General features: G+C 54.2%; 49 protein-coding genes (2 of these 49 cut by a window edge). 24 read left to right on the top strand and 25 right to left on the bottom strand.

Annotation, left to right across the window (positions count from 1 at the left end; all coding sequences use genetic code 11):
* Together WC184_06835 and WC184_06830 are read left to right on the top strand one after the other, a co-directional pair.
* A protein-coding gene (locus tag WC184_06835) for a hypothetical protein (protein ID MFA7477595.1) crosses the window boundary here: on the top strand, nucleotides 1–60 show its 3' end. The gene continues 222 nt to the left of window position 1, outside the view; only the last 60 of its 282 coding nucleotides appear in the window; its start codon lies off the left edge, out of view; the stop codon is at nucleotides 58–60.
* Nucleotides 61–216: 156 nt separating this feature from the next.
* The gene (locus WC184_06830) at nucleotides 217–852 is read left to right on the top strand and encodes a peroxiredoxin (GenBank protein MFA7477594.1); all 636 of its coding nucleotides are present in this window, start codon (nucleotides 217–219) and stop codon (nucleotides 850–852) included.
* A gap of 130 nt (nucleotides 853–982) precedes the next feature.
* Here WC184_06830 and sufT read toward each other — a convergent pair whose 3' ends face one another.
* Genes sufT through sufB form a run of 4 tightly spaced genes read right to left on the bottom strand, consistent with a single transcriptional unit; the run spans nucleotide 983 to nucleotide 4,958 of the window.
* The gene (gene sufT, locus WC184_06825) at nucleotides 983–1,549 is read right to left on the bottom strand and encodes a putative Fe-S cluster assembly protein SufT (protein ID MFA7477593.1); all 567 of its coding nucleotides are present in this window, start codon (nucleotides 1,547–1,549) and stop codon (nucleotides 983–985) included.
* A complete protein-coding gene (gene sufD / locus WC184_06820) occupies nucleotides 1,546–2,769 on the bottom strand; it encodes a Fe-S cluster assembly protein SufD (protein MFA7477592.1) in 1,224 nt (407 codons plus the stop codon). The genes sufT and sufD overlap by 4 nt, the downstream gene beginning before the upstream one ends.
* Nucleotides 2,770–2,771: 2 nt before the next feature.
* On the bottom strand, nucleotides 2,772–3,521 hold the full coding sequence (gene sufC / locus WC184_06815; protein ID MFA7477591.1) for a Fe-S cluster assembly ATPase SufC: 750 nt from the start codon (nucleotides 3,519–3,521) through the stop codon (nucleotides 2,772–2,774).
* Entirely contained in the window at nucleotides 3,522–4,958 is a 1,437-nt protein-coding gene (gene sufB / locus WC184_06810; GenBank protein MFA7477590.1) for a Fe-S cluster assembly protein SufB, read from the bottom strand.
* A 271-nt stretch (nucleotides 4,959–5,229) separates the two neighbouring features.
* Between sufB and WC184_06805 the strand changes: the two genes are divergently transcribed.
* A complete protein-coding gene (locus tag WC184_06805) occupies nucleotides 5,230–6,138 on the top strand; it encodes a DUF4214 domain-containing protein (GenBank protein ID MFA7477589.1) in 909 nt (302 codons plus the stop codon).
* 41 nt (nucleotides 6,139–6,179) lie between these two features.
* Here WC184_06805 and WC184_06800 read toward each other — a convergent pair whose 3' ends face one another.
* Nucleotides 6,180–6,833, bottom strand: a complete 654-nt coding sequence (locus WC184_06800) for a TetR/AcrR family transcriptional regulator (GenBank protein ID MFA7477588.1) — start codon at nucleotides 6,831–6,833, stop codon at nucleotides 6,180–6,182.
* Nucleotides 6,833–8,761 carry an NAD(P)/FAD-dependent oxidoreductase gene (locus WC184_06795; GenBank protein MFA7477587.1) on the bottom strand — a complete coding sequence of 643 codons (1,929 nt, stop codon included), beginning with the start codon at nucleotides 8,759–8,761 and terminating at the stop codon, nucleotides 6,833–6,835. The genes WC184_06800 and WC184_06795 overlap by 1 nt, the downstream gene beginning before the upstream one ends.
* Nucleotides 8,762–8,997: 236 nt before the next feature.
* On the opposite strand from WC184_06795, the gene WC184_06790 reads away from it, so the two are divergent.
* Entirely contained in the window at nucleotides 8,998–9,603 is a 606-nt protein-coding gene (locus WC184_06790; GenBank protein ID MFA7477586.1) for an adenylate/guanylate cyclase domain-containing protein, read from the top strand.
* Nucleotides 9,604–9,690: 87 nt separating this feature from the next.
* On the opposite strand, the gene WC184_06785 is transcribed toward WC184_06790, so the two are convergent.
* A complete protein-coding gene (locus tag WC184_06785; GenBank protein MFA7477585.1) occupies nucleotides 9,691–12,501 on the bottom strand; it encodes an aconitate hydratase in 2,811 nt (936 codons plus the stop codon).
* Nucleotides 12,502–12,918: 417 nt separating this feature from the next.
* Between WC184_06785 and WC184_06780 the strand changes: the two genes are divergently transcribed.
* From WC184_06780 to WC184_06750, 7 genes are all read left to right on the top strand, one after another.
* Nucleotides 12,919–14,580, top strand: a complete 1,662-nt coding sequence (locus tag WC184_06780) for an ABC transporter substrate-binding protein (protein MFA7477584.1) — start codon at nucleotides 12,919–12,921, stop codon at nucleotides 14,578–14,580.
* Between the two features lie 101 nt (nucleotides 14,581–14,681).
* Entirely contained in the window at nucleotides 14,682–15,740 is a 1,059-nt protein-coding gene (locus tag WC184_06775) for an ABC transporter ATP-binding protein (protein ID MFA7477583.1), read from the top strand.
* Nucleotides 15,737–16,771, top strand: a complete 1,035-nt coding sequence (locus WC184_06770) for an ABC transporter ATP-binding protein (protein ID MFA7477582.1) — start codon at nucleotides 15,737–15,739, stop codon at nucleotides 16,769–16,771. The genes WC184_06775 and WC184_06770 overlap by 4 nt, the downstream gene beginning before the upstream one ends.
* 13 nt (nucleotides 16,772–16,784) lie before the next feature.
* On the top strand, nucleotides 16,785–17,750 hold the full coding sequence (locus tag WC184_06765) for an ABC transporter permease (GenBank protein ID MFA7477581.1): 966 nt from the start codon (nucleotides 16,785–16,787) through the stop codon (nucleotides 17,748–17,750).
* The gene (locus tag WC184_06760) at nucleotides 17,747–18,697 is read left to right on the top strand and encodes an ABC transporter permease (GenBank protein MFA7477580.1); all 951 of its coding nucleotides are present in this window, start codon (nucleotides 17,747–17,749) and stop codon (nucleotides 18,695–18,697) included. The genes WC184_06765 and WC184_06760 overlap by 4 nt, the downstream gene beginning before the upstream one ends.
* Nucleotides 18,698–20,242: an acyl-CoA synthetase gene (locus tag WC184_06755; GenBank protein ID MFA7477579.1), complete on the top strand. Its 1,545-nt coding sequence runs from the start codon at nucleotides 18,698–18,700 to the stop codon at nucleotides 20,240–20,242.
* A gap of 123 nt (nucleotides 20,243–20,365) precedes the next feature.
* Nucleotides 20,366–22,018 (top strand): ABC transporter substrate-binding protein, encoded by a 1,653-nt coding sequence (locus WC184_06750; GenBank protein ID MFA7477578.1) that lies wholly within the window; start codon nucleotides 20,366–20,368, stop codon nucleotides 22,016–22,018.
* Between the two features lie 183 nt (nucleotides 22,019–22,201).
* Here WC184_06750 and WC184_06745 read toward each other — a convergent pair whose 3' ends face one another.
* Nucleotides 22,202–23,743 carry an AMP-binding protein gene (locus WC184_06745; protein ID MFA7477577.1) on the bottom strand — a complete coding sequence of 514 codons (1,542 nt, stop codon included), beginning with the start codon at nucleotides 23,741–23,743 and terminating at the stop codon, nucleotides 22,202–22,204.
* Nucleotides 23,744–23,963: 220 nt separating this feature from the next.
* Between WC184_06745 and WC184_06740 the strand changes: the two genes are divergently transcribed.
* On the top strand, nucleotides 23,964–25,658 hold the full coding sequence (locus WC184_06740) for an ABC transporter substrate-binding protein (protein MFA7477576.1): 1,695 nt from the start codon (nucleotides 23,964–23,966) through the stop codon (nucleotides 25,656–25,658).
* Nucleotides 25,659–25,820: 162 nt separating this feature from the next.
* Here WC184_06740 and WC184_06735 read toward each other — a convergent pair whose 3' ends face one another.
* On the bottom strand, nucleotides 25,821–26,621 hold the full coding sequence (locus WC184_06735) for a thioesterase family protein (protein MFA7477575.1): 801 nt from the start codon (nucleotides 26,619–26,621) through the stop codon (nucleotides 25,821–25,823).
* Nucleotides 26,622–26,663: 42 nt separating this feature from the next.
* On the bottom strand, nucleotides 26,664–27,353 hold the full coding sequence (locus tag WC184_06730) for a hypothetical protein (protein MFA7477574.1): 690 nt from the start codon (nucleotides 27,351–27,353) through the stop codon (nucleotides 26,664–26,666).
* Between the two features lie 182 nt (nucleotides 27,354–27,535).
* On the opposite strand from WC184_06730, the gene WC184_06725 reads away from it, so the two are divergent.
* The 4 genes from WC184_06725 to WC184_06710 all read left to right on the top strand — a co-directional run bounded on the left by WC184_06725 (nucleotide 27,536) and on the right by WC184_06710 (nucleotide 33,016).
* A complete protein-coding gene (locus tag WC184_06725) occupies nucleotides 27,536–28,960 on the top strand; it encodes a multicopper oxidase domain-containing protein (GenBank protein ID MFA7477573.1) in 1,425 nt (474 codons plus the stop codon).
* Nucleotides 28,961–29,070: 110 nt separating this feature from the next.
* Entirely contained in the window at nucleotides 29,071–29,754 is a 684-nt protein-coding gene (ric, locus tag WC184_06720) for an iron-sulfur cluster repair di-iron protein (GenBank protein ID MFA7477572.1), read from the top strand.
* Nucleotides 29,755–29,810: 56 nt separating this feature from the next.
* Nucleotides 29,811–30,647: an MBL fold metallo-hydrolase gene (locus tag WC184_06715; protein MFA7477571.1), complete on the top strand. Its 837-nt coding sequence runs from the start codon at nucleotides 29,811–29,813 to the stop codon at nucleotides 30,645–30,647.
* Nucleotides 30,648–30,685: 38 nt separating this feature from the next.
* On the top strand, nucleotides 30,686–33,016 hold the full coding sequence (locus tag WC184_06710) for an MMPL family transporter (GenBank protein ID MFA7477570.1): 2,331 nt from the start codon (nucleotides 30,686–30,688) through the stop codon (nucleotides 33,014–33,016).
* On the opposite strand, the gene WC184_06705 is transcribed toward WC184_06710, so the two are convergent.
* Nucleotides 32,994–33,416 carry a MaoC/PaaZ C-terminal domain-containing protein gene (locus WC184_06705; GenBank protein ID MFA7477569.1) on the bottom strand — a complete coding sequence of 141 codons (423 nt, stop codon included), beginning with the start codon at nucleotides 33,414–33,416 and terminating at the stop codon, nucleotides 32,994–32,996. The two genes, WC184_06710 and WC184_06705, sit on opposite strands and share 23 nt — an antisense overlap.
* Nucleotides 33,417–33,418: 2 nt before the next feature.
* Nucleotides 33,419–33,931: a MaoC family dehydratase N-terminal domain-containing protein gene (locus tag WC184_06700; GenBank protein MFA7477568.1), complete on the bottom strand. Its 513-nt coding sequence runs from the start codon at nucleotides 33,929–33,931 to the stop codon at nucleotides 33,419–33,421.
* Nucleotides 33,932–34,083: 152 nt separating this feature from the next.
* Here WC184_06700 and WC184_06695 point away from each other — a divergent pair, with 152 nt between their 5' ends.
* Both WC184_06695 and WC184_06690 read left to right on the top strand, forming a co-directional pair.
* Nucleotides 34,084–36,138, top strand: coding sequence for a diguanylate cyclase (locus WC184_06695; GenBank protein MFA7477567.1), 2,055 nt, complete (start codon nucleotides 34,084–34,086; stop codon nucleotides 36,136–36,138).
* A gap of 173 nt (nucleotides 36,139–36,311) precedes the next feature.
* Nucleotides 36,312–37,601 (top strand): acyl-CoA dehydrogenase family protein, encoded by a 1,290-nt coding sequence (locus WC184_06690; GenBank protein ID MFA7477566.1) that lies wholly within the window; start codon nucleotides 36,312–36,314, stop codon nucleotides 37,599–37,601.
* 155 nt (nucleotides 37,602–37,756) lie between these two features.
* On the opposite strand, the gene WC184_06685 is transcribed toward WC184_06690, so the two are convergent.
* The 3 genes from WC184_06685 to WC184_06675 form a co-directional block, all read right to left on the bottom strand.
* Nucleotides 37,757–38,563, bottom strand: a complete 807-nt coding sequence (locus WC184_06685) for an SDR family NAD(P)-dependent oxidoreductase (protein MFA7477565.1) — start codon at nucleotides 38,561–38,563, stop codon at nucleotides 37,757–37,759.
* A gap of 74 nt (nucleotides 38,564–38,637) precedes the next feature.
* Entirely contained in the window at nucleotides 38,638–40,335 is a 1,698-nt protein-coding gene (locus tag WC184_06680; protein MFA7477564.1) for a class I adenylate-forming enzyme family protein, read from the bottom strand.
* Nucleotides 40,336–40,451: 116 nt separating this feature from the next.
* Nucleotides 40,452–41,534, bottom strand: coding sequence for a lysylphosphatidylglycerol synthase transmembrane domain-containing protein (locus WC184_06675; GenBank protein ID MFA7477563.1), 1,083 nt, complete (start codon nucleotides 41,532–41,534; stop codon nucleotides 40,452–40,454).
* A gap of 116 nt (nucleotides 41,535–41,650) precedes the next feature.
* Here WC184_06675 and WC184_06670 point away from each other — a divergent pair, with 116 nt between their 5' ends.
* Nucleotides 41,651–42,976, top strand: coding sequence for a hemolysin family protein (locus WC184_06670; GenBank protein MFA7477562.1), 1,326 nt, complete (start codon nucleotides 41,651–41,653; stop codon nucleotides 42,974–42,976).
* Complete coding sequence (locus WC184_06665) at nucleotides 42,973–44,262, top strand: hemolysin family protein (GenBank protein ID MFA7477561.1); 1,290 nt, start codon at nucleotides 42,973–42,975, stop codon at nucleotides 44,260–44,262. The genes WC184_06670 and WC184_06665 overlap by 4 nt, the downstream gene beginning before the upstream one ends.
* Here WC184_06665 and WC184_06660 read toward each other — a convergent pair.
* Genes WC184_06660 through valS form a run of 3 tightly spaced genes read right to left on the bottom strand, consistent with a single transcriptional unit; the run spans nucleotide 44,251 to nucleotide 48,055 of the window.
* Nucleotides 44,251–45,054 (bottom strand): family 1 encapsulin nanocompartment shell protein, encoded by an 804-nt coding sequence (locus WC184_06660; GenBank protein ID MFA7477560.1) that lies wholly within the window; start codon nucleotides 45,052–45,054, stop codon nucleotides 44,251–44,253. The genes WC184_06665 and WC184_06660 overlap by 12 nt on opposite strands.
* Nucleotides 45,055–45,453, bottom strand: a complete 399-nt coding sequence (locus WC184_06655) for a ferritin-like domain-containing protein (protein ID MFA7477559.1) — start codon at nucleotides 45,451–45,453, stop codon at nucleotides 45,055–45,057. It lies immediately after the preceding gene.
* Between the two features lie 7 nt (nucleotides 45,454–45,460).
* Entirely contained in the window at nucleotides 45,461–48,055 is a 2,595-nt protein-coding gene (valS, locus tag WC184_06650) for a valine--tRNA ligase (GenBank protein MFA7477558.1), read from the bottom strand.
* A 60-nt stretch (nucleotides 48,056–48,115) separates the two neighbouring features.
* Between valS and cysS the strand changes: the two genes are divergently transcribed.
* On the top strand, nucleotides 48,116–49,468 hold the full coding sequence (gene cysS, locus WC184_06645; protein MFA7477557.1) for a cysteine--tRNA ligase: 1,353 nt from the start codon (nucleotides 48,116–48,118) through the stop codon (nucleotides 49,466–49,468).
* On the opposite strand, the gene WC184_06640 is transcribed toward cysS, so the two are convergent.
* From WC184_06640 to WC184_06610, 7 genes are all read right to left on the bottom strand, one after another.
* Nucleotides 49,465–50,241 (bottom strand): acyl-CoA thioesterase domain-containing protein, encoded by a 777-nt coding sequence (locus tag WC184_06640; GenBank protein ID MFA7477556.1) that lies wholly within the window; start codon nucleotides 50,239–50,241, stop codon nucleotides 49,465–49,467. The genes cysS and WC184_06640 overlap by 4 nt on opposite strands.
* A 65-nt stretch (nucleotides 50,242–50,306) precedes the next feature.
* Nucleotides 50,307–51,698 (bottom strand): anthranilate synthase component I family protein, encoded by a 1,392-nt coding sequence (locus WC184_06635; protein MFA7477555.1) that lies wholly within the window; start codon nucleotides 51,696–51,698, stop codon nucleotides 50,307–50,309.
* A 51-nt stretch (nucleotides 51,699–51,749) separates the two neighbouring features.
* Nucleotides 51,750–52,871 carry a Zn-dependent alcohol dehydrogenase gene (locus tag WC184_06630; GenBank protein ID MFA7477554.1) on the bottom strand — a complete coding sequence of 374 codons (1,122 nt, stop codon included), beginning with the start codon at nucleotides 52,869–52,871 and terminating at the stop codon, nucleotides 51,750–51,752.
* Between the two features lie 77 nt (nucleotides 52,872–52,948).
* The gene (locus tag WC184_06625; protein ID MFA7477553.1) at nucleotides 52,949–53,227 is read right to left on the bottom strand and encodes a hypothetical protein; all 279 of its coding nucleotides are present in this window, start codon (nucleotides 53,225–53,227) and stop codon (nucleotides 52,949–52,951) included.
* Entirely contained in the window at nucleotides 53,224–54,252 is a 1,029-nt protein-coding gene (locus WC184_06620) for a glycosyltransferase (protein ID MFA7477552.1), read from the bottom strand. The genes WC184_06625 and WC184_06620 overlap by 4 nt, the downstream gene beginning before the upstream one ends.
* Before the next feature lie 18 nt (nucleotides 54,253–54,270).
* Nucleotides 54,271–54,912 (bottom strand): septum formation family protein, encoded by a 642-nt coding sequence (locus WC184_06615; GenBank protein ID MFA7477551.1) that lies wholly within the window; start codon nucleotides 54,910–54,912, stop codon nucleotides 54,271–54,273.
* A gap of 5 nt (nucleotides 54,913–54,917) precedes the next feature.
* Nucleotides 54,918–56,051 (bottom strand): sortase, encoded by a 1,134-nt coding sequence (locus WC184_06610; protein ID MFA7477550.1) that lies wholly within the window; start codon nucleotides 56,049–56,051, stop codon nucleotides 54,918–54,920.
* A 104-nt stretch (nucleotides 56,052–56,155) separates the two neighbouring features.
* Here WC184_06610 and ccmA point away from each other — a divergent pair, with 104 nt between their 5' ends.
* The 3 genes in view from ccmA to ccsA are tightly spaced (each overlapping or abutting the next) and all read left to right on the top strand, a layout consistent with a single transcriptional unit that may run on beyond the window.
* Entirely contained in the window at nucleotides 56,156–56,845 is a 690-nt protein-coding gene (ccmA, locus tag WC184_06605; protein ID MFA7477549.1) for a heme ABC exporter ATP-binding protein CcmA, read from the top strand.
* Nucleotides 56,835–57,503, top strand: a complete 669-nt coding sequence (locus tag WC184_06600) for a heme exporter protein CcmB (GenBank protein MFA7477548.1) — start codon at nucleotides 56,835–56,837, stop codon at nucleotides 57,501–57,503. The genes ccmA and WC184_06600 overlap by 11 nt, the downstream gene beginning before the upstream one ends.
* Nucleotides 57,500–57,671, top strand: partial view of a cytochrome c biogenesis protein CcsA gene (gene ccsA, locus WC184_06595; GenBank protein ID MFA7477547.1) — the beginning only. The gene runs 638 nt beyond the window's last position; 172 of the gene's 810 nt are visible here — the first part of the coding sequence; its start codon is at nucleotides 57,500–57,502; the stop codon falls past the right edge of the window. Before WC184_06600 ends, ccsA begins: the two co-directional genes overlap by 4 nt.

Below are 57,671 nucleotides of genomic sequence, written 5' to 3'. Positions count from 1 at the left end.
AAGGCTCTAACGCTTAGCCCTCGACAGCCGGGTTTTGGTGCTGCTCCTCGAGGTATTTAAGACCTTACTGCTTCTGTAGTGATGGTGTGAGGCTGGGGCCGCACGGCTTAAAGACGGTTATCGGTCCAATTCCTGACCATGTAGGTCGACTTTTCGCTTTGGTCGTGGTTATCCTATAGCTAGCGGCAATTAATACTGAGAAATAGGAGTACCACCTTGACCATTAGACTTGGGGACGAAGCCCCAAATTTCACTGCTGAAAGCACCCAAGGCACCATTAATCTGCACGAGTATCTCGGCGACAGCTGGGGTGTCTTTTTCTCGCATCCTGCTGACTTCACTCACGTTTGCACCACCGAGCTAGGTGCCTTCGCCGCCCGTAAAGACGACTTCACCGCTCGCAACGCCAAGCTCATCGGCCTGAGTGTAGACACGCTCGATTCGCACCAAGGTTGGATCGGCGATATCGCCGAAACCCAGGGTACGCCGCTAAATTATCCTCTGTTGGCTGATGACAATCGCGAAATCGCGAATGCCTACGGGATGATTCACCCCAATGAGCTTGAAACACTCACCGTGCGATCCGTGTTCATCATTGCTCCCGATAAGAAGGTAAAGCTCACTCTTACCTATCCAGCTTCGGTCGGACGCAATATTGATGAAATTCTCCGGGTCTTAGATTCCTTGCAACTCGGAGCAAAGTATCCGGTATCAACCCCCGTCAACTGGAATCCAGGTGATGAGGTAATTATTGGTGGCAAGGTGACTGATGAAGAAGCCAAGGCGCAATTCCCATCGGGATTCCGCACCCTGAAGCCATATCTACGTCTAACTGCTGACCCCAGTAAGTAAGCAAATCCGAAAGGGGCCGCACTCGAAAATCGAGTGCGGCCCCTTTGTATTATTTCGGCCTAAAATCTTGGCGGCTTAAAGGCTAAGCGCAGCGGCGACTGAAACGTGTGAGCCACTAACGTGTCGTGACTTACAGAAGGCCCAACTGCAAACGGGCGGCCTCTGAAATTAAGCCCATCGACCACGGTGGATCCCACACAATAAAAACTTCTACCTCGTCTACGCCACCTACCTGTGCAACGGCTCGTTCGGCGTCGACCTTCAACACGTCGCCCATGCCACAGCCTGGTGCGGTCATGGTCATATCAATCTCGATACGTCGGCGTCCGCCTTCGAGCTCGAACTCTTCACAGCGATAAATGAGGCCAAGCTCGACAATGCTGACAGGTATTTCGGGGTCGTATACGCTTTGTAGAGCATTCATAACATGCGAGATATGGAACTCGCCGCTGGGCGCGGTGCCGAAAGCAATTGATTGTTCAGGAATTTCGAGGCCTAGAGCATCGGCATCGGTGCCATCAATGCGTAAGAGATTGCCCCATTCGGTCTTGACGGTGAAACTGCCCCCAAGTTGTTGTACAAGGGCAACTTCACCACCAGCCGAAAGCAAGACCCGGTCACCGGCAGGTACGGTAGTGGCCGCACAATCGCGGGTTAGCACGATTGGGTTCCATTCTTGTCCCCAAGCGGCGCTCATGAGTGATCTTCCAATCGGCTGTCGATGGAGTCAACCAGATGCTGTTGAAGCGCAAGCGGTGTGAGCTTGTCGGTAATCTCGTGTATAAACGCAGTGATTAGCATGGTTCGCGCATCATAAAGGGGAATGGCCCGACTCCGCAGATAGAAGAGGGCTTCATCGTCGAGACGACCGACCGTAGCACCATGGCTGCAGGCCACTTCATCAGCGAAGATTTCGAGCCAGGGTCGGGTATCGGCTTGGGCCGATGAGGCGAGCAACAGGTTGCCGTTTGACTGGTCGGCGTTGTTGTTGACAGTGTTTTCCCGCACAATTACGTGGCCGCTAAAGGAACCTCGGGCTTTACCGCCGATGGCACCTTTGTAGTTCTGGTTGGAGTTACCGTAAGAGGCGGCATGATCAAGCGTAAGCATGTTGTCGTGGCGCTGGGTGCCAATAGGAAGGTAGGCACCATCTAGCAATGTTTCGGCATGATCACCGTCGATGGTTACATCGAGCGCGGCACGGGCAATTTTGCCTCCCAGTGCGACCGAGATTGAAGAGAACTTAGACTCGGCACCTTGGCGGACCTTAGTGTGGCCAACGTGATAGGTATCTAGCCCTTCGGTTTGTATCCGTTCATACGAAATTGATGCCCGCTCCGCCACCTCGAAGGTTGTGCAAGAGTTGACGAATAAAGCTTCGCCTTCACTAGCAAAGGTTTCCACAATTTGTAGGTAGCTATCGGCACCTGCGGTCACCACAGTACGCGGGTTCACGATCGTGGCCGTATCGGCCCCAATGGCGATATTTACCACGTGTACCGGTTCAGAAACCTGTACTCCGCTCCCAACTTCAATGGTGGTGGCATCAGTATTTGCCAAAGCATTGATGGCCTGATAGCCGTCGTATCGGGCATCTAGGCTAATCAGCGAAGCGCTGTCATTCGGGCGTGGGCCAACCGTAATCTCAAGACCATCAACTTTTTCGATAGTGCTGAGCTGTTCTTGGAAAAACCCGTTTACGAAGACGAGTCGAGTGCCGCCTAGATCGGCAGCCAAGCTTTTCAATCGGTCGCCGTCAATTGAGGTTTCCTCAGCCGGTGAGGTGGTCTCAAGCTGGCGAGCCAAGACGTCGATCGGGGTGTACTTCCAAGACTCTTCATGATGCTTAGGCAGACCGTAAGTGTCTAGCCACTCGTCAACGCGAAGCGAAAGAGGATCTAGGGCGTTTATGGTCATGGCTATACGCCTACTTGGGCTAGAACCGGTCCGTATCCGTGAGCTTCCAAGTCGTAGGCCAGTTGCTGATCGCCAGACCTCACAATCTTGCCTCCATAGAGGATGTGAACCTTCTCAGGCTGCACATATTCCAACAAACGCGGATAGTGCGTGATGATGAGCATTGAGCGTTCTGGAGACCGGAGCTTCTGAATGCCCTGGGCCACAACGGAAAGAGCGTCGATGTCGAGACCAGAGTCGGTTTCGTCAAGAATGGCCAGTTTTGGTTCCAGCATTAGCATTTGGAGCACTTCGTTCCGCTTCTTTTCACCACCGGAAAAGCCATCATTTACGGAACGACTTAGGAAAGATTCATTCATGTCCAGTTCGGCCATGTGCTCACGGGCGGCTTTTAAGAAGCCCATGGCATCGTATTCGGGCAAACCCTGCTCTTTGCGTACCGCGTTAACGGCGGTGCGCAGAAAGTACATGTTGCCTACACCCGGAATTTCTACTGGGTGCTGAAACGCGAGGAAGACCCCCTGAGCAGCACGCTCTTCTGGTTCCAGCGGTAGTAGATCGGTGCCGTTCATGGTGGCCGATCCGCTGACGATATAACCATCACGACCTGCCAATACATTGGCCAAGGTGCTCTTGCCAGCACCGTTAGGACCCATAATGGCGTGTACTTCGCCGGCCTCGATATGTAGGTCAAACCCTTTGAGGATTTGCTTACCTTCGACCGCAACGTCGAGGTTCTCGATATGCAGCATTTATCCTACGGCTCCTTCTAGGGTCACGCGCATTAGGGCTTGGGCTTCCACGGCAAATTCCATGGGCAGTTCGTCGAAAACTTCCCGGCAAAAGCCGCTTACGATCATGGTGGTGGCGTCTTCTTCATTCAGGCCACGTTGACGACAGTAAAACAGTTGGTCTTCGCTGACCTTGGAAGTTGTCGCTTCATGTTCCACCTGTGAGGAATCGTTTTTGACCTCAACGTAGGGGAACGTATGGGCACCACAGTCAGAGCCAATTAGCAAAGAGTCGCACTGGGTGTGGTTTCGAGCACCGGTAGCAGATCGCAACATCTTTACTTGGCCACGGTAGGTGTTTTGGGCCTTACCAGCTGAAATGCCTTTCGAGATGATGGTGCTCTTAGTGTTCTTGCCAATGTGCACCATCTTGGTGCCGGTGTCAGCCTGTTGGTGGTGTGTGGCAACGGCCACCGAGTAGAACTCACCGACCGAGTCATCACCTTGAAGAATCACGCTTGGATATTTCCAGGTGATTGCAGAGCCCGTTTCAACTTGGGTCCAAGAGATCTTGGCGCGGTTTCCGGCCCGTCCACGCTTGGTCACGAAGTTGTAGACGCCGCCTTGACCGTTGGCGTCACCGGGATACCAGTTTTGTACGGTTGAGTACTTCACATTGGCGTCATCGAGAGCAATGATCTCTACAACGGCCGCGTGTAGTTGGTTCTCGTCGCGCATGGGAGCGGTGCAGCCTTCTAAGTAGCTGACGCTCGCGCCCTCTTCCGCCACAATTAAGGTTCGTTCGAACTGGCCTGTGTTGGCGGTGTTCATGCGGAAATAGGTGGAGAGCTCCATGGGGCATTTCACGCCAGCCGGGATATAGCAGAATGAACCGTCGGAGAACACGGCGGAGTTTAACGCTGCGAAGAAGTTATCGCGAGGACCGACGACCGAGCCCAAATATTTACGGACGAGCTCTGGGTGGTTCTCAACCGCTGCCGAGAATGAGCAGAAAATTACGCCCACTTCGGCTAGCTGTTCTTGGAAGGTGGTTACAACTGAAACCGAGTCGACGATGGCGTCAACGGCGATGCCCGACAGACGTTTCTGCTCGTTGATCGAAATGCCCAGTTTGTCGAACATCTCGCGCATTTCCGGGTCGATCTCGTCCAAGCTTTTAGGTGCCGGGCCTTTGGGCTTGGGTGCGGCGTAGTAGTGCATGTCCTGGTAATCAATGGGTGGATAATGCACATTTGGCCAGGTTGGCTCTTCCATGGTGAGGAAGTGGCGGTAGGCACCGAGACGCCATTCGAGCAGCCATTCCGGTTCATTTTTCTTGCTGGAGATAAGGCGGATTACATCTTCGTTGAGGCCTTTGGGCGCAACCTCAGTTTCCAGATCGGTGTGAAAACCGTATTGGTACTCGCGCTCGATGAGGCCATCAATCACGTCGCTCATGGATCTCCTCGGGGTAGGGGTACGTATTATTTCTACCAGCTACTAGAAGAACATCCAATGTTTGAGTCCGGTTTGTTTCACTGGCGGCAGCTTTGGCTGTTGGTGGCTCTAGGTGACGAATCGAAATCCGCCAACACTCGAGCCTTAAATTGTCTTGTTTAGCTTAGGGGATAAAGTCCCAATTTCCACTGTTTGAAACAAACCTCAATTTGTCTAACATGCTGCCAAAACATTCCTGTACGGCCCCGAGGATCTCGCCTAGAATGCCAGCGTGGCCAGACGCGTGCGGAAGTTTTTGACATTGTTATTGGTATTGAGTGTTGGTTTGTTGGCCATGGCGGGCCAAGCCAACGCCGATATCGAAGACGTTGAAGTTGAAATTGACGAACCTTTGATAATCCTCCGCAGTACCGGAAACGGTGTGGACGATTCCATAGTGCGTCTCTACGAAGCGGTCTTTCAACGCGCCCCTGATTCAGGTGGTTTGGAATTTTGGGTGTCGCGCTACCGTAAAGGCCAAAGCCTCACCTCGATCGCAACCTTTTTCACGGCCTCAGCCGAATTTGATGCCAGGTTTGGGCAGCTCAATTCAGGCGATTTCGTAAAACTTCTGTACCGGCATGTATTGCACCGCGAGGCTGACCTTGGGGGCTATAACTATTGGGCGCCCAGGGTAGAGAACCGCAGCCTCTCGCGCGGTGGTCTGGTGGTGCAGTTTTCCGAATCAGCCGAGTTCGTAAGTCGCACCGAGACCTTGGCACCGCAAGCACCGCCTCCTGTGGTGCCTGCCAACTCGGGTAACGGTCGGCGCATTATTTACTGTGTTTCGTGTCAACACGTGTGGTTGGTCGAGGCTGACGGATTCCTTACCCGTGACTATCCAGTATCAGGGCGAGTGAATACCCCGGCACCAGGAACCTACAGTGTCTTTTCGAAATCTCCGTTGGCCTGGGCTGGCTACGGTGGCATCACCATGGAATATATGGTGCGCTACACCTGGGGAAATACCTTGGCACTAGGTTTTCACTCCATACCCAAACGGCCAAATGGAACATTCCTGCAAACCGAAGCAGAGCTTGGCCAGTATCGGTCAAGCGGATGTACCAGGCAGCGTTTAGAAGACGCTAAGTTCCTGTACGACTGGGCCCCGGTTGGTACCACCGTGGTGGTATTACGCTAGGTGCGCGACATTTGCCCTAGCTGCATCGATACTGCCTTGGTCTAGGTGCTGGCGGGTCCGTCGCAACGAGACCCCAAAGCATTTTCAAGAATTGCCACCACTCGCTCGATGCCCCCGCTCGGGTCGTTATCTAGATTTAACAGCGGATCAAGACCAGGCAAATTGGCCGCCAGCGCCACGTGCGGTAGTACCAGAAGTAGAAGTGCCACCGCGGCTTCGGTGTCAGCATCTGCACGAATTGCGTGGCAGTCGAGTCCACGTTGCACCGTGCGACGCAGCCCGGCCAAGTAATGGCGATTGACAACATCGCGTACTGCGATTCGAGCGTGGGTGTCGAGCTCTAGGTTCACTGCTGCCGTGAGGCCCAGGTCTATCGGGTTCTGGCTGAAATACTTAACCCACTCGGTTAGCCACTGTGATAACGAACCGAAATAATCATTGGGCCAATCAAGCTCCGCCGTGATCTTCGCCATTGAAGACCCAATACGGAGGCTGGCACGCTCACATAAGAAAGCAAACAGGTCTAGCTTGTCGTCGAAATATTGAAACAAGCTGCCCTTTGCGACGCCAGCTTCGCGGGCCACTACGTTCAGGCTGCCGCGGGTGTAGCCTTTTGCCGCGAACTCGGCTTCGGCGGCCGCTATTATCGCCGCTTTGCGCTCGGCTGGTAAGCGCTCCCAAGTGGGGCTTGGCATTAGACGATTTCGTATTCGCTGAGGTCAGCTCGATGAGTACGTTGCCAATAATCCAACAAGGTGAAAGGCCAGTTCTGGGCGGTTCGGCCAGTGGCGTTTTTGTACCAAGAGTTCACGCTTGACACACCCCAGGCCAATTGCAGGTTTTCTTGGTCTACAGCCTCATTAAAGCGATCGTGCACCTCAGGTTTGAGGTCGATCGCTTTGGCGTCTTGCTCTAACAATTGATGAATGGCGTCAATGATGTAGTTCACCCCGCACTCTGAAAAATAAATAATGCTGCCGTTGGCAACGATGTTGGTGTTTGGCCCATACAACATGAAAAAGTTGGGGAATTGGGGCAGGGTGAGGCCAAGATAGGCCCGAGCGTCGCCATCCCAGGTCTGGTGCAGGTCGGCACCATTGGCACCGACTACTTTCATAGGCGTTAAAAAGTCGGAGGCTGCAAAGCCGGTGCCAAATACTATTACGTCGGCTTTGTGCAGCCTGCCAGTCGTATCTAGTACCCCCTCGGCGGTAATTTCCGCGATACCGTCAGTGACCAACTCAACGTTTTCTCGCATGAGCGTCTTCGCCCAAATGCCGTTATCCATGATGAACCGCTTAGCGAACGGTGGATATTCCGGGATCACCTTGTCAGCCAGGTCGGGTCGTTCGGCAAACTCGTTTCGCAAGTAGGCGGTCAGAAGCTCGCGCATCATGTCGTTAGCGGCACTAACGGACCGTTCTCCGCCATCCCAGTTGGGGTCGACGGTGGCGAAAGGCATCATGCCTTCGACGTTGCGCCAAAACGTCCAGAAACGACTCCAGTTGGTGTACGTAGGCAGGTTTTGGCGTAGCCACATAACCTCGTCGTTCACACGGTCGGTGTATTGGGGAGAAGGTAGAAACCAGCCGGGCGTTCGTTGGAACACCGTCAAATGCGAAGCCGTTTCTGCTAGGTGCGGAATTAGTTGTGCGGCACTGGCACCAGTTCCAATGACCACAACTCGTTTTTGTTCAAGATCAACATCAGGATTCCAGCGAGCTGAGTGGAAGGAGGGGCCGGTAAATCGATTGAGCCCCTTAATGTCGGGCATTTTTGGTTGGTTGAGTTGTCCAACGGCGCTAACTATGGCGTTGGCTTCTATGGTTTCAACAGAATCATCGGGCAGCCGTAGCGATACTGACCAGGTGGCGGTGTCGTCGTTATAGCGCATCTCCGTCACCTCAGTGTTGAAACGAATTAACTCGTTTAGACCTTCTTTTTGGGCGATCGACTGGAAGTAGTCTCGTAACACTTCCTGGCTTGAGAAATGTTCTGGCCAGTCGGTCCGTTGAGCAAATGAGTAGCTATAAAAAAGATTAGAGACATCAACACGGCAACCCGGATAGTTGTTTTCGAACCAGGTGCCCCCAACCTCGGCGTTCTTTTCGATCACGACTACCTCAAGTCCGGCCTGGCGAGCGCGGTGAGCGGCCAGTAGGCCCGACATGCCAGCGCCAACTATTAGTACCCGAAAATTACGGTCTGGGGCTGTGGTCGCTAGATTCCAGTTGGGTGCTCGCAGATCATCGCCTAAGCCAAGTTCTTCTTGAAGAAGCTCCAGGTATTCATCGATTGATGCGCCACCGGCAGCCCAGCTTAGAATCTGACGAAGTTTTTCTGTTTCAACGTCGCGCGTTGGGGTATGACCGGCCTGGACGTGATCACGAAGTTTCGCCAGTCCCTCTATAGCAAGATTTTTGGCGCTGGTGATTTCTTCGGGAGAGAGGCCGTAGGTGGCGTCTTGGAATCCTGCTGGTGCGGGGGTTAGCTCAGCCGGAATATAGCGAAGATCGCCCAAGGCCGTGGCGAGAGCCGCTAACAATGCTGGAATGTCGCCGGCCTGCACCACCGATTGGATTTGCTCGTCGCTGATCTCAGCTAAGCCTGCGTTGAAATCCATTGACCCCCCTAGGTCTAGAATTCGATGAAACGTTCATGTGACTACTGGTCATAATAGCGTGAAACTGCTGGTTGGCCGTAAGTCAGTGGGGTCTTCATCTATGGCACAGAACTTCTCAGTTTGAGATGAGCCAAAACTACGCCAAATAGGTAGTTTGGGGATGTGAGCGCGCCCGAACCCGAGCTGAGATTGCTGTTGCCGAGGCGCGTTACTTTATTGCTTAGGAGCGAAACATCATGTTAAGGCCGTCGGCCTCATTCGAAGCTCAAGCGGCTCGCGTCGGAACAGGGGTCGAACCGCCTGCGGAGGTGGCATCTCGGCGGTCATTACCATATGTGTTACGTTCCTTCGGCTTCGTCGACCTATCCGGTTTCACGCTATTTACTGAGGAGCAAGGTCCCCACGCCGCCACTGCCGAGCTCGCTGGATTCCGTGAAATTGTGCGTCAAGTTGCCGCGGCGCGTGGCGTGCGGGTTGCGAAATGGTTGGGTGATGGCGCCATGCTGGTCGGCTTAGAGTTCGGTCCAATGATGGCTACTTGTGTCGAATTGGCAGCCCGCTGTTGCCAATCCCCAGTGCCGATGCGTGCTGGTGCTGCACTAGGTGCGGTCCTGCTCTTTGAAGGTGATGACTATGTTGGTCCAGCGGTTAACCTGGCGGCGCGGCTGTGCGACATCGGCGAACATTCCGAGGTGTTGGTAGCAAATTTGGCCACCGACGAGACACCCGACTGGATCGCGAGCTCGCAGCCATATGAAATCGAGATTCGAGGAATTGGTCGGGTAGAAATTTGTCGTCTTCAAATGAATGACGATGTAGAGCTGCCCCCGCTCACCTTGTAAGAATTTGCCGCGCGGCCGCCATGTGGTACCGCGGATTGGTGGCTGCCTGCCCAAAACATGAGGTAAGCAGCCACCGCCGTTGCTTAGCTACGCGTCTTGGCGGGCAAGCTCACGTAACACGTAATGCAAAATTCCTCCGTGGCGATAATATTCCTGCTCTTTTGGAGTGTCGATGCGCACGCTGACGGCGAATTCTTTGTCGTCGGCACGCACGGTTACCTGGCTTGGAATCGGACCACTATCAGCAACTTCGCTTAGACCCACAATAGAGTAGGTTTCACGGCCTGAAAGCCCCAATGTTTCCACCGAGTCACCCGGTAGAAACTCGAGGGGTAAGACCCCCATCCCGATTAGGTTTGAACGGTGGATCCGCTCAAAGCTTTTCGCGAGCACGGCTTCCACCCCTAGCAATTTTGTGCCTTTGGCTGCCCAGTCTCGGGAAGAACCGGAACCATATTCGGCACCGGCCAAAATGAGTAGGGGAGTGCGCTCTTGTTGGTAGCGCATCGCGGCACTGTAGATGCTGGTCATTTCGTTGGTTGGTAGGTGGGTTGTGAAGCCGCCTTCGGTGCCTGGGGCCAGATGGTTTCGTAGCCGAATGTTGCCGAAGGTTCCTCGGATCATGACCTCGTGGTTGCCGCGTCGTGAGCCATACGAGTTGAAATCACGGGGCTCAACACCATGGTCTTGCAGCCATAGCCCGGCGGGTGAATCGGCTTTGATCGACCCCGCTGGTGAAATGTGGTCGGTGGTGACACTGTCTCCCAGAAGCGCCAGAACGCGTGCACCGGTTATATCGGCCAGCGGTTCGGGCTCTGCGGTCATTCCCTCAAAGAACGGTGGTTTGTGGATGTAGGTTGAATTCTCATTATCCCAGGCGAAATGCTCGCCAGAAGGTGTATCAAGTGAACGCCAGCGGTCGTCACCTTCGAAAATCTGATCGTAAGTTTGGGTAAACATTTCCGACTTAACGCTTCGATTCACGGTTTCGTTTACTTCGTCGACCGTGGGCCAAATGTCTCGCAGGAACACCGGGTTGCCGTCGTTACCGGTACCCAAAGGTTCGTTCATCAAGTCAATGTCCATTGTTCCGGCCAGTGCGTAAGCAATAACCAGTGGTGGTGACATTAGATAGTTCATACGAGTGTCGGGGTTAATTCGACCTTCGAAGTTGCGGTTACCTGACAACACCGAGACCAAAGCCAAATCGTCTTCGGTGGCGGCTTTTGAGATCGCCGGATCGAGTGGCCCCGAGTTGCCAATACAAGTAGTGCAACCAAAACCCACCAAGTGGTAGCCAAGCGCTTCCAAGTAGGGCATAAGGCCAGCTTCTCGGTAGTAATCCATTACCACCTTTGAACCGGGTGCCAGCGACGACTTCACCCACGGCTTACGGTTGATACCCGCTTCAACCGCTTTTTTCGCTAACAGCCCGGCCGCCACCATGACTTGAGGATTCGAGGTGTTAGTGCAGCTAGTAATGGCTGCAATCACCACATGGCCATGGTCTAGGGGTACTTCGGTACCATCTTCAAGGGTTACCTCGACATGCCGGTGAGGGCGACCTTCAGTGTTGGCGCACGGTTCGGGTGTGGCCACGTCGGTGCTAGGTTCTCCAACCCCGGTCACACCTTCTGAGGCTGAGGGCGGGTCACTCGCTGGGAACGACGCTGCTGACGCCGCTTCAGCACTGCCCGGCTCGAGGCTCGGCATGGAAGAATATAAGGCGTCGGCGAAGCGTTCTTTGGCCTCATCTAGACGGACCCTATCTTGGGGTCGGGCTGGTCCGGCCAGGCTTGGAACCACGGTTGAGAGGTCGAGTTCGACGGTGCGGGTGAAGGTTGGTGTGGCGTTCGGGTCGAACCACATGCCTTGTTCTTTGGCGTAACGTTCTACCAGTTCAACTTGTTCTTCCGAACGGCCGGTAAAACGCATATATCGTAAGGTCTCATCATCGATTGGGAAGATGGTGATGGTGGAACCGTATTCCGGTGACATGTTGCCTAAAGTGGCCCGGTTTTCTAGAGGAATATTGCTCACGCCAGGGCCATACAGCTCGACGAATTTCCCAACGACACCTTCTGAGCGCAATAACTCGGTGACCGTAAGCACCAAGTCGGTGGCAGTGGTACCTTCGGGCAGTTCGCCTAGCAATTTCAGCCCGATCACCTTGGGAATCAGCATGGAGATGGGTTGACCCAGCAGTGCTGCTTCGGCTTCGATGCCGCCCACGCCCCAGCCAACAACTCCCAAGCCATTAACCATTGGGGTGTGGCTATCGGTTCCCACCAAGGTATCCGGGTATGCCTGGCCCGATTCGCTCACGAAAACGACACGGCTTAGGTATTCCAAGTTGACCTGATGACAGATACCAGTATCTGGGGGAACAACGCTGAAGTTATGAAACGCTGCTTGTCCCCATCGTAAGAATCGGTAACGTTCTTGGTTTCGTTCGAACTCAACTTCGGCGTTTATTTGGAAGGCATCCATCGAGTTGAAAGCTTCCACCGTGACTGAGTGGTCAATCACCAACTCGGTAGGAATGAGTGGTCGCACGGCAGCCGGATTACCACCTAGAGCAGCCACACCATCACGCATGGCGGCTAAGTCGACCACGGCTGGCACACCGGTAAAGTCTTGCATCAACACACGGGCTGGCATGAAGGAAATCTCGCGAGATGCTTCGTCTGATTCCCCGCCGTCCCAATTTGCCAGTGCCTCAATTTCGGCGGTGGTTACGTTCACCCCGTCTTCGTGCCGCAACAAATTTTCCAGCAGCACTTTCAGGCTGTACGGGAGCTTGTTAACACGGTCGCCTAAGGCGCTGAGCCGAAATATCTCGAGTTCTTTACCGCCGCTTGAAATAGTGCCTTGGGCACCAAAGCTGTTGGATGTCACGAGACCGTCCTCTCTCTGGGTAAAGTACTTCGATTTCTTTTAACCCTAACTATGCCTTAAAGAAATACCCACGGCTCGCTGGTCAGATTCAATAGTTGGCCCTGTCGGAATTATGCCGAGGTGTCCTACCTGCGAAGAAGGCAAAATCCGATTGATTAATAACATGCATTATCCCGAGTTGTGCGCTAAGGTATCCGAAGGCATCCGGGGGGATGCCAAATCTTAAGAGGGGACAAGGGGGTGCCCGGCGACAGCGTTAGGTGCGTCGCACTGATGTAGCGAACCATCGATTCAGGGAGCGCTTTTAACCGTACTTTCGAGGCGACGAAGTTGTCTTGTAAGTGCAGGTTGAGTGTTTCCCACTAATCATTTGCATTTCGTAACATACGATGAGGGGAAGTTATGCAGCATTCGCGGATGAGGTTTTTCCGCTTGTTAGTCGTCTTGGCTGCTTTAGGTCTGTTGGCCGGAGCATGCGGAAGTGATTCAGGCGACTCAGGGGGTAGTGGTGGCGGTTCCGGTGGTGGTTCTACCGCTAGCAGTGATGGAGGTGATGGCGGCGGTGGCACATCGGACGAAGGCGAACCGATCCGAGGCGGCACCCTGCGTGCCCATCAGGTATCTGACGCCGATACCCTTGATCCACTTTCAACGGCATCGTATAACGTGCACTATCGAGTTGGTCTCGCATCCAGTCGTTTGCTGAAGCCAAGCATGGACCCGCAATATGACTACGGTGAGGCGCCAATGGTTGGCGACCTGGCTGAAGAGTGGGAAATTTCCGACGACCTGTTGACCTATACCTTCCACCTGCGTGACAACGTCTTTTGGCATGACATCGCACCGGTGAGTGGCCGCAAGTTCGTAGCTGATGACGTCGTAGCTACTTTCGAAGCCATCCAAGAACGTGGTTTCCAAAAGTACATGCTCGAGAACGTCATTTCTATCGAAGCGCCTGACGACTTGACCGTTGTGCTCAAGCTTTCGGAACCCTTCACCCCGCTGTTGAACTACATGGGTAGTCACCACATGTGGATTATTCCTCGTGAGGGTATTGAGGGTGAATACGATATTTCGAAGCAAACCATTGGTACTGGTCCTTTCGTAATGACCAAATGGGAACAAAACATCACCACTGAATATGAGAGAAACCCGAACTATTTTGAAGAGGGTATTCCCTATATCGATGGCGTAACCTGGCCGGTAATTGCTGACCAAGGTGCCCGTTCGGCGGCCTTTAGGGCTGGAGAGCTCGACATCGTGGGCGCTATGACGCCGCGCGAGTATGAGTCGCTTCAAGCTGCGGTCAAGGGGTCAGTCCTTGTAAAGGAAATTGGTACTGCCCCAATTCGTCTCTATGTGAACATGGAGAAGGAACCCTTCGATGACATTCGGGTGCGCAAAGCCATGAACATGGCTTTGGATCGAGTCGGTATGGGCGACGCCTTGTATATGGACGGTCGTTACACGGGGCCAGTTAATGCTCACATCGTGCGCTTCGCGCTCTCGTCCGACGAGCTGGCTGAGTACTATCCTTATGACCCAGATGAAGCTAAGAAGCTGTTGGCTGAAGCGGGCTATCCCGATGGTTTCGCAACGACCATGATGGTGACAGCGGGTTACGGTCAAACCGTGGTTAGCGGTGCTGAGTGGGTGGTAGAAGACCTGAAGGCAATCGGCATCACCGCCGACATCGACATGGTCGACTACGCCACTTATATCACGCAACGTTGGCCGCAAAAGCAGTATGACATTGCGGTGGGCTTGCAGACCCCGTTCCAAGAAGCCGATGAATGGCTACGCACTCAGTATTACTCTGAGGGCGCACGTAACTGGTACGGAATTAACGATCCCGAGCTCGACGATATGATCATGGAGCAAACCCACATCGTGGATGAAGACGAGCGGATTGAAGCCGTCAAGGATATTCAGCGCTACATCCTAGAAAACGTGGTTAATCCCATGGAACTTTGGATCGGCGACGCTGTTGGTCTGCTGTCTCCGGTGGTGAAGGGATACCACACTCAGCCGCAGTACGGCTACAACCATTATGCCTACCTGTGGCTTGATCGAAGCTAAATACTACTAGACTACTGTGGGGCATTTGTCACTAGCTGGTAAGTGCCCCACTAACAACATTCACAATTACACATCTTGTGGGGGAGAGGTGTTACGCAACGATGGCTATGATTTCTAGCCTGGCCAAGAACCGTACGGTTGAGCCTGGGGGGGCGAACGAACCGGTATTAGCGGTTGAGAACTTGGCAGTGTCATTCGAGACGAGATACGGCCCAGCCGAAGTAGTTAGCGATGTCTCGTTCTCGCTGCATCCGGGCGAGACCGTGGCATTGGTGGGCGAAAGTGGATCCGGCAAGAGCGTTACCGCGCTCGCCGTGATGCGACTTTTGGAAGACACCGGTTCCATTGCTAGGGGAAGCGTTCGGCTCGACGGGAAAGAGCTAACCGGACTAACTGAACAGGAATACCGCAAGGTCCGTGGCAAGGAAATTGCCATGATCTTTCAAGACCCGACCACGTGTTTGGATCCCGTTTATACGGTTGGGCATCAACTCATTGAGGCTATACGGATTCACAACAAGATTTCTAAGAAAGAGGCCCGCCAACGCGCGATCGAGCTTCTCGATTTGGTCGGTATTCCAAATCCAACTCGGCGCATCAAGCAATATCAACACGAAATGTCGGGCGGGCAACGCCAGCGGGTAATGATCGCAATGGCCCTAACGTGTTCGCCGCGAATGTTGATTGCTGATGAGCCAACAACAGCACTCGACGTGACCGTGCAAGCCCAGATCTTGGCACTGTTGCAAGAATTGCAGCAGGAAACTGGTACCGCGCAGCTGTTAATTACTCACGATCTAGCCGTGGTGGCAGAAATGGCCGATCGGGTGGTGGTTATGTATGCCGGCCAAGTGGTGGAACAAGGAGTGGCCCATGAGGTCTTGCACTCTCCCCAGCACCCCTATACCGAGGCGTTGCTTCGAAGCATGCCGAGCGTGGCCACCGACAAAGGCGACCGCCTCTATGCCATTGAAGGTGTAGTTCCTACGGCTCGAAATATGCCTTCCGGGTGTCGTTTTGCTGCCCGTTGTGAATACGCAACAGCACTTTGTTTCAATGAAGCGCCCGTGCTTAATGAATGGCAGCCAGCCCACGAAACTCGTTGTTGGTTGCGTGACCCATCCAAGAGTGAAGAAATGAGCCAGGGGGCCTTGGTATGACCGATGTGCATGAATCGCCGGTGCAGCTAGGTGCCGATAGCGCTTCGCAAGACAACGAATGGCTTCTCCAAGTTAAGAATCTCGAGAAGCACTTCTCGGTACGTAGAGGCGCGTTGGGCAGCCAAAGTGTGGTGCGAGCCGTTGATGGCGTGTCGTTTAACATCAAGCGTGGCGAGACCCTGGGTCTAGTTGGCGAATCTGGCTGTGGAAAATCAACCACCGGACGCTTAATTATGCGTCTGTTGAAGCCAACCAACGGTTCGATCATATTCGAAGGCCAAGACATCGCGGCGTTACGTAAGAGCCAGCTTAAAGATTACCGGCGGAAGCTTCAGATCATCTTTCAAGACCCTTACAGCTCGCTAAACCCGCGCATGTCGGTATCACAAATCGTCGGTGAGGGTTTGGCGATCCACGGCATTGGATCACGTGGCAGCGACCGTAACGAGCGAATTGGTGAGCTGCTTAGCCAGGTGGGATTGACCGAAGCTGATGCTGCTAAGTTTCCTCACCAGTTCTCGGGTGGTCAACGCCAGCGAATCAGCATTGCGAGGGCTCTGGCAACCGAACCCGAGCTAATCGTATGTGACGAGCCCGTGTCGGCGCTCGACGTTTCCGTCCAAGCGCAGATCATCAACCTTCTGAACGATCTAAAAGCAGAACATGGGCTGTCGTATCTGTTCATCTCCCATGACTTGAACGTGGTTAGCTATTTGGCCGACCGGGTTTGTGTCATGTATTTGGGTGAGATCGTTGAATATGGCCCCACCGAAGCCATCTTTAGCGATCCGCAGCATCCCTATACTCAGGGCCTCTTAAACGCTATTCCTCAATTCGATGCCGCTCGTCCGGTATCGGAACGTGCGGGAGTGCGTGGTGATGTGGCCGATCCCTCAAACATGCCTTCTGGCTGTCGTTTCCATCCCCGGTGTCCAACCGCCATCCCGGAGGCATCCGAGGTTATTCCAAAGCTTACCGAAGTAGCCCCAGAGCATTATGTGGCTGCCTGTCCATGTTTCTTTAAAGGCTGAGGGGGAGCGATAAATGTTACGACTACTAGGACGTCGGCTGCTCTATGGCTTTTTCATTCTGAACCTGATGACGATTTTGCTGTTTCTAATCGTTCGGTTGGTTCCAGGTGACGCCGTTCGAATGCAACTGGCCGATACCGTGGCTTCAGAAGAACAAATAGCTCAGCTCACCTCAGAGTTTGGCCTCGACAAGCCAGTGTGGACTCAGCTCGGAAGCTGGTACGCCGGTGCGGTCAAAGGCGATTTTGGCACGTCGTTCGCGACACGTGACTCGGTGGCCTCAATGGTATTTGGCCGACTGCCAGTAACCATTACCCTAACCGTCTATTCAGTGGTGTTAGGGCTGATACTCGGGGTTGGTGCCGGGGTAATTTCGGTGATAAGACGCAACGGTTGGATAGACAACGTAGTGCGTTTTATTTCGGTGCTCGGCCTTTCCTTACCGAACTTTTGGTTAGCACTATTAATGCTCACGTTTACTTCCATTGTTTGGAAGTGGGTACCACCTCTTAACTACGTGAGCGTCGTAGAAGACCCTATTGGTAACCTCACCAAACTGGCGATGCCTGCCTTGGCCTTAGGTGCTGCTCTTGGTGCCAGCATCGCACGTTTAACCAGGTCATCACTGTTAGAGGTTATGGGATCCGACTTTATTCGAACGGTCAGAGCCAAAGGTGCGAACCAGTGGAACGTGTTATTTCGCCACGCCCTGCGCAACTCTTTGATCCCAGTGATCACTCTGGTTGGTATCCAAATTGGTGCCCTGCTCGGCGGTACGGTGATCCTCGAGCAGATCTTCTCGCTACCAGGTCTTGGGCGAGTGGTTTACCAGGCTGTGAACACTCGCGACTATCCGGTGCTCCAAATGTGTGCCGTGCTCTATGGCGCAATCTTTATCGTGGTCAACATCGCTGTTGACCTGAGTTATGGGTGGATTAACCCCCGCATGAGGTCAACAATTTCAGGAGGAAGCCGATGAGTGTGGCTGATCCATCGTTGCAACCCGATTTAACCGATTCCAACGAAACACAGGTGGCGGCGGTAGAAGGCATCGTCCGTGAAGGAGTAGTAACCGCCATCCCCAAAGAAAGCCGAATGGATGAGATTCGGCGGTTTATCCGCACTCAACCTTTGGGTGTGTTGTCTCTGGTGATCATCGGTGCATTCCTCGTAATTGCCATCCTGGCTCCATGGATTGCTCCGTTCGATCCGGTAGCACAAGATCGAACATCGTTCTTGGTAGGGCCAAATGGTAGTCACTGGTTTGGTACCGACGAGTTAGGGCGAGACATCTTGAGCCGAATCATTCACGGCTCTCGAATTTCCCTATATGTTGGCGCCGCGACCACCGTGGGCTCTTTTGTTATCGGTTCTATTGTGGGTCTTTTGGCTGGTTACCTGGGCGGCAAGGTCGATGCAGTCGCACAATCCGTAATCGATGCCTTGCTTACGGTGCCGCCGCTCGTCTTGGCACTGTTCATTGCGGCCCTACTTGGTCCGAGCGTGCGAAATGTGGTTATTGCGCTCACGATTCTGCAAATCCCCAGGATGGCTCGAATTGCCCGAGGTGAGATGCAGCGAATCAAGAGTCTTGACTTTGTGGAATCTGCTACTGCCTTAGGCAGTGGCCCAATGCGAATAATGCTTCTGCACGGGTTTCCGAATATGTTGCCGTCACTAATTGTGGTGGCCAGCTTGGGCTTTGGCGGTGCGATCATTGCTGAAGCGTCGCTGAGCTTCTTAGGTGTCGGAACGCCACCGCCCAACCCTTCCTGGGGTTTGATGCTTAGCAACGGTTCTTCTTACTTCCAGATTGCACCTTGGTTGGTCATCTTCCCAGGTGTGGCTATCAGCCTGATTGTGCTGGCATTTAACCTCTTTGGAGATACTCTCCGAGACTTCCTAGATCCTAAGTTGGTGCGATAGATGTATCCCGGTGTTTTTGCTGCCTCCGATCCTGACCGGCCAGCGGTCATTATGGGGACTTCGGGGGAGGTGCGGACCTTTGGCGAGCTAGATGCCAATTCAAACCAGTTAGCCCATCTGTTGCGAGAAGCAGGTCTTTCGCGTGGTGATCACGTGGCGTTGTTCATGGAAAACAACATCGCCTTTATGGACGTGGTGTGGGCAGCGTTACGGTCTGGTCTGTATCTGACCGCTATTAATAGCCACCTAACCCCGGAAGAAGTGGCCTACATTGTTGAAGATTGCGAAGCCAAGGTTTTCGTTACCTCGCAAGCATTATTTGGCGTTGCCGGCGAAGTTGATTGGGCATCACTGCCCCAGGTCTCGTTGAAACTTATGACCGACGGCGTGGTGGATGGCTTCGAATCGTATGAAAAGGCCATACAGGATCAGCCAGTGATACCGATTGACGATGAGTCACACGGAATCACGATGCTTTACTCTTCGGGGACTACGGGTCGACCGAAGGGTGTCTTGAAGCCGCTGCCGCAGGGCCATCCGAGCACCGACCCCGGTGCTGTTGCTCGAATGGCCGATACCTACGGGTTCTTCGACGGCATGGTCTATATCTCGCCGGCCCCCCTATATCACGCGGCGCCGCTTGGTTTTTGTACTAACGTGCACCGCTTTGGCGGCTCAATCGTGGTGATGGAACGATTTGATCCGGCTTATGCTCTCGAGCTCATCGATAAATATAAAGTCACCCACAGCCAGTGGGTGCCAACGATGTTTATTCGAATGCTGCGGCTAAGCCCGGAAGAGCGAGCCAAGCACGACCTTTCAAGCTTGCAAATTGCAATTCACGCCGCGGCACCCTGCCCCGTTCCAGTAAAACGAGAGATGATCGAGTGGTGGGGTCCGATTATCTATGAATATTACGCTGGAACGGAAGGTAATGGTTCAACCGCCATTACCTCACAAGAATGGCTTGAACGTCCGGGATCGGTGGGGCAAGCCCGAGTGGGCAAGATTCATATTATTGGACCTGATGGCGAAGAGTTAGGCCCTATGGAAGAAGGGGCAATCTACTTCTCCGGAGGCGCCGAATTTTCTTATCATAATGATCCTGAAAAAACGGCTGAATCGCGAAGAGCCGGTGGGTTGACCACTTTGGGCGATGTGGGGTACCTCGATGAGGAGGGCTGGCTTTATCTAACTGACCGCAAAGCACACATGATCATTTCAGGTGGAGTAAATATATATCCTCGAGAAATTGAAGACGTGCTCATTCAGCATCCAGCCGTTGCCGACGTGGCGGTGTTCGGCGTGCCGAATGACGATTTCGGTGAGGAAGTCAAAGCGGTCATTCAACCAATAGACCCCAAAGATGCTGGCCCCGAACTAGCTTCAGAGCTGGACGCTTTTGTAAGACAACATTTGGCTTCTTACAAGTGTCCACGTTCCATCGATTTCCGCGACGAGCTACCTCGACTGCCCACCGGGAAGCTGTATAAGCGAATATTGGTAGATGAATATAAAAAAGCAGCTGAAGCCGCCGCTGGTTAAATCTGGTATAGGTGCAGATGATTAAGGCCACTGCTTTCTAAAACTCTTGAGAGCGGGTATGTTGTAATTGTGAGCGGCTGGGGGGTTGCTCACAAAACATACTCATCTCAAGGGGGGATATTTATGCGTTCTAAACACTTGCGTGTTGGGCGCTTGCTCGCGCTAGTCGCGGTTCTTGGTTTGCTTTTAGCCGCCTGCGGTGGCTCGGATGACACGCCTGGTGCCAGTCCTGGCGGCAATGGCAGTAGCTCGAACAGCGATAGCGGTGGTGCCGACGAGGGCGAACCGAGATACGGTGGGATTTTTCGTGACAACCGGGTCTCGGACGCCGACACACTTGACCCGTTAGCAACGGCGGCTTTTAACTTGCACAACCGGGTTGGGCTTGCATCTAACCGGCTCTTACGGGTTGACCTTTCCCCTGAATACAAGTTTGGGGAAGCGCCGATGAAAGGTGATTTGGCCGAGTCGTGGGAGATTTCAGACGACCTCCTCACCTACACTTTTCATCTTCGTGATGACGTGTTTTGGCACGATATTCCACCAGTGAATGGCCGCCAGTTTGTGGCGGATGATGTTGTAGCTACCTTTACTGAGATCCAAAAGCGCGGATTTCAATCATACATGTTGCAAAACGTCATCTCGATTGAGGCCCCAGACGATTTTACAGTGGTCTTGAAGCTCTCTGAACCGTTTACTCCACTGTTGAACTACATGGGCAACCACCATATGTGGATCATTCCCCGTGAGGGCATTGATGGCGAGTACGACATTTCGAAACAGACCATTGGGACCGGTCCGTTTATCATGACGAAGTGGGAACAAAACATCACCACCGAATACGAACGCAACCCCAACTATTTTGAGGAAGGTATTCCGTATCTTGACGGGGTCACGATGCCAGTTATACCTGACCAAGGGGCCCGGATTGCTGCATTCCGTGCGGGTAATCTGGATGCTATCGCCGGAATCAGCCGTCGCGAAGCGGACTCGATTCTGGCGGACACGCCGGGCGCTGTCCAACGTCAAGAAATTGGGACCTCGCCAGTACGACTTTTTGTCGATATGACCACACCACCCTTTGATGATGTTCGTGTGCGTCAAGCTATGAACATGGCCCTCGATCGCGAGGGTATTGGTGCTGGCATCTATGAATCTGGTTCCTACACAGGGCCTGTCAACATTCACGTAGCTCGATATGCTCTCTCGCAAGATGAGCTGAAGAGTTACAATCCTTATGACCCTGAGCGAGCCCGTGAACTGCTAGCCGAGGCCGGGTACCCCAATGGTTTCGATTCCAAGATTATGACTACTGCCGCTTACGGTCCAGTGGTTGTCAGCGTGGCGGAGTGGGTGGTCGCTGACCTTGCCGAAATTGGAATTAAGGCCGATATCGAGGTCGTCGATTACGCCACCTATATCACCCAACGCTGGCCACAACTGCAATACGAAATAGCGGTAGGTTTGCAGACGCCCTTTGCAGAGGCGGACGAATGGTTGAGGGCTCAATATCATTCAGAAGGTAGCCGAAACTGGTATGGAGTTGATGACCCTGAACTAGATGAGCTCATCATGGACCAGACTCGTATTGTCGATGAAGACGACCGGATCGCGAAAGCTGAAGAAATTCAGCGATATATTTTAGAAAAAATTGTGAATCCGATGGAGATTTGGATCGGGGATACTTTATTAGTGCTTGGTAAAGATATCCGTGCTTACCATTCGCAACCTGAATACGGTTATGGATGGTATGCATATCTTTGGCTGGACCGGTAAGAGCACAGTTGCTGTTCCAGAGTGATTAATGCAAGTGGGGGCAATAGCTGAAAGCTATTGCCCCCACTTGCTGTGTATGTGAGTTTCTTCTTGGTTCTAAGCTACCAATGCACCGCTGTGGTAAAGCGGGTGTATGAAATTCCGTTACGCCGCGACTGCACACCGCGGTTTAAGTGGAGCTGGTTACGGCTGTTTGTTAGCCCAGTAGGGGGCTCGCATTTCTCGTTTCAAAATTTTTCCTGAAGCCGAGCGTGGGATTTCCTCGGTCCGTTCAATTGAGCGCGGTACCTTGTAGCCAGCTAGGTGCTCACGGCAGAACGCTTGAAGGTCGGCGTCGCTAACTTCTCCACCCTCATACAAGGTGATGGTGGCGTGCACGGCCTCGCCCCACTCGTCATCGGGGATACCAAACACAGCCGCGTCGGCCACCTGAGGATGAGCCACTAGCACAGCTTCAATCTCGGCTGGGTAGATATTCACCCCTCCCGAGATGATCATGTCACTCTTGCGGTCGGCAATATAGTAAAAGCCTTCGTCGTCCATGTAGGCAATGTCGCCGACTGAGAGATAATCCCCGTGTTGCGCGGCGGCATACTTGTCGGGGTCTTTGTAGTACATAGCAAAGGTGCCTTCAGACTTCACGTACAGTTCGCCCGGCACCATTGGTTCAGTTACCTCGTTGCCGTCATCATCGATCAACTTAATTTCAACGGCTGGTGCTGGTCGGCCACAAGAACCTGGCTTACGCATTTGATCATCGGGAACTAAAACCGTGTTGACGCCTAACTCGGTCGAGCCGTAAACCTCGAAGAGTGAATAGTCGTTAATTCGCTCCACATATTTCTTCTTCAGCTCAAAAGGCCATGGTGCAGCGTTAGCTACTAGTCGCTGCATCGAGGAGGTGTCGTACTTGGCCCGTACTTCTTCAGGTAGATCTACCACTCGACGGATGGGTGTCGGTGCCGAGAATGAAGTGGTGACCTTGTGCTTGTCAACCAGACGCAGCCAATCTTCAGGGTCGAAGTGCCGCTGGATCACTACAGAACCACCTAGGCTCTGCACGATTATCATGAAACCAAGGGGTGCCGAATGGTAGAGCGGACCGGTCGAGAGATACACGTCGCCGGGCTGCCAGCCGATAAGGGCCACTAAGCCACCACCAGTGGCACCGGGGTTGGATCGACGCACGGTTCCTTTTGGTTTGCCGGTGGTGCCCGAGGTGTAGATCATGGTGGTACCAGCAGTCGGGTCATCGCCCACCGGCACCGGTTCATCCGTGGAAGCCGCAGCGGCACGAGCATCGAGATCACTGGCCCAATCAGGCGCCGTAGCATCGCGTAAACGGAATGCTATCCATGCTCGAACTTGCGGCAGTTTGGTGTGAATGTTCTCAAGCTGCTCGGTCTGTTCGATATCGAACAGCACTACTACGGCGTCACTGTTTTCAATTACATATGCGGCTTCATCGGGCGCCAGCCGATAGTTCATTGGAACGCAAACCGCCCCAACTTTGCGTGCCGCATGGTTGACTGCCACCACCTCGGCGCTGTTCTGCCCTACCCAAAGCACTTTCTCCCCGGATTTCACACCGTGCTCTTGAAGCACATGGGCATATTGATTAACGAGATTGTTGAGTTCCTCCAAGGACCACACAACATCGTCTTCGATTACTGATTGGTCACCCGGCCGCGCCTGAGCGTGCAGAGCAAGAATGTCCGTCGTCATAAACCCGACTTTAGCGCTGAGCTGTGACGAAGGTCGCCAAAAAGCACATCTCACCGATGCAACGGAATCATCGAGCCCTCACTACATATCGTTGAAAGTACTGATAATGTTCGGGCTGACGTTTCGACGTTCAAACGTCATAATGCCGCACTGTGACACGGGGGAGTGTCTGGGCGGAATTCGCAGTCGATGACAATTATTAGGGGGATTTGTGAACGTAATGCGAAAGCGACGATTGCTGCTGGCACTAGTGGCCGTGATGGCCCTGTTCGTGGCGGCCTGTGGCAGTGACTCGAATTCCGACAACGGTGCTGAAGCGCCGGGTACTTCAACTACGGCTGGTGAAACTGACAACTCAAGCGGCGACAATGACAATGTCCCTGAACCCACCCAAGGTGGGAAGCTCACGGTTGGACTAGAAGCTGACTGCAATAGTTATGCTCCGTGGCTGTCTTCGTGTGCACAATCGGGCACTAATGTCTCGAACGCGCTGTTTGACCCGCTGGTTGTTCTTTCGAACGATGGTCAGATGGTGCCATATTTGGCGGAATCGGTGGAACCAAATGAAGACGCCACCGAGTGGACGGTTACCTTGCGGCCAGGAATTAAGTTCCACGACGGTACCGAGCTAACTGCACAAGTACAGAAAGAAGCCTACGAAGAGTTTTTGTTACGCTCCGACAGCATATTGAGCCGCGGTACCAAGAATGTTGACGAAGTTCGTGTCGATGGTGATCTGACCTACACCTATGTGTTGAACAACGAGAATCCTCAATTCGTCTACGAGCTTGCGGGCGGGCTTGGTAGACCATTCTCGATTGAGGCTGCTCGGGCGAACCCGGAAGATTTTGGTTCTAAACCGGTCGGGACCGGACCTTTCAAGCTGGTGTCTTGGGTAAGAGATGGCTCGCTAGTCGCCGAACGCAACAGTGACTATTGGCAAGAAGGGTTGCCCTATCTGGATGAAATAACCTTCGTGCCTCTGCCCGATGAAGATTCTCGTCAGGCCTCAATGCAAAGCGGAGATGTAGATGCGGTCCTTTACGCACGATTGGGTGTGTACCTAAAGCGCTATCAGGATTTAGCCGAACAAGGTGAGGTTAATATTTATCTGCAGCCCGGTGATGTGGCCTCAGGAATACTGTTGAACACCGCGATGCCGCCGATCGATGATCTGCGGGTAAGACGTGGTTTAACCCAAATGCTCGATCCAGAGCAGCTGATCGTAATAGTGGCCGAGGCCCCGGTGGCGAGCCCGCGGCAGTTGCAGGTCGATGAAAGCAGCCCTTTCTTCTCGGAAAAGGCTGCCGAAGCGTATCCTGCCTATGACGAAGAGGCCGGCAAAGCTTTAGTGCAGGAATACATTGATGACCCCAACCGGTCAGATGGCAAGGCCCCTGGTTCTCCCATCACTTTCCGGTATATGTACACCAACACACCATCGTTGGCTACCCAGGCTCAATATCTACAGAGCCGTTGGGGTGAGGCCGGAGCCGAAGTCACTCTTATTGCCAACGAGATGGCGCAGAGCATTCAGAATGTGCTGAAAGGCGATTTTGAAATGGTCTTTTGGCGGCCAGGATTGTCAGTCAGCCCCCTCAGCACAATCCGGGGTGAATACATGAACCCTGACGATCTCTCCAACTACGCCAATTGGACCGATCCTCGAATTCACGAAGCTGAAGCCGAACTGAGCACCGCCAAGAGTTTCGACGATGAATACGCCGCGGTAGAGAAGTTCTTAACCGCGGTGGCCGACCAGGTGGTCTTTATTATGGTGGCTTCCAATAATGAATTCTTTGCCACGAGCCCGGACATATTTGGGATCGATAGTTGGAAAACACCAGATGGAGTTCTGGGCTACGGAGCTCGAAGTGGTGCGACCTTCTGGGGCCAGGTGTATAAGTCTAAATAACCGATCTGAAACTCGATCGAGCTGATCCTTCGGATGGCGCTGTGTGGCGTAGCTTCGCATTGGCCCATCCGAAGATCGCTGAAATCTCACAACTGTCTCTTTGGACCCGGAGGAACCCAAGAGTGTGGTTCGGGCTGCGGTGCTACATCGACGTTGAGTAGATTAACCGGCGTGTTCCAAGATCAGGCTTTGCACCGAACGGCCGACACGACCGTCTTGGTCATATAGTTCGCTTTCTGCCAAGGCCATGCCAGTTGGTCCTGGCACGGTGCGAGAACGCAGACATATCCATTCGCCGCTTGCTTCCCGGTTGAAATGAATGGTCAGGTCGGGGTTAATGAAAAGCCACTCACCGCGTGGAAGTACCCACGAAAAACCGTTGCCAAAATCAGCGGCCCCGGCCACTCGCATGGCTGGGCTGTTGGCTTGACCTTCAACCACTGGGTAGCGCAATCGAATCCAGCCGGCACTCGGACCCGGTTCGTGGAACCCGCCTTCTACGAAACGAATTTCGTTGGCATCAGTATGAAAGCCGCGGCTGGGTCGGTTAGGAGTGCCTGGAAAAGTTGGTGTTGGCACCGATTCTTGTAGAAATCTCGGTATCTCGGTACTGGAAGGAAGCGCTTCTGGTGGAACCGCAAGCGTTTCGTGGCGTATCCGTAGCGCGGTGGCCCGCATAACCTCCAGCTCATCTGACCATAAGGAAGCTTGCACCAGCTGAACTTTTCGCCCAGGTCGCACAATGTTGGTTTCAACGCGTAGTGGGGTTAAGGGTACCGGTCTCATAAGTTCAAAAGTGACCCGGGCTATTGACATAGGTATGGGCGCGTCGACCCCTTCGATGACATGGGTCAAAAGTGCCGAAGGCGCACCGCCATGTTGAGCTCGTTCGTCCCAAGGACCGGTGGTTAGATCAGTGGGAATGAAAAAGTCGCCGTCGGGTCGGTACAAAAATTCGCTCACACCGCCAGGTTAGAGCTTGGGGCAGCCGTGGGCTGGCAAACCCTAACGAATCATAATTTTAAGAGTGCCGTTTTTTTGTAGCGTAAGCAACGGCGAATCCAGTTTCGGCAATTCCAAGCTGAGTGAGTCATCAGCGTTTGGCGCGGCGAGTTCAAGAGTAATGTTCTCGTCGTTGGCCGTGACGGTGAAAACCACCGGTACCTGCTCGAACGCGGCCCTGGCCAAGAGTTCCTGAGCGCTTCTTAACGTGAGTAGCTGGCTTAAGCGCGGTGCAATCTTGCCATTGAACTCGATATCAATGGCCGCACCGACATCTTCTCGCAGCGCGGTAGTTTCTGTTTCAAGCGCCAGGCGCAATGCATCTTGGGCCGCAGAAAATGGGCTTAGTTCATCAGGCTGAATAGCGACGCTTTGGCGCCAAGTTCTTTCTGAACGCATTAATTCAAGCGTCCACAGTAACTCGATGCCACCTTTATATTGTTCTAACTCGTCTTTCTGGCGCTCTAACTCGCTGCCCAATGCGTCTTTGTTTGATTGAATCTCTTCCAGATCACTTTTCAGCTGAACCACTTCTTCGGTTTTGTTGGTCAGTTCTTGAGCTTGGGTTTCGCACTGTGCGACAGAACCGGCTAATTCAGCTCTTAATTTGTTGGTCCGGAGCCAGAAAAGTACAGCTGCGATGCCGAAACATAGGGCGAGGATCGCGACAAGGGTCAAAGCGATAGGTGTCACTCTTACAGCCTAGTCCTATCGGCGCGAGCGTCATTGATGCCCAGGTCACGCTTAACGTTGTATAGGTTGCGACGAAGGCCCTCGCTCGCTGGGACCTTTGGCCCTCAAAATCTGCCTTAAATCTAGTAACTATTAGATATATGCCACCAATGTAGGTGGAAGAGAAGGGGAGTACCTAAGGAATGTCCACATCGAATTCAAGCCTGGGGGAGACGCCGCAAGGCAGTGCGCCCAACCCCAAGTCTTCAGGCGGAAACTGGCTACCGATCGGTTTTACGGTCGTAAGCTTCGTAGCCTTCTTCGCCGTCCTGGCCGCCGGCCTAGCATTTCGCTCTAATGACAGTGGCAGCGAAGCAGCTCCTAAGGCCGAGGCCACAGGCGCACAAACCATCGAGATTGTCCTCGGTGACATTTATGTAGAGCCCAACGAGATCACAATTCCTGCTGGAACCGAGCTGACCTTAGTGGTCCATAACGAAGGTGCCATGCAGCACGACTTGAAGCTGAACGGCGAAGTCGGTACCGGCATGATCGACCCCGGTGAATCGGAAACCGTCAACCTGGGGGTATTTAGTGACAGCGCATTAGCCTGGTGCACCATACCTGGGCACCGTGCTGCCGGTATGGAGCTAGCCATCAACGTGGAAGGCGGTGGCTCCCTCGAGGTCGCAGCCCCAAGTGCCAGCGGTCAAGCAACAACGGGTGCCAAGATCGATTTCAACGCCTCTCCAGATGAGGATTGGAAGCCTTATGATCCCAACCTGGCACCTGCTCCTGGCGGCACGCACCACGAAGTCACTTTCTCAATGACCGAAACCGTATTGGAAATAGCACCTGGTGTAACCCAAGAGCTTTGGACCTTCGACGATATGGTCCCCGGGCCAACCTTGAGAGGCAAGGTCGGTGACATCTTTACTGTGACCATCGTGAACAACGGTCAAATGGGCCACTCCATCGACTTCCACGCTTCGAAGGTGGCTTGGGATAATGAGATGCGCACGATCCAGCCTGGCGAGTCGCTGGTCTATCAGTTCGAAGCCAAGCATTCAGGAATCTTCATGTACCACTGTGGCACGGCCCCAGCCTTGCACCACATCGGTAACGGCATGCACGGCGCGTTGATCATTGATCCACCCAACCTGCCGGAAGTCGACAAAGAGTTCCTCTTTGTTCAAAGCGAGTTCTACACCGGGCCCGAAGGTGAGCCTGGTGACTACACCAAGATGCTGAATGACCAATGGGATGCTGTGGTGTTCAACGGTTATGTGAACCAGTACGTCCACGCCCCCATCAAGGTTGGGTCGAATGACCGGATTCGTATCTGGATTCTCGACAATGGTCCTTCCGAAAACAGCTCCTGGCACATCGTTGGAACCATCTTCGACACTGTCTATAAAGAAGGTGCCTACCTGCTACGGCCGGATGACTCCCACGGTGGCTCGCAGGCCCTCGATCTGCAACCCGCCCAAGGTGGTTTCGTGGAAGCAACCTTCGACTTCGATGGTCTCTATCCCTTCGTCACGCACAAGTTCTCCAACGCTAGCAAGGGTGCGATGGGTATCTTCCAAGTGGGTGATGTTGAAGCTGGTGACGACCTAGCACACTAAGGTAAAACCCTTAGGAACCTAATCTCTTGCATCGAGCGGGAAGGGCCAAAGGTCCCTTCCCGCTTCTGTATTTTCTAGTATAAGCTAGAATTACCTAGAAAGGGGTGGCAATGTCCGTGCAAGACTCAATATCAACCATCGACCCAGATTCGTCACTCGGTGATCTTGTCAACCAAGTGTCGGCCCGGGCGCGTGTTTTTGAACGCTATGGCGTCGACTATTGCTGCCACGGTCAGCGCAGCCTAAAAGACGCGGCTGCTGAGGCCAAGATCGATTTGAATCTCCTCCAAGCTGAGCTTCTGAAGGTTGATACGGTGGCCGACCCAGTGGCGGCCCTTCACCCATCAGCCTTGGTGATGCAGGTGGAAGCCACACACCACAAGTACCTTTGGGAAGAGTTGCCACTCTTGGAAGCTCTAGCTCAGAAAATTCACACGGTACATGGAGCCAACCACCCTGAGTTGGCACGGGTATCAGAGCTCGTACAGCTGATCAGAAACGATCTTGAGCCGCATCTGCGTGAGGAAGAAGAAACCGTTTTCCCGGCCATCCAGGCTTATTTCAAAGACAACACTCCGGTCGAGTCGGCCCAAATCGACAAGCTGCGAAGCGAGCACGAACAGCTTGGCCTGGTATTGGCAGAACTGCGCGAAGTCGCCAATAATTACGAACTGCCAGCCGATGCTTGTGCAAGCTATACCATGCTGTACCAGCGACTAGCCGAGCTCGAAAGCGACACCTTTCGCCATATTCACCTTGAGAACAACGTAATTTTCCCGCAACTCTCGGTGTAACTTTTGTCACAATAATCAAGATGGGCTGGCGGGCGTGTTGGGAGTAGCTTTTGACTGTGTCTACCAACGCGCCCACCGAGCTTGAACCCCTCTTGCCGGGCGTATTCGTTTGGATGTCGCCAACTCCGAGCCAAGGCCACACCAACGCTGGCGTAGTCATTGACACCGACGGCCTGACGATCGTGGACACTCTGGCGGTTCCTTCGCAATGGCAAGAATTTGGACAAGCGGTAACCGATTTAGGTTGGCCGGTGCCACGGGTGGTATTAACCTCCAGCCACATTCAATACAGCGGAGGATCAAGGTACTTTCGATCGAGTGCCGTCTATGGCACGGCCGAAGCCAGCGAAGCCCTCGACCAACCCGCTAACCCGGCCCTGTTTCAACGGTTATTTCCCGAGCTAGCCAGCGAGTTCGATGACACTACACAAACCCGACCGGTGACCCATGTGGTGGCTGAAGAGGCTTATCTCTCAGCGGCCACTTTAGCGGTTCCCACCGCGGGTCAGATGCTGGAAAACCTTGTCCTGGCGGTACCTGGAGAAGGTTTAGTCTTTGCTGGTGCCATGTGCAGTTTTGGTGTAACGCCCATGGCCTATGATGGCGACTTGGCCCGCTGGGCAGATGAACTCGAACTCATCCTCGATTTAGGCCAAATTATTGTGCCTGGCCATGGTCCAATTGGGGGCGAAGAAGAGGTGCGCGACCTACAAGGCTATCTACGTGCTTGTGTCGATGCCGAAGGAAACCCCGACGCCTTGGCCGACGGTCCATGGGTCGATTGGACAGACCGTCACTGGGATGCCATAAACATTGAGCGGGCTGCCATGATCTCAGAGGGCAACTATTCGCCGCCACAGAACCTTTTGAAGCTTCTAGGCCTCACCTCGTGAAGGCCCCCGTTGTCCTTACCGAGGAGACAAAATCGTAAATGCTAGCTGCCATAGGACGTTTTAGTTTTAGGCATCGCCGCGTTGTATTGGTGGCATGGCTGGTTTTCTTGCTGGGTGCCAACGGGCTCTCACAGATGGTCGGCCCAGTGTTTGATGACTCGTTCAATATCCCAGCTTCGGAAAGCCGTGACGGCTTCGCCAAGCTCGATGAATATTATCCCGACTTAGGGAACCAGGGATTTGGTGGCACGATCGTCTTCCACTCTGAAAATGGCATTCGCGATCCTCAAGTTCAACAAGCCATGCAGGAAATGTTCCAAGCCGTGCGCGAAATTGAACACGTCTCGGTGGTTGACCCTTACGAAGACCCCTTTAACATCCACATCAACGGCGACGAGACCATGGCCTACGCCGAGGTGGCCATAGAGGGTGCGGCTGACCAAACCCTTGGTGAAGAGATTGGTGATCAGATTGTTGCCCTGCGACCTGAACTCGACGGACTTCAGGTAGAAATTGGTGGACAGTTCTTAGCCGGTTTTGAAACACCTCAATCTGAGATGATCGGGTTGGCTTTTGCCATCGTGGTGCTAATTGTCGCTTTCGGATCGGTCCTGGCCATGGGTCTACCGATTAGCGTGGCGCTCTTTGGAGTTGGCACTGGTATTGGGCTGATCGGCCTGCTCTCACGGGTTGTGGCTATGCCCGACGTGGGTTCGGTGGTTGGTGCCATGTTGGGTCTAGGCGTAGGAATCGACTATGCCCTCTTCATCGTGACGCGATACCGAGAGGGGCTTTCTTACAGCCAAGACCCCGAGCAGTCGGTCGTAGTTGCTATCGATTCTTCTGGTCGTGCTGTCGTCTTTGCCGGGCTAACAGTAGTGATATCGCTACTTGGTATGTTGCTAATCGGCCTTGGTTTCATCTCTGGCTTGGCGATTGCCTCGGCCACCACTGTGGCGGTCACGATGGTAGCTTCCGTAACGCTCTTACCAGCGCTTTTGGGTTTTGCGGCGCTTCGTATCGAGGTTACCCGCTGGCGAGGTCTGATAGCAGCGATACTGGTGGCCTTGGCGTTGTTGGGTTACGGCACAGGGATCAATATCCTGTTGATCTCGGTGCCCTTAGCCGTGGTCGTGCTTATCGCAGGTTTGGCCGTTCCACAGCTGAAAGCCGAGGTTCCAAAACGCGAGCCAAAACCCATTCGTGCCACCTTGCCCTATCGGTGGAGCCGTTTGGTTCAGCGTCACCCCGTGATCGGTCTGGTTGTTGGTGGGATACTCCTAGCAATTTTCGCCATCCCCGTATTCAGCTTGCGTCTTGGATTCTCTGACGAAGGCAACTTCCCCCCTGATAGCACCACCCGCAAAGCATACGACCTGTTAGCAGAGGGTTTTGGTGAGGGTTTCAATGGCCCGCTAATTGTGATCGCCGAAACTGAATCTAACGGAGGCTTCGCTCTCGCAACCGAAATTTCAAACGCCATCGGTGAACACCCTGGTGTGGCCCAGGCCTACCCAGCATTTCCGAGCGACATGGAAGCGCCACTCGATGCTCCTGCCTATCTAATTCAGGTGATTCCTACTAGCTCCCCGCAGGATGAAGCTACCAATGAACTGGTGCACGAATTGCGCTCTGACGTTTTGCCAGCGCTAATCGACGGAAGCGATTTTCAGGTGTCGGTTACCGGGGTCGTAGCCACTGAAATCGACTTTACCGACTATTTAGCGGGCCGTATCTTCGTGTTTTTCGGCGCCGTCTTAGCGCTCTCATTTGTTTTCCTAATGGCAGTCTTTAGATCACTTGTTGTGCCAATCAAGGCAGTATTCATGAACCTGCTCTCAATAGCGGCGGCATACGGCATTGTCGTAGCGGTCTTCCAGTGGGGCTGGTTAGGCACCCTCTTTAACGTGCAGCCAGCACCGATCGAACCGTTCGTCCCGATGATGCTTTTTGCCATCGTGTTCGGCCTGTCAATGGACTACGAAGTGTTTCTGCTATCGAGGATAAAAGAAGAGTACGACCGCAGCCACAACGCAGCTTTGTCGGTGGCCGATGGCTTGGCTGCCACAGCCAGGGTTATCACCGCCGCTGCCGCCATCATGGTGGTGGTCTTCGCCAGCTTTATCTTCGACGGGAACCGAATTATTAAGCTGTTCGGTCTGGGCTTGGCAACCGCGGTCTTGCTTGACGCCAGTATCGTTCGAATGCTGCTAGTGCCTTCGACTATGGAGCTGCTGGGCCACAAGAACTGGTGGTTACCCAAGTGGCTAGACCGGATTCTGCCTCGATTGAACGTGGAAGGCGGAAGCGAGGGATTGAAATTGTCCCCCGCTAGCGCCGAGGGCGTTACGGGTCCAGACGGGCCGTAGCTTTGCCTTGAAAGACTTCCTTATCGTCTTGATTTGAGGTGACAACGTTGAAGTCGGCCAGCCAGGTGTCGCCTTCTTGACGAATGGCTTCGACGGTGGCGGTGGCTTTTAGATCGTCTCCAGGGAAAACCTGTGAACTAAAGCGGCCGCCAAACTTGGTCAGACGTCCGTCACCAACGGTGTCGGTTAGTAGCCGGCCGGTCATACCCATGGTGAGCATTCCGTGTGCGAAAACCGTGGGGTAGCCAGCCACTTTGGTAGCAAAGACTTCATCGGTGTGGAGCGGATTGTAGTCACCCGAAGAACCAGCATATTGAACGATTTGAGTTCGTTTAAGATCTTCAACCAGTACGGCCGAGAATTGTTGACCAACTGAAATATTTTGTGCGCTAAGCGGCATTTTTATGACTCCACTGGTCGTTCGGTGCGAACACCTACACTGCGGGCGGTTACTACCAACTCACCATTTTGATCACGGTATTCAGTCACTGATTCCGAGAACAGCAACTTTCCAGCACGACGGCCCTCTTTTTCCCAGGTTTCACCCGGGGAGGTAGTGGCCGTTAAAACGTCGCCCTCGCGCAGCGGACGGTGATATTCGAAGTGTTGTTCAGCGTGGAGTCCGCTGCCACCACCCGAAGATTTTTTCTCGCCGCTGTCTTCTCCAGCCGGTTTGGGTGGTAGGCCGCTGGGATTTTTGCCAGAGCCGAACCATGGTCGGTCGGGATGCGGGCGTAACCCATAATCGGGGTTAAATTGTGCGCTGGCCTGCACGAAAGTGGGCGGAGCAATAATCGAGCCCACTTCAGTGGAGGCTGCGTATTCGGGATCGGAATAGATGGGATTGGTGTCGCCGATACTTCGGGCGAACATCAATATGTGGCCGTATTCAACGGGAAATTTTTCGACTGCCATAGCGCCAGCGTAACCGTTCTAGGCCGATACATGTGACCTTTCTTACAGTTAGTAGGAAGGCCGAGTACTTTTCGGGCACAACCGCCACGGCGCCTGCTAGTGCTACAGGCCTAATGCTTGGTCAAACTATAAACTCGCGTTGGTTACTGCCGATGAGTATCCAAGCTCCTTGGACAAAGACATCGATGAATATGGAACCCACCCACCAAATCAGGGGTACTTTCATTCGAAACGTGGCTCGATACATTCAGCGCGCCGTTGGTGAGGAGGCTTTAGAAGAACTGCTCGGTCGGACCGGGCTCAGTCGTGTGGTGCTAGAACGTGAGTTTGCCAATGAATGGCGGGCGTCGGCCGAGATGGACGCCGTCTTAGAAGTGGCTTTGGAACTCACTCAAGATCGTGACCTGGGGCGACGAATTGGTGAGCAAGCCTTTTATGAAATTCCTGATGCTTATCCATTTCTAATCGGCACCGGCTCGATCGGGGCAGCGGTGGTGGAAGCCGTCAGCATTGCCAGTCGAAGTAGAGTGCGCACACCTTTTGAAGTGCGAGAGGTGACGAGTCAGAGCGTGACGGTGGTTGGTGATGGTTCCTCACGGGGTTACCTCGGATGCGGAATCACCCAGGGATTCTGGTCGCAGATCCCTTCGCTGTTTGGCGCCGTAGGTTCGGTAGTGGAGCTGCAATGCGAAAGCCGAGGCGACAGTCACTGTGAATATCTGGTGCGCTGGGAGTTCCCCGCCACCGCAAGAGGTGTGCGCAGCCACACTCAGCAAGACCGCCGCGAATCGCTGCTTCGACGTTATGAACAAATGCATTCTATGGCTGCCGAGTTCGCGAATACCACCAACATAGAACAACTCTTGCCAGCTATAGCCCGGAAAGCCGCGGCTGTGGTGGCTGCGCCGTTTTCGATCGTGGCAATAGAGCCTCCGGCGGAAGTTGGCTTGTGGAACATCGGCAGTTACGGACTTACAAAAAAAGAAGCCGAGCGGATGGTGGCCGCATATCACGAGACGGGGAAACTGCCGACCACCGCGGCTCACATCATTTCCCCCATTCGTCCCGAACAGGGCAGCTATGGCTACATAATTGCGCTACAGCAAGACGGAATTCCTATCCGGAGCCACGATCAGCGCATGCTCAACGCATTCACGGCCTTCGCAGCACCCTCAATAGAAACGGCACAAGCCATGGAAGCCTCGTGTTTGGAACGTGATGCCGCCTGGGCTTTGCTCCAGTTAAGCCATTCCTTAGCGAAACTCACCGATGTTCGAGATATCGCACGCGAAGTGTCACGAGCCGTGCCTTATGTAGTGCCGTGTGATGAAACTTCGGTGCTTCGTTGGTGCGCCGATGATGGCACTATGACCATCTTGGGTAGCTGGCCCCGAGTGGCTCCGGCTGAACTTCAAACTTTTCCTGTTGACGAGGCTGGCAGTACCTGGGAGTTAGTGACAAAACACGTGCCGGTCACGATTACCTCAAGCACAGCCTCACAAGCAACCAAAAGCTATATCACCGAGCGGACTGTTGACAGCCTATTGGCGGTGCCCATTGTGGTGCAGGGCGAGCTTTTTGGCATGGTAACCGCCGGGCTCAAAGGGCATGAACAACGTTTACACACCGAAAAACTCGTTGAGCGTTTGAGTGGTATTGCCGATCAGGCGGCCCTAGCTTTTTATAACGCATTGTTGTTACGAAGTGCGAAGCACCAGGCCACCCATGATGCGCTAACCGGCCTTCCCAATCGAACCATGATGGAGCAATATCTCGCCGAGGCGCTGGAAGGTATTACTAGCGTACATAGTTTTGTAACGGCCATGTTTATTGACCTTGATGGCTTTAAGGAAGTTAACGACCTACACGGACACTTAGTAGGCGACTCTGTGTTGCGGACTGTGGCGGAGCGCTTGGAAATCGGGCTTGGTCCCTCGGGAGTGGTGGGTCGCTTAGGGGGAGATGAGTTCTTGGCGGTCTTGCGGGCACCGGGCCAAGCCGCTCAAAGCCCAAAAATTGCCCAAACACTGCTTAGTTCCTTGATTGAACCCATTCAGGTCGACGCCCTAACGGTAACGATCGGTGCCAGCATTGGAATTGCCAGCACCAACAACCCCAAAGGGGACAAGGTGGCCTTGTTAAGGGCTGCTGATAAAGCGATGTACCTTGCTAAAGAGAGCGGCCGCAACTCGTGGCATATCGCTTGATCTTTTATTGGTAGCGTGTGAAATGCCACCTCATAGGGCTTTTGAATAGCTTTGATGCTGTCCGAATTATGGAATCAACTGGCCGGGTTTGAGTGGGGTAGTGCTCATGGTAGACAATTGTCTAATAAAGACATCCCCAAATCGGGGTGGTCGCAGACTCAGACGAGGGAAACATGACTGATCCTGTTGACGAGGTAAATGCCTGGCTCGAAGAGAACTGGGACCCAGACCTCACCGTGGCGGAATGGTGGGAACGTTTAGGGCTATCAGGATGGGCGCATCCCAGCCTGCCAGAAAATGCTTATGGCAAAGGCCTCTCACGTGGTGACGCCGTTCGTGTCGCAAATGCCATCGCTGCCTTTGGTGCTCTCGGTGCCCCAGGGGGCCTTGGCTTGTTGTTGGCCGCGCCCACTATCGCCACCCACGGCACACCCGAGCAGATCGAGCGCTATGTTCGCCCAATCGTGACGGGTCAAGAAGCCTGGTGTCAGCTCTTTTCTGAACCCGGTGCCGGTTCTGACTTGGCTGGCTTGAACGCTCGTGCCATCCAAGATGGCGAAGAGTGGATTGTAAATGGCCAAAAGGTGTGGACCTCTGGTGGCCAAATTGCCGACATGGGTATGCTAATTGCCCGCAGCAACATCGATGTGCCCAAACACCAAGGCATCACCTACTTCGCAGTTAACATGCACCAAGATGGCATGGATGTACGCCCACTTCGTGAGCTCACCGGTCGGGCCATGTTTAACGAAGTCTTCATGAGCGATGTTCGCGTCGAAGATGCTGCCATCATTGGTGGCTTGAACAATGGCTGGGCGGTTGCCAACACTACCTTGATGTTCGAACGAGCTGGCTTGGGTGCTGGTGGTTCTGGCGGTGGCTCAACGGCCTCGCCTGGTCAAGTTGCTGGCGATCTGCCCAAGCGCGCCGGTGACTTCGTGTCGGCACCATCTTCCATACCAACCGAGGCTCCCGCTCGTCGCGGTCGACGTGGAAACATGTACGTCGATTTAGCACGATCGAACGGCAAAATTGACGATCCGATTATTCGGCAAGGCTTGGCGAAGTTGCATACCCTGAACGAGATTGCCCGCTACTCCAACGAGCGCTCTAAAGCTGCTCGTGCGGCTGGTAAGCCAGATATTCCGGGCTTGCCCAACATTGCCAAGCTGTCGATGTCCGACATTTTGCGTCTGCAGCGTGACCTGTCTATGACCATCATGGGCATGGCTGGAACCCTGCACGCTTATAACTCGGAAGATCGTAAGAAGCTTGACGAAGCTACGGGTAACCCCGCTTCGGCTCTCTTCACCGAAGGCGTACTTTTTGCTCAGGGCCCACCGATCTATGGTGGTACCGACCAAATCCAGCGCAACATTATTGGTGAACGAGTACTTGGTCTACCCAAGGAACCGAACCAAGACAAAGTACTTCCGTTCAAGGAGCTCCCCAAGAACGGTTAGTGACATCGCTTCTTAAAGCGTCGATGGGGCTGGCACCTGTACACAAGTGCCAGCCCCATTGCTATTTTTGCGGTGGATATCATTCAGACCAGCACCTGAGCGTCAAGCACGCCAGGGTTGGCTGTGATTGGTCAATTTGAAACGCTAGTCACCGCTTAATTGGCTGGGAACGGTATGCCTAGTTCTTCCATAATGGGCTGAGCGTAGGTGACTTTGCCGGTAAGGGTGGCTGGATCGCCCGTGCAAAGGGCATGTGCGGCCTCGGCCATATACGAGACCGGTTCGTGATTGCTGGCTGATGTGCGTTCGTGCAGCTTGTGGTGAATGACCCCAGGAGTGAGAACTAGGCCTGAAGGTGAGAGTACGTTCACAGCAATGTTATGGCTGTGAACCTCGGAGGCTAGTCCGGTGGTGAAGCGCTCCAAGGCTGCTTTGCACATGCCGTATACGGTACTACCGCCCGGGTTCTGGTAGGGAGGCCCTACTGGGTGACGGCCAGCGCCCGATGAGATGTTCAAAATCCAGCCGCTTTGGCGTTCTTTCATACCACCGAGCACCGCTTGAGCCAGCTCGAATGGTGCCCGCACTTGCACTTCAAACATTAAGCGCCAATGGTTCTCAGAAAACGTCTCGACCGGTTCGAAATACGTGATGGCCGCGTTATTAACCAAAATATCTACGGGCCCAAATTCCCGTTCGGCTTCTGCAACCAGACGAGCTCGATCTTCGGCCCTTGAAAGATCGGCCGCAATGGCAACGGCGTTGCCACCAGCGTCGCGTATCTTGGCGACTGTGGCGTTGATACTTCCGGGTAGCGGATGGTCGCCTTCTTCGACGGTGCGTGCCGAAACCGCTACCGCCGCACCTTCGGCGGCGAAACGTTCGGCGATGGCCTCGCCGATGCCGCGGCTAGCGCCCGTGACAAGAGCAACTTTGCCTTCCATAGTGCCGGTTTTACTCATGGTTCCCCCCATTTTCGCTGGTACCCAGCTTAAGACCAGATACCAGCATGTCATGTTATTTTTGTTGAAACGGCTTAGGCGTTAGCGCCACTCATGGCATCGCGAAGCTCACGCTTCAAAATCTTGCCAGCGGCGTTACGCGGTAGCGCTTCGGTATGGAACTCGATGGTGGTTGGTACCTTGAAGGATGCCAAACGTTCACCAACAAATGTTTGAAGTTCTTCAGCAGTCAAGCTGCGGCCCTCACGTAGCATGACCGCGGCAGCTACTTCTTCACCCAAGCGTTCATTAGGAATACCAAAGACGGCAGCCTCATAGACGTCGGGGTGCTCATAAATTGCCGCTTCGACCTCAGCCGAGAAGATATTTTCCCCGCCTCGAAGCACCATGTCTTTGGCGCGATCTACGAGGAATACAAAACCTTCCTCATCGATGCGGCCAATGTCGCCTGTTCGTAGCCAGCCATCCACAATGGTCTCAGCAGTGGCCTCGGGGTCGTTCCAATAGCCACGGATGAGATGCGGACCCTTGAACCAAACCTCACCAATTTCATTGGGGCCAAGCACATTGCCAGCCGGGTCGGTTACTCGCATTTCAATGGCGGGTACCACACGACCGGTGCTGGTTGGGTGGCGCAGGTAGTCATCACCCGAGTTGCCGGGGCCATAAGCGTTGGTTTCGGTCATGCCATAGCCGATTGAAGGACGTCCTTTCGAGAAGTTCCCTTCAATCCGTTTCACCAACTCGGGTGGTGCTGGCGCGCCGCCGCCACCGACTGACTTCAGGCTAGAAGTGTCGTACTTATCGAAGTTGGGTGATTCGAGAAGATCCCATGACATGGTAGGAACCCCTACAAATTGGGTGACTCGCTCGCGTTCGATCAGCTGCAAAGCACGTTCAGGATCCCACTTGTACATAATGACCAGTTTGCTGGCAGAGATGAATGAACCCAGCATGACTGGCACACAACCGGTCACGTGAAATAGCGGAACAGTGAGGATTGAGCAGGAACGATACTCAGGAGCATCGTCGGTGTTGGCCTTAGCATCGGTGATCCCCATGGCCTGATTCATGGCGCCGCGTGAGGCAAAAGCTAGCAGGGCCGAGACTATCGCCCGATGAGTTGATACTGCACCCTTTGGTGCGCCTGTAGTCCCTGAGGTGTACAAGATAGTGGCGTCATCATCGGGATGAATCTCAACCTGGGGCATTTCTGCACCTACAGGCAAAACGTCATTGAAGTGGTCGACTCCTTCTGGCACTGGTCCATCGACCCGCACGGCAATGACTTTTAAGTCGGGTAGGTCACTCAACAACGGAGTGACCCGTTCTACTCGTTCCCGATCGGCAAATAGAACTGAAGCGCCCGAGTGTTCGAGCCCATAGCGGTGTTCGTCCTCAGTCCACCAGGCGTTAATGAGAACTGCGATGGCACCTATTGACAGGGTGGCCGCATAGGCGGTGATCCACTCGGGGTAATTCCGCATGGAAATGGCGACACGGTCACCTTTTTTGATCCCGTATTGGTTAACCAGCATGTTGGCCACAGCATCTATCTGTGCCATGACCTGAGGGAAGGTGTAAGTTTCGTCTTCATAAATAATGAAGTCGACATCACCTCGGGTGCGACCGGTATCGAAAAGCACTTTCATCGATGGTGGTGCGGTAGAAAATACCTTGCTCGGCACGCCCAACACATCTTCTTCAGCAAGGGCGAACGGCCCCCCAGGGCCAAAAATGGCCTCTCCTGCTTGTTCCCAAGTAAGCGACATTTACACAAGATCCTCTTCGATAAAAACTGTATTGGTAGTCTATGTCGTAAGGCACACTTGTACTAAGCCCGCCAAGCTACGGTGCCATGATGCTTTCGTGGGTTAGCCCGGCAGCCCTAGCTGTGCGAAACACCATTTTCTGGTTTGCCATAGCGCACCCGGAAAGCGATCCAGGCACCTAGACCAGCGGGTAAAGGCAACCAAAACGCTGATAGCCGGTAGGCGCCAGTGGCCAACAAGGCTTCGGCGGCGCCAATGCCAGCTAACGAGAGCGTGGCTGTTAACCCGGCCTCAACGAAACCAAGGCCCCCTGGGGTGATTGGTATCATGCCTAAAACTGAAGCCGTCACGAATGCTAGTAACACCAGCGAGGGGTTCGGTCGTGCACCAACGGCGGCCAAGGCCGCTAAGAGCGACAAATAGTCGAACAAAGAACGACCAACGGTCGCCAAAATGGCGTCACGTTTGTGGCTCCCCAAAGTTCGTTTAATGTTCACCCGCTCTAGCAGCAGACGCTCGGGCAAGTCTCCTGGAGGCGGATTACGCCGCCGAAAGCGTTTTTGTAGCCCTTGAACAACGTTCCCGATGGCGCTTAGCGGGGCGTCAGAAACCAATATCCAGGTTCCAAACAGTGCCAGCAATACGAACACGCCTAGGCCCAACCAGACGGCGGTTAATAGGGGTCCACGTACCGGGGTGCCAGCCAACATGGCAGGAAAAGCCAGTACTGGTAACGCTAAAACGGTGCCGGTTGTGAGCAGTGAGACCGCAGTCAGCGAAGAAGCCGCCGCCGTGGCGTTCACGCCAGCACGGGTAAGCATTCGCATTTGAAGTGCAACACCAGCGGCCGCACCGCCGGGTACAACTCGGCTAAAAGCGTTACCGGCCAGCTGCGAGGTGATTACTGGAAACCACTCGGGCCGGTGTAGCGCCAAATGTTGCAGGGCCCACACGCAAAAAAAGCTGACTGCTTGGAACCCTACAATTGCGATCAACCACAACGGTTGAATTCGCACCACCGTGTCCCAAGACGAATAAACCTCCACCAAGCTGGGGGCAAAAATGTGGAGTGAAAAGCCAGCTAGAAGGATTAAGAGAGTGCGGCTAAAGAGTCCAGACTTCTTGGTTCCGTTCTGTTCTGCTACGCCGCCGTTTCGCCCCGACGTGCCGTGGGGTGGTGAAGGGGACGAAGTATCCATCGCCGCGAGGCTACCGAACCTAGACGCCTATGCCGAGTCGAGCGGCCAGAGTCGTTTATGATTACAAGCACTGTGAAGCATCGAAAACCAAACTGTAGGCGGACCGGGAGCAAATATTGTTAACGGGCCTAGGCGTAGCTGCGGTCATCGCACTGATCGCCGTTAACGCGTATTTCGTAGCAGCCGAGTTTAGCTACGTAGCAGCCTGGAAGGGACGTTTAGTCGATGCGGGCGAGCTAGGCGACACCCGAGCCTTACGAGCTCTAGATGTTTTAGGCGAACTTTCTTTCATGCTCTCAGGAGCACAACTTGGGATCACCGTGTCGTCGTTGGTGCTGGGGTTCATTGCCGAGCCCACCTTAGGCAAAGCCTTACAGCCGGTGGTGGGAGCACTTGGTGTCTCGGTGTCGCTTCAACCTGCCGTGGCGTTAGCGGTGGGTTTCGTTCTGGTCACTGTGGCCCAGATGGTCTTTGGTGAATTGGCCCCGAAAAACTTGGCTATTGCTAAACCTGAGCCGGTGGCGCTCGCACTGGCTCGCAGCTTGTGGCTATATCAACGTATTGCAGCACCGGTAATTCGTTTTTTCGACAACTCAGCAAATCGGCTGTTGCGAATGGTGGGAATTGAACCGGTTGCAACTTTGAAGAATGCCGTGGCTACTGATGAGCTGCCTTTGATCGTGGATGCTTCGTCGCAAGCGGGATCGTTGACCCCTGAAGAAGCGGAACGTTTCAAACGGGCCATTGAATTTCCAAGCCTGGATGCACGCGAGGTGATGGTGCCGTGGAATCAGGTGATCACGGTCAGCGCCCAAGGCGTAGGACGCGACCTGCAACATCTTTTAGCCACTACGCGACTTATGCGATTCCCGGTCGTTGATGAGGCCGATGAGGTGGTGGGTTTGGTCCATGGGAAAGACCTCTTGGCGGTTGATATTGAACGAAGGTTTGATGTTCGACTCATAGACTTGGCTCGTCCAGCTGTGGCGGTGCCTGAAAGTGCTGATTTGCCTCAGGTGCTGCGCGAGCTGCGCCGTTCGACCAGTGCCATGGCGATTGTCGTTGACGAGCATGGTGGCACTGCTGGAATCTTGACCATCGAAGACATTTTGGAAGAACTCGTTGGTGAAATCGAAGATGAATTCGATATCACTCCGTCGCCACAGGCCTACAGCATTGGGCCTCATCATTGGCGCCTACCTGGGGATATGCGGTTGCATGAGGTTGAGCGGGCCACCGATGTGGTGCTTGAGCCTGGCCCTTATGACACCGTAGCGGGCTATCTGATTCATGCTTTGGGCCGAATCCCAGAAGAAGGCGACAGTGTTGATATTCCCGGTTTGCGCTTGAGTGTGGTGGAGATGCAAGAGCGGCGGGTACTCACTGTTGAGCTATATCGAACAGATGCCGATGCCGACGACATTGGCGATGGTGAGTCATGAACATCGCTTTGGCCCTAGTTGCAAGTGGTGTTCTGCTGGCTGCCAATGGTTTTTTCGTAGCGGCTGAAATCTCGCTTCTTTCCGCCCGCCGATCACGGGTAGAGCAACTGGCAGCAGAAGGTAATCCTCGGGCCAAGCACGCTTTGGCCGGTTTACGTGAGCTTTCGTTGATGTTGGCTGGTGCCCAGCTAGGCATAACCATGTGTTCGTTGGGGCTGGGCATAATTGCCGAACCTGCCATCGGTGGACTTTTACGTGCCGCTTTTGGGTCGGTTCAGATTCCGAGTCATCTGAGTGAAGTTTTGGCGTTCGGCTTGGCATTGGGCTTTGTGGTACTTGTGCACATGGTGGTGGGCGAAATGGCCCCCAAGTCTTGGGCGCTGTCACACCCCGAATCCACGGCGTTGGTCCTAGCGCGACCTTTTCGGTATTTCGCACGTCTGTTACGTCCGCTCATTTATGTGCTGAATGCCAGTGCCAATACGGTGGTCAGAGCCATGGGGGTGGAACCTCAAGACGAGATGGCATTAGCACACTCCTCTAGCGACCTCATCATGTTGTTAGACGAGGCTGTCGGCGAGGGTGCTATTGAGCTCGAAGAACACACCTTGTTATCACGTAGTCTCGAGGTTTCTGGTCTGACCGCCGAAGCTGTGATGACACCCCGGCCAGCCATTGTGGCGGTGGAAGCTACGAGGACCATTCCTGAGCTTGAGCGTGAATCGGTTCGCACAGGGCGTTCAAGAATTGTGGTTTATAACGGTGATCTCGACCATCCCTTGGGCGTGGTACACGTTCGTGATGTGTTAACCCATGAAGGCACTAGGCAGACCACCGCCGGCGAGTTGGCCGGTCCCGTGTTGTTGACACCCAACTGGCTTTCGATTGAAGAGCTTTTTCTAAGGATGCGTCTAGAACGACGCCACCTGGCCTTAGCGGTTGATGAACACGGCATTGTTATTGGGCTAATCACCATGGAAGACGTGCTTGAAGAGCTAATCGGCGATTTCGAAGATGAGTCGGATCGTGCTAGCCGTCGGATTAGATGGGCTCGAGACGGCAGTGCCGTAGCGCCAGGGTCACTACGGCCGGAAGAAGTTGAGAACCGACTAGGTTGCCGTATTCCCAAGGGTGACTGGGACACCTTGGCTGGTTTCCTGATCGCTCAGCTAGGGCGTGTTCCCTATGAAGGTGATGTGGTAAAAACACCGACCGCCACCTTCGAGGTGGCGGTCATGGACGGCGTGGCCGTTCGCGAAGTCAGGATTACGCGTTTAGTGAATTAAAGCAATGCCCGCCTCTGGAGCCAGGTTCCTAAAGGTCATGCTTTCTTCGAGGTACAGTGAAACGCTCTGCGAATCGTGTGAATCGTAGCCAATGGAAATATCTTGGCCGACGACTAGCTCGTAGTCGCCACCTCGTTGGCTGACAATAACAGCACCGCTCACCGAAGGTGCCCACACGATGGGTCCTTCCAAGATCTTCCGCAGGTGTTCAAAAACGGGGTAGCCACCACGCTGGGTTGTTTCAACTACGCCTTGGTAGCAGTGAGGCCCCAAAGCAATGGCGTAAGGTCCAGCGACACCTTCGGTTCGCAACTTGGCAACTGCTCGTGCAACGAGAGAAGGATATTCTTCGTAGTCGTCGCCAATGTCGAGGGGCGCGTGGGGTGAAGCCTCGGCGATGCCACTAATGCCCGCCGCCGGGTATCCAGTGAAAATGGCGTTGTCTTCGGCAGTAGCTAGTAGCCGCGCCGCTTCAGTGATCGGGCTTAAATCAGCGGTTTCTGACCCACGATCAATGTTCTCAATCTCGCGACGAGACAGAGTGAAGGGCACCCGAAGTTCCACCAACGGCTGCACTTTTCGGAGCGAGGTAGTGACCCCTGGCAAGCCCTCACCATTTAGTTCGGAGACCTCACCGGTAATCTCAGCGTGATGATCCCAGCCCTTTGGTCCTACAAAATCAACGATTTTGCGACCAGCCAGAAATTGACGAAGCACCATAGTGGCCTCATCAGAAATTGCGTCCCAACCAGCATCAGCAATGGGAGCCAGTTCCCGGAATAGATGGTTCATTTACAGTTCTTCTCCCTTGAGGCTTCCAATTCCAAGTGATCCGTTGAGGCCCCGTGGTGCCGATGGAGCATCGGGGCTTGTGCCGTCACCGTTTCTTCCCATGGCTTCAGCTTCAGCTTCCAAAATATCGCCGTCGGTAAATAGATAAGTACGGAGCTCATCATCGAGGACGGGGTCACGACGACGCAGCCACTCAAGTGTCATGGCGGCGTGTTCTTTTTCTTCGTCTCGGTTGTGGGCCAATATTGCGGCCAACTCTGGATCGTTGGTGGCTTCGACCCGCTGGTCGTACCAATCAACGGCCTCTAGCTCCTCCATCAACGAGACTATGGCTCGATGATGGTCCATGGTGCGTTCCGAGAGGAGCTCGACTGGCTCGTGGTACCCTTCGCTGGTCATAGAATGGCTACTCGCTTTCGTCAGGAACTAGTTCACATATCACATTAAGGCCTTCCAGCCCGCTAGGCGCGTTCGGGTTGGCTTTAAGTTCAATTTCATTGATTACCCCGGCACCGCCGAGATCATCCAAGGCCAATTTGAGAGATTCGATGAGACTTGGCTCGCCACTGATTTGGGCCAATGAGACTTCGGTTCGAAGCGACCGTTTAGCGTTAGTTTTGGCTTTGCGTACCTCGCTAAGTGCTGAGGTGGCGGCTTCTACTAAAGCCGCATTAGCGAGTGGCGCATTGTCGAATTCGCTCACTAAAGGCCACGGTGCACGATGAATTGAGCCGGGCTGCCACCAAGACCAAACTTCCTCAGTAACGAACGGCAAAAACGGGGCAAACAGCCGAAGGAGCGTGGAAAGCGCCAGTTCAAGTGCTACCTGAGCTGAAGCAGCCCGATCGGCACCGAAGGCACCATAGGCGCGACCTTTAACTAGCTCTAGATAGTCATCGCAGAAAGTCCAAAAAAAGGACTCGGTTCGTTCTAGTGCTCGGGCATAATCGAAACGATCGAAGGCTTCGGTTGTTTCCTCCACCAGTTGAGCCAACTGCGCCAACATGGCTCGATCGATGGGCTCGGTGACCAATGAAGCGTCGAGTGACGAGTCGCCACCTAGACCCAGCGCGAATTTAGAAGCATTCAGCAGTTTCACCGCTAAACGTCGACCGACCTTCATCTGGCCTTCGTCGAGTGCCGTGTCTACACCACTACGAGCGCTAGCGGCCCAATAACGCACTGCGTCAGAGCCATGTCGGTCTAATACGTCATTAGGCGTAACGACGTTGCCTTTCGACTTCGACATTTTTTTGCGGTCAGGATCCAAAATCCAGCCGTTGATCATGGCATGTTTCCACGGCATGACATCATGCTCAAGGTGTGAGCGTACGGCCGTTGAAAAAAGCCAGGTTCTGATGATCTCGGGACCTTGTGGTCGCACATCCATCGGGAATGTACGTTCAAATAGGTCGGGATCGTCGATCCAGCCACAAGCTATTTGTGGGGTGAGCGATGAGGTGGCCCAGGTGTCCATAATGTCGGGCTCACCAATGAAACCGCCAGGTTGGTTGCGTTGGTCTTCGCTGTAACCACGCGGAACGTCGGTGGAAGGGTCAATGGGCAGGGTGTCTAGGTCGGGCGTCAACACGGCGTCGTAGTTGATCTCGCCCCGAGCGTCGATCTGGTACCAAAGCGGAATCGGTACACCGAAAAAACGCTGCCGTGAAATAAGCCAGTCACCCTGCAACCCATTCACCCAAGAGTCGTACCGGCCCTGCATGAACGCGGGGTGCCAAACTAATTCATTGCCGCGTTCCAGCATCGCTTGACGCATGCTGGCGTCACGACCACCGTTGCGAATATACCACTGACGAGTGGTGATGATCTCTAGCGGTTTGTCGCCCTTTTCAAAAAATTTTACAGCGTGGGTTATGGCTTCGGGTTCACCAATGAGTTCACCCGATTGGCGCAGCAACTCAACCATTTTGGCTTGGGCGGAGAACACGGTCAGACCGGCTAGCTGAGCGTAGATGTCAGCGGACTCGCCTTCAATACCTGGTGGTGGGCTTGCTAGAACCCGCCCGTCTTCGCCGAGCATGGGTCGAACCTCAAGTTGAAGTTCGCGCCACCAGGTGACGTCGGTCATGTCGCCAAAGGTACAAACCATGGCGATACCCGAACCTTTTTCAATTTCAGCCAAGGGGTGCGCCATAACTGGAACTTCTACCCCAAATAATGGGGTTCTAACCGTTTGGCCAAAAAGTGGTTGGTAGCGTTCATCATCAGGATGAGCAACCAGAGCCACACAGGCAGCCAACAGTTCGGGCCGGGTGGTTTCAATGACCACGTCGCTGCCGTCAGCTTTGTGGAACGCCAGTTTGTGATACGCCCCCGGACGCTCGCGATCTTCCAACTCGGCCTGGGCGACCGCGGTATGGAAAGTTACATCCCAAAGTGATGGTGCCAACGAAGCGTAAGCTTCACCTCGGGCCAAGTTGGCAAGGAAAGCTTGTTGTGCAGCACGTTGAGCACGTTCACCGATAGTGGCATAGGTCAGCGACCAGTCAACGCTTAGGCCAACTTTGCGCCAGACGTCTTCGAAAACCTGCTCGTCTTCTTCAGTCAGAGCCAAACACAGCTCAACGAAGTTAGGTCGAGAAATAGCAATATGATCGCGCGGGTTCTTGGCCGGTTCTGCAGGTGGGAGGAAGTTCGGGTCGTAGGGCAGTGAGGGATCGCAGCGAACACCGAAATAATTCTGCACCCGTCGCTCGGTGGGTAGGCCGTTGTCATCCCAACCCATTGGATAGAAGACCTCGGCACCTCGCATCCGTTGGTAGCGGGCCACGGTGTCGGTTTGTACATATCCAAACACCGAGCCCATGTGCAGCGATCCACTAACGGTAGGTGGCGGGGTATCGATAGAGAACACATCGGCGCGTTTAACGTCGCGATTGAAACGATAAGTGTGGGCCCGTTCCCACTCTTGGTCCCAGCGTTCTTCAAGGCCGTCCAGAGTAGGTTTTGCGGGTGCTTGGCGGTTGATCGAGGAGCTCACACCTATAAAGCTACAAGCCGCCTGCGGCTAGGTCAGATGCTCTCGGTTAGCTTAGTTGTTGTGATACGTCTCTTTGATACCGCCAAAGGGGAAGTTGTACCCCTAGAAACCCGTGAACCAAACAAGGTTTCGATGTATGTGTGCGGCCCTACGGTTTACGGCCCGCCCCATGTTGGGCACGGCCGGATGACACTCGTTTTCGATGTACTACGGCGCTATCTCACCTGGTGCGGGTATGAGGTACATCACGTTTCCAACATCACCGATATTGACGACCAGATAATCAACAAGGCTTTGGCCGAGGGTAAAGACACCACAGCCGTGGCTGCCGAGAACGAAGAGCTGTGGTGGGAAGGTGTCGATGCCATTGGGGTGGCGCGCCCACACCAAGATCCACACGCCACAGCGTGGGTAGCCGAGATGGTGACCTTGGTCAGTGAGCTGGTCGAGCGCGGCGCGGCCTATGAAACCAGCGACGGCGTGTACCTAGATGTCGGGCAAGTGCCAGGGTACGGGCTCTTGGCCCGACAAAGTATCGATAGTTTGAAAGCGGGTGCTCGAATTGAACCCAATGACGAAAAGCGCACCCCCATTGATTTCGTGTTGTGGAAGAAAGCTAAAGCTGGCGAGCCAGCCTGGCCTTCTCCCTGGGGTGATGGTCGACCTGGTTGGCACACCGAATGCGTAGTTATGTCGCTTGGAATTTTGGGCGACGACTTCGACATTCACGGTGGTGGCATAGATTTGGCGTTTCCTCACCACGAAAATGAACGCGCTCAAGCGGTAGCTTTAGGCCGACCTTTTGCGCGGTTGTGGATGCACAACGGCTTTGTCGAGGTGGAAGGCGAGAAGATGTCGAAATCTCTTGGCAATTTCACCAACCTCATCGACCTGGTGCGCTCTAGCGATCCTCGAGCCTATCGCCTGTTGGTTTTGCAATCGCATTACCGTTCGCCAATGGAAGTCACCAAGACCACCATTGGTCAGGCTCGACAAGGTGTTGCCCGTCTCGATTCTTTGGCCCGCCGGGTGAAAGACATGCCTCGTGCAGAGGCTGATGATGAGGCCATGGCCGCATTTCGAGCCACCATGGATGAAGATCTCAACACTCCCGGGGCAATGACGCTTCTGTTTCAGCTAGTCCGTCGTGCTAACCAGGCCCTAGACAGTGAAGACTTCACCACGGCAGCGCCACTCGTAGCAGCGGTGGTGGCTATTTGTGAAGCGGTGGGAATGGAACTCTCAGACGCCCCTGAAGAAGTACCTGATGACATCGTGGCCATGGCCACCGAGCGAGAAGAGGCCCGAGCTTCACGTGATTTCGCTCGGGCTGATGAACTTCGTGATGCGATTAGTGCCCGGGGTTGGGTCCTGGACGATTCAGCGGCTGGCACCACTATTCGCCGAGGTTAAGAGCGGCGTTTTCGAACCAACACTTCTTGGGAAAGCGAGGAGATGTGGGTTCCGTCTTGACCAAAAATGTAACCTCTCGATAGCCCTCGGCCATTACCAAGCTCGACGGCGTGGATGTCTTCTAGACGCCATTGGTCGGCCCGAAATGGCCGGTGGAACCAGACGGCATGGTCAAGGCTTACGCCACTTAGTTGATCAGTCGGGTTGGCTTTGGGATACATCCGAGAGACTGGTTCGGCGGGCAGGTCATCAGATGAATAGGCCAATCCGCAGGCATGCAACATGGGGTCATCACCCAGGTCGCTGTTCATACGAATCCACGCTCGAGAGCGGGTTACGTCTTCATGGTCGGTCACTGTGCGGCGTTCAAAGGCTGAGCTCCACGAGTCGTCGCTAAGCTCTTCGGGCGGTGGGGCGGTAGGAATGGTGAGAAGTTGAATTTCGGGTGACTCTTCCTCCACTTGGAAGGAAGCGATCATGGTCAAGATGGCACCGGTTGATTGTCGTGCTACTACCTGGCGGGTTACAAAGGAACGGCCGTTACGCAGTCGGTCGACTTCATATCGAATGGGCTCGCTCGAGTCGCCGCGGCGGATGTAATAGGCGTGCAGCGAGTGAGGATGAAACCTTTCCTCAACAGTGTGACCGGCAGCTCGAAGTGCTTGTGCCACAATCTGTCCACCAAAGAGCCCGCCCCAAGGGTAAGAAGGCCCGGTACCCACGTAGGTGTCGGTGCCGTGTTTCTCGAGCGACATCATTTCAACAAAATCCATGATTCGATTGTGGCTTAGGCCGCGCCGCGAAGCGGAATGCGACGTCGATAAAGGCGGCTTTCTAACTAATCGGCTTGTGGCCAGGCCTGGGTTGCGAGCTGGCCGCCAATCGCTCGAATAAGTGGCTCTGCTTTGAGCCGACATTCTATGGTTTCAGCGGCCGGGTCAGATGCGGCGGTAAGTCCGCCACCTACACCCAGAGAAATTTGATCTGAATGCGCTTCAAAGGTGCGAATCGCCACGTTCCAATCTGAGTTGCCTTGCACGCTTGCCATGCCAATGGTGCCGGTGTAAACGCCCCGCGGGGCTGCTTCTAGCGTCTCGATTAATTCGAGGGCTGCGTCTTTGGGACTGCCGGTGATGGAAGCGGCCGGAAAGCAATTTTTAAGTAGTTGGCCATTGCCTATTTTTTCCGGTAACCGACCGGTGATCTCGGAAACCAGATGCCATACACCCGGATGTGGCTCTAGATCGTACAGTTTCGTTACCTCAACTGTCCCTGGCTCGCATATTGTTGAGAGCTCTTCGATAGCCAAATCGACTACCAGCCGGTTCTCGTCGCGCTCCTTGGTCGAGGCCAAGAGCTCTTCGGCGGAAGCAACATCGGCCACCGGGTCGCCAATACGTGGACGGGTGCCCTTAATAGGTCTCGTGCTCACAAAATTGCCGTTGCGCGAGAGGAACAGTTCGGGTGAGAGACTAGCAATATTGTGGTGCGCGTTGGGCGTTAGGAATGCTGCATAAGGTGGGGCCAGGGTGTCTACGGCAGCGGCGAAAGCATCGTGAAGTGAGCCCGTCAGCGTCGCTTGAAACTGCATGGTCAAGTTCAGATGATCCAGCTCGTGAGCGTCGATGTGCCCCAGGGCGACTTCAACATTTTTTTGGTGTTCTGCTGGTGTTGGAACTGCCTGAAACCCGCTCAGCTGCCAAGCTTTAGAACGAGTATCTGCAGCATTCAAGCGGCGGGTGAACTCGCTTAAACGCTCGTCGATGAAAGCAGCGCGCTCAGCGGTTCGGATGGCTTCAAAATGCCACCCCGTGGTGGTGTTGTAGCTCAACAAGTGGTCGTACCAACCGAACCACCACGGCGCTACTTTTCCCTGATTGGCAGCAGATCGTGATTCGTGACTTGATTTTTCGTCAACGGAACCGGGATAGGCGATATAACCAACCCAACCACCGAAGATAGCCGGTACAGAATCAGTAGTTTCTAACGAAGTTGGCGGGACACCGAGATTGTCGGGAAGCTCATTAAGAAGGTCGAACGCGCCAGCTTGGCTGATTGTTCCATGCTGGCCGCTGTGAACATGGTGTGGTTCCGACCCGATAATGGCTTCGGTTCCAAGCCATTGGCCAAAGAGGGCAAAATGGTGGGCGTCGTCTCGAAAACTCCGCAAGACCTGCGATGGCTTAGCCGAAGAGCTAATAGCAATCTGTACGTATTCGGCTTGGCTCATGCTGGCCTCATGGCATCAAGATTACTGCTTGCGCCACGCCCACCATGATTGCTAGTGAATGATTACTGAACGGGCCACCTCGCCGTCTTTCATGGCTTGGAATGCTTCGTTCACTTCATCCACAGAAATTTTGCGAGAAATTAGTTCGTCAAGCTTCAGCTCGCCGGTGCGGTAGAGCTCGATCATCTTGGGAACGTCCTCGTCAACATTCACCGACCCGTACCAGCAACCCTTAATCGTCTTCGCGGCGTACAAGAAGGTAAAGGCGGCGTTCAGGTCGAGCTGGACTTCCAGGCGAGGGACACCGACAAGCACGATTTCGCCACCGGTGCGGGCCATGTTGATAGCTTGATCGATGGTAGGGCCAAGGCCGATTACTTCGAACGAGGTGTCTACACCCCGACCTTCGGTGAGGGCCTGCACAGCCGCAACCGGGTCACCCTCACCTGCGTTCACAACGTCAGTGGCACCAAATTCTTTTGCCATCTCAAGCTTCGAGTCGAACATGTCAACGGCGATAATTTTGGTGGCACCTGCAATTCGGGCACCTTGAATAACGTTAAGGCCTACGCCGCCACAACCAATCACGGCTACCGAATCGCCGGGTTGAATCTTGGCGGTGTTCAAAGCGGCTCCAACCCCTGTGAGTACGCCACAACCAATTAGTGCCGCTGCTTCTAGGGGCACATCGTTGGGGATTTTGACCGTTGAAATGGCTGGAACCACCGACTCATTCGAGAAAGTGCCGCAGTAGGCCATTTGGCCCAGTTCACCTTCAGGGGTTGAGAAGCGTTTCGAACCATCTAGCAGCCCACCGAGTGAGACGGCGGCGTTCTTTTCACACAGGAAACCTTGGCCTCGGCGACAGAAATAGCATTCGCCACATTGAGGTACCCATGACAAAACCACATGGTCGCCGACGGCACGATCGGTCACACCCTCGCCAACTTCGGTAATAACACCGGCGCCTTCGTGGCCAAGCACCAACGGTGCCATAAGAGGAATAGTGCCATTTTGAACTGAGATATCGGAATGGCAGACCCCGGAAGCCACCATCTCAACCCGGACCTCACCTGCTTGTGGTGGTGCAACGGTGATGTCATCTCTAATCTGAAGGGGTGTATCAACAGCGTTTAGAACAGCTGCTTTAGCGCTCCCTTTGTTTTCAGCCATTTAGCTCGACTCCTCTAGGTGGTAGTTGTTAGCGGTCTTGAAGTACACGACCGTACACCGTAAAGGAGACAAATGTCTCACTCTTTTGGAGGCAAAAGCCCTTCATCTCGATCGGCATCATCGGCGGCCCGCACTGCATACCCAAGGATGATGGCGGGTGCTAAGAACACTGAACCCAAAAGTAGCGACCAAATCACCAAATTGGTAACAAGAGTTGTCCAGCCTGTGGCTACGCCCCATCCAAAAACCAAGATGGAGACTAAGAACATGGTGCCACCAAAACGCTGCCCAAACTTTACAAAGGCAGCTAGTCGTGCGCGCCTTTGCAGAACTGGGTCGCCATCATTCAGATTCATGGTGTCCATCCTGCCTCAATTAGTAGTTCATGAATGGCATTGGTCATGGTTTCAATCGACAGGAACTGCCGCACTGTTTCACTATTGTGATGTAGTAGATTGATCTTGGGAGATTTCAAAAACGCATCCAGGCGATCGGCCTGATCAGGGTGGAACCATTTGAAGCCCAATTGTTCCAACTCTTCCGCCACAGCATACGGTCCGACCAGCGCTGGTTTCAGATACGTGGCGGCTTCGATGGGTGGATTGCCGAAGCCTTCCCAGGTAGAAGGAAAGAGCACCGCGTCACAGGCGGCATAAAAATCGGCCGGGGAGTAGCCGCTAGTGTGAATCACTCGACATTGGGCACTGGCTAATATTTTGGCCAGGGTGGGGCCATAGCCTTCTTCGGCCGGACCAATCAGCCAGTAGGTGGCGTTTAGCTCTTCACAGATGGCCACGGCAGTTGGAATGTCTTTGCGTTCGATGGCGCGAACCGGATGCACAAAGAGACGTTCGGCGCTACTTACCCCCAGGCTTTCTCTGGTGGCGTCGCGGTTGCCAATGGGCGGATCAGGTTCGAATCCATTGTAAATACGGGTCGCTTGTAAGCCGCGGGCTTCAAACTCGGCTTTAGTGAGGTCGTTAATTACTACATGGCGCCAGTGAGGGTCATCGGGTGGCAGCACGTCTAGATGTGCCAAATGTGCGCGCTGCCAGGCAGGATCATGGTGGTGCAAAATGGCGCGACGACCAGCTAAGACCTCAGCCAAGTTGAGCGAAGCTTCTAGGTTGAGGGGGATAGTCAAAACATTCTCAACGATCACCAAGTCAAAGCCTCGAAGTGCGCCTTCAAGTTCGCTCACCGAGGCTGCTTGGCGTGCGTCGATGGCCAGACCAGCGACAATACGGTCAACCGGGCCCTCCCCAGCAATCGTCGAAACCTCGAAGCCAAGCTGTTCTAAGGCCCGTTGCCAAGTGGCTGCAACGATTGAAACACCGTCGTTCAAATTTAAGCGGAATGAAATTATGGCGGCGCGGCTCATTTTTCGCTCATTTGGTGTCTACCAGCGGCTGTCTTTCGCCGAACCGGTTAACGATTCTTGGTGCCGATGTTGGACCAAACAAATTAAGACTCGGTTGCCGCGCTCCCACGCCACTTCATCGGGGCGCAGATGCAGGATTTCAAGGTCGGAGTCGACGTACTGGACTCCGACAAAGTCTTGAAAGCTATCTAGGCAGATTTGGTCGGAAACACTAAGAACTGTGCTGTAGCCCGGGTAGGTCGCTTCAAGGTTGTCATCAAGGCTTCCGGCCCAATAGATCTGGGCACTGTGCGGCTTGTCGCAGTCAATTACCGGAGTAGCGTCCACTTCAATATTGTCAGCTTCAAGCGGTGGAAGGTTGATACAGGTGGGCGGACGTAACTCTTTGGGTGACACCTGATCGTTTGAGGCCACGGTGCTGGGTGGAGCGTTGAGTGGTTCCAAATCAGGAGCGATGACTAAGGCCCGCCCGGCAGAACGTCGGAGATCGGCAGCGTTGCTTCGGCCACTCTGACCGCTGGTGTCATGGTGGTTGGTGCTGGGACCAGAATTCGAACCGGTTGAGCTTCTGCCCCGGAAAACGCCACAACCTGAAATCACCAACGTCACGGCTAAAAATACCAACGCGTAGCAGGTGATGTTGGTGGTATTTCGCCTCACGTTGATCAATAGGATGGTAGGTATTGGTCGAGATACATAAAAGAGTAATAGAGAAGCACTACCAACACCGGTGAGGCCAAAAGGTAGCTGGCCCAGCGTTTCCAACGGCGACCCAGGTAAATAGCAGCGCCCAAGGCCATCAGAAACAGGCCTCCCCAGGCCAGGGCGGGCACCAGAGCATCTGAATCGCCGCCTAAACCTTCACCGAAGTCCATTGCAGCTTGTGGTTCTTCGGGAATATCGGTGGCGGGGGTGTCTGTCGGTTCCGTGGTTTCGGTAGTTGTGGGCGGTAACGCTGGTTCGGGGTTATCGGTCAACAGCGCCGTAACGACAATACGTTGCCGTGATGAGAATTTCGGATGGCACGCGGTCAAGGTGAGGCGGTTATCGCCCGAATCTTCCAAGACCTCGACACCAGTTTCAGGCACAATAAAATAGCCAAGCTCAGCCTGATCGGTGTCACCTGGATGGCTCATTACCTCATAGGTGAACTGACCTTGAAGGGTGTAAACCGTTATTAAATCGCCAGGGCTGAGTAAATCTAAATTGTGGAATGGTTGCCCATAGGTGGTGCGGTGTCCGGCAATGGCAGCATTACCCGACTGTCCAGGCATCGGACTATCAGGATAATGACCGGGGCCTTTGCGCAGGTCAGCCACGCTTACCCCGTGCACCACAATCTCATCCACTCCAATTGATGGAATTACAATTCGGGCCACAGGTTCGCCTTCTACCGGCCGTAACGCTTCCAAAATTGCAGGGTCAATTTCTTCGGTCACCTCGGGCGATTCGTTTTCCGGGCCCGGCCCGCCTCCCTGACCATTAGCTTCGCTTTGGTCCGATTCGTAATTTGGATCGTCGGGGGCGTCGGTCTCATTACCCGGCAGAACGTGTTCGGGCTCGTCGGGTGGGACGGCGGTAGTTGTGGTTGATGCCAAAGCGTTTTCCAAATCAGCGATGGCAGCTAGGCGATCTTCAAACTCGTTCGACAAGCGCCCTTGAGCTTGTGAGTGCTGAAGTGAAGTTCCCCAGAGTTGGAAAATGGCGAACAACAAAACCAACACCCCGGCACCGATAAGAATTCGGCCGATAGCGTTCATGAACCGGGCCAATGTGGGCGAAAGTTTGGGTAGAGCCACGGCGTTCAAGGCTACAAGTTTGTGGCCGTGTGTTGGCTTCAGCTCTGGTAATAGCGTTGGGCTTGGCTGATACGGTCCTGATTTCGCTAATCTGAGCTGATTCCATGGAGCCAGCACTATTTTTTCGCGGAGCGGTATGCCTCTTGGGTCAGTTCCCGGCTCTAGCAGGGGTTGACCTAAGCGTTGACCATGGCGAAATTCTCTTACTTAAAGGTGCGAACGGCGCTGGTAAGACTACTTTTTTGCGCTTGTGCGCTGGTTTATTGCCCCTAAGCGCCGGAGAAGGACGGGTGCTCGGTTTCGACCTTCGCACCGATGCATTAGCAGTACGCGACCATATTGGCCTTCTGGGACACGCCACTTTTCTGTACGACGATTTAACGGTCTCTGACAATGTCCGCTTTTGGTCACAGGCGGCACGAGTTGATCCCGCCGACGCTGCGGCGGCGATGGACTCATTGGGGCTTTCACAGCGGTTAAGCGACGTTAAGGTCTCGGCCTTGTCGGCTGGTCAGCGGCGCCGCTGCGCCATTGCTATTCTGATCGCCCGCCGTCCGCAGGTGTGGCTCTTGGATGAACCACACGCGGGCTTAGACCAGAGCGGTCGCGACCTGCTCGACAGTCTTATTAAGAACGCTGCGGCGGCTGGCGCCACGGTGATCTTGGCTTCACACGAATTGGACCGCGCTCAGGGATTAGCCCATCGCGAGCTGACAATCGCCGGCGGAACGATCGTCGCCGACGTAACGCTCATAGGCACGGATGACCTAAACGGCGGCCCTAGTGTTACGTGATGCCTGGCTAATCGCGGCCAAAGACCTCCGGGTGGAGTGGCGTTCGCGCATTGTCATTAATCAAGTTATGCCCTTTGCGCTTTTGGTGCTGATGTTGTTCGGCTTCGCTTTGGACCCTGACGGGCCAGTCCTGGCCAGAGCGACACCGGGTTTGTTTTGGGTAGCGGTCCTATTTGTCACCGTGTTGACCGTGGAACGTACCTTTTCGATCGAATCGAGCGATGGTGTTCGCGATGGTTTGCGCTTGGTAGGTCTCGAACCCAGTGGCATCTTCCTCGGCAAATTCTTTGCACTTGCACTGCAGCTAATCGTGGTCGAAATTGTTCTACTGCTCGGTGTGGTGTTGTTGTACGGCCGAACCTTGAGCGGCCTTGTGTTATTGGTCTCTACTCTGGGGGTCGCGACCGCGGGCATCGCTGCAGCCGGTATCCTCTATGGCGTGTTGTCGGTCGGGCTGCGCGTTCGTTCCACCTTGTTGCCATTTCTACTTCTACCGGTGCTTGCCCCGGTGCTAATAGGCGCTACTCGCGCTACGGAAGCGGCGTTAGATGGAGTGGTTGGCGACGGTTGGCCGTGGTTCAACCTGCTCGGGGTGTTTGCCCTGGTGTACATAGGTGCTGGAATTCTTACCTTTGGGTCTTTAATGGAGGAATCGTGACGGAACGCCTGGGCAGCGACCTTGTAGGTGCCCCTACAAGCACAGGCTCTACGGCTAGCCGAGTGCTTGGACTAACGGCCTTAGCTGCCATGGTGGTTTTGGTTTTCTTGGCTTTCGTCGCCACACCGCGAGATGCGATTCAGGGCGATTTAGTTCGTTTGCTGTATC

Source organism: Acidimicrobiia bacterium (assembly GCA_041676705.1).
Lineage (GTDB): Bacteria > Actinomycetota > Acidimicrobiia > Acidimicrobiales > SKKL01 > Actinomarinicola.
The sequence above is the reverse complement of the archived record's forward strand: the minus strand, read 5'-3'. Positions and strand labels throughout refer to the sequence as shown.

Excerpts from the sequence above, each read along its gene's own strand:
- sufT (MFA7477593.1), bottom strand. The coding sequence starts at position 1,549 with ATGAGCGCCGCTTGGGGACAAGAATGGAACCCAATCGTGCTAACCCGC.
- sufD (MFA7477592.1), bottom strand. The coding sequence starts at position 2,769 with ATGACCATAAACGCCCTAGATCCTCTTTCGCTTCGCGTTGACGAGTGG.
- sufC (MFA7477591.1), bottom strand. The coding sequence starts at position 3,521 with ATGCTGCATATCGAGAACCTCGACGTTGCGGTCGAAGGTAAGCAAATC.
- sufB (MFA7477590.1), bottom strand. The coding sequence starts at position 4,958 with ATGAGCGACGTGATTGATGGCCTCATCGAGCGCGAGTACCAATACGGT.
- WC184_06800 (MFA7477588.1), bottom strand. The coding sequence starts at position 6,833 with ATGCCAAGCCCCACTTGGGAGCGCTTACCAGCCGAGCGCAAAGCGGCG.
- WC184_06795 (MFA7477587.1), bottom strand. The coding sequence starts at position 8,761 with ATGGATTTCAACGCAGGCTTAGCTGAGATCAGCGACGAGCAAATCCAA.
- WC184_06790 (MFA7477586.1), top strand. The coding sequence starts at position 8,998 with ATGTTAAGGCCGTCGGCCTCATTCGAAGCTCAAGCGGCTCGCGTCGGA.
- WC184_06780 (MFA7477584.1), top strand. The coding sequence starts at position 12,919 with ATGAGGTTTTTCCGCTTGTTAGTCGTCTTGGCTGCTTTAGGTCTGTTG.
- WC184_06775 (MFA7477583.1), top strand. The coding sequence starts at position 14,682 with ATGGCTATGATTTCTAGCCTGGCCAAGAACCGTACGGTTGAGCCTGGG.
- WC184_06770 (MFA7477582.1), top strand. The coding sequence starts at position 15,737 with ATGACCGATGTGCATGAATCGCCGGTGCAGCTAGGTGCCGATAGCGCT.
- WC184_06765 (MFA7477581.1), top strand. The coding sequence starts at position 16,785 with ATGTTACGACTACTAGGACGTCGGCTGCTCTATGGCTTTTTCATTCTG.
- WC184_06760 (MFA7477580.1), top strand. The coding sequence starts at position 17,747 with ATGAGTGTGGCTGATCCATCGTTGCAACCCGATTTAACCGATTCCAAC.
- WC184_06755 (MFA7477579.1), top strand. The coding sequence starts at position 18,698 with ATGTATCCCGGTGTTTTTGCTGCCTCCGATCCTGACCGGCCAGCGGTC.
- WC184_06750 (MFA7477578.1), top strand. The coding sequence starts at position 20,366 with ATGCGTTCTAAACACTTGCGTGTTGGGCGCTTGCTCGCGCTAGTCGCG.
- WC184_06745 (MFA7477577.1), bottom strand. The coding sequence starts at position 23,743 with ATGACGACGGACATTCTTGCTCTGCACGCTCAGGCGCGGCCGGGTGAC.
- WC184_06740 (MFA7477576.1), top strand. The coding sequence starts at position 23,964 with ATGCGAAAGCGACGATTGCTGCTGGCACTAGTGGCCGTGATGGCCCTG.
- WC184_06725 (MFA7477573.1), top strand. The coding sequence starts at position 27,536 with ATGTCCACATCGAATTCAAGCCTGGGGGAGACGCCGCAAGGCAGTGCG.
- ric (MFA7477572.1), top strand. The coding sequence starts at position 29,071 with ATGTCCGTGCAAGACTCAATATCAACCATCGACCCAGATTCGTCACTC.
- WC184_06710 (MFA7477570.1), top strand. The coding sequence starts at position 30,686 with ATGCTAGCTGCCATAGGACGTTTTAGTTTTAGGCATCGCCGCGTTGTA.
- WC184_06705 (MFA7477569.1), bottom strand. The coding sequence starts at position 33,416 with ATGCCGCTTAGCGCACAAAATATTTCAGTTGGTCAACAATTCTCGGCC.
- WC184_06700 (MFA7477568.1), bottom strand. The coding sequence starts at position 33,931 with ATGGCAGTCGAAAAATTTCCCGTTGAATACGGCCACATATTGATGTTC.
- WC184_06695 (MFA7477567.1), top strand. The coding sequence starts at position 34,084 with ATGAGTATCCAAGCTCCTTGGACAAAGACATCGATGAATATGGAACCC.
- WC184_06690 (MFA7477566.1), top strand. The coding sequence starts at position 36,312 with ATGACTGATCCTGTTGACGAGGTAAATGCCTGGCTCGAAGAGAACTGG.
- WC184_06685 (MFA7477565.1), bottom strand. The coding sequence starts at position 38,563 with ATGAGTAAAACCGGCACTATGGAAGGCAAAGTTGCTCTTGTCACGGGC.
- WC184_06680 (MFA7477564.1), bottom strand. The coding sequence starts at position 40,335 with ATGTCGCTTACTTGGGAACAAGCAGGAGAGGCCATTTTTGGCCCTGGG.
- WC184_06675 (MFA7477563.1), bottom strand. The coding sequence starts at position 41,534 with ATGGATACTTCGTCCCCTTCACCACCCCACGGCACGTCGGGGCGAAAC.
- WC184_06665 (MFA7477561.1), top strand. The coding sequence starts at position 42,973 with ATGAACATCGCTTTGGCCCTAGTTGCAAGTGGTGTTCTGCTGGCTGCC.
- WC184_06660 (MFA7477560.1), bottom strand. The coding sequence starts at position 45,054 with ATGAACCATCTATTCCGGGAACTGGCTCCCATTGCTGATGCTGGTTGG.
- WC184_06655 (MFA7477559.1), bottom strand. The coding sequence starts at position 45,453 with ATGACCAGCGAAGGGTACCACGAGCCAGTCGAGCTCCTCTCGGAACGC.
- WC184_06640 (MFA7477556.1), bottom strand. The coding sequence starts at position 50,241 with ATGGATTTTGTTGAAATGATGTCGCTCGAGAAACACGGCACCGACACC.
- WC184_06635 (MFA7477555.1), bottom strand. The coding sequence starts at position 51,698 with ATGAGCCAAGCCGAATACGTACAGATTGCTATTAGCTCTTCGGCTAAG.
- WC184_06630 (MFA7477554.1), bottom strand. The coding sequence starts at position 52,871 with ATGGCTGAAAACAAAGGGAGCGCTAAAGCAGCTGTTCTAAACGCTGTT.
- WC184_06625 (MFA7477553.1), bottom strand. The coding sequence starts at position 53,227 with ATGAATCTGAATGATGGCGACCCAGTTCTGCAAAGGCGCGCACGACTA.
- WC184_06620 (MFA7477552.1), bottom strand. The coding sequence starts at position 54,252 with ATGAGCCGCGCCGCCATAATTTCATTCCGCTTAAATTTGAACGACGGT.
- ccmA (MFA7477549.1), top strand. The coding sequence starts at position 56,156 with ATGGAGCCAGCACTATTTTTTCGCGGAGCGGTATGCCTCTTGGGTCAG.